Below are 56,061 nucleotides of genomic sequence, written 5' to 3'. Positions count from 1 at the left end.
TGCTGCCACGGCGTAATTCAAGTTGTTGCAGTTGGATCATCAAGCACTCTCTGCTGGTTACTGGGGCGACTCGAAAAGTGAGCTGTAGTATATCAGTTCTGAGCAGGATAAGGGCAGGGCAGTTGGCGGGTTCTTTAAGTGAAGACTGATCATTTTTAATGGCAGTCATGTACAATACGTATTATTCATGAGCATGAACTGAGCTTAAGCAGGCACTCATGCCATTGCTGCACCAATTGAGAACCTTATGACCACACGCAAGAAAAAACGCTTTATCGCTGGCGCCGTTTGCCCGAAATGCAAGGCGATGGATAGCCTGATGCTGTATCTGGAACACAATGTCGAAAAAGTAGAGTGTGTGCAGTGCGGTTATCAGATGACGCAGCCAGATGCTGCAGTCAGCAAGTCTGGCCATGGCAGCGATCAATTGATTGGGGTGTTTAAACCCGAGTAATTGGTAAGTTGGCTACATTGGCGCTTGTGATGATTAGCCGTTCATGATGATTAATAATGCGGTGGCGGTGGTTCCTGATCGGCGGAAACCATGTCACCGTCATCCCGGTTGCTTAATTGTTTTGCCAGCATAACGACCTGCCGCTGCAGTAAATCAATTCGCTTTTGGTGCTCCAGCAATTCATTACTCAGATGCTGCATCGCATCATCCTGAAAAGCCAGTTTGCTCTCCAGTTCAATAATATGCAGTTCTACTTCATTGGTATCGCGACTAGTCACGGTTGATCTCCCATACTTCTGCTAAGCCACTAGAGCTTTCACTGATGATCTGGTGGGGGCCAAAAAAGGCCACTGCATGCACGGCAGCACTGGGCGGTCGGCTACCGACTCGGGGCGATACGCGCCAACGTTGCAGTTCTTCGCCACTTTGCACATCCCACAGCGCCAGTTTGCGGCTGGGCGCACCGGTGGCGAGCCAGCGACCATCATCACTAAAGCGTACTGCACTAAAAATTTGCTGGCGGGCGGTAAATTGCAACCGACTCACCGGCTGGCCAGTCTGAATATCCCATATTTGAGCCATGCTCTGACTATCTGCGGTAAAGGCATAGCGACCTTGTGGATCCAACTTCACTTTGGTGACCCGGCTTGGGTGGGGAAAGCTATGGATGATTTGTGCGCTTTCAGTATCCCACAAATAGGCCATGTAATCGTTACCGCCGGTAAGGGCATAGCGGCCATTGGGCGATAAATCGACACTGTTGATACGCTCGCTGTGGCCAAGAAACTCCAGGCGCCGCCCCGATGAAAACGTAATGTGCTGCACACCACCATTACTTTTGCCAATCAGCAGATGGTCGGCATTATTGGAGACAGCCACATCGCGGACCGATGCTTCATCCAGCTGCCAGTAGCCAACATTTTCGCCATCTTCAATGCGCCACAGCGCGAAATTATCGCGGTCTGCTGACAACACATGGCTGTTGTTGGGGCTGATCGCCAGCACAAAGACCACGTTCTCATCGACATCTTGATGATTCCATTGGTACAGCAACCCTTGTTGTTCGGTATCCCAGATGGTAATGCCATGCTGTAACGTTGATTGCACCGCATAACGGCCATCACTGGATAACGTTGCGGCATAGGTGGCTTGAGCCGCATGTTTCCACTGTTGGACCGGAGTCGTCTCTACCCGGCTGCAGCTGCAGAGAAAAATAAACAGTAAAATTGATAGATATTTCATGCTATGGCTTAACGTCATCCCCACAAACCGTTAGTATAGACTCACGGTAAGAATCATAACACACTAGTGTGCAGCGAAAGTTGCCCGATTTGGAGAAAATAATGCGCGTATCAACCAAACTTAGCCTGGTGGCTGTTTCTTTATTCACCTTATCTGCTTGTCAGCCTGCTGCAGATAAGCAAGGTCCGGTCGAGCTGGACTCTGAAATTGCCAAGCAATCGTATAGCTTTGGTGTGTCTGCCGGGTATTACATTGATAGTGCCGTTGCAGAGCACAGAGCGATGGGGTTAGAGCTGGATTCTGATTTAATCGTTCGTGGTATGCAAGATGCACTGGCAGATAAAGCCCTGGTATCTGAAGAAGAAATTCAAGCGCATCTAACCAGCCTTGATGAAAGCTTCCGTGCCAAGCAAGAAGAGCAAGCCGAGCTGGTCGCTGCTGAAACGGTTGCTGCTGGTCAGGCTTATCTGGCAGAGAATGCCACTAAAGATGGTGTTGTTGTGACAGAATCGGGGCTGCAGTATGAAGTGCTGACCGAAGGTGAAGGTGCGAAACCAAAAGCAGAAGATACTGTAACGGTGCATTACAAAGGCACCTTACTGGATGGCACGACGTTTGATAGCTCGTACGAGCGCAATGAACCTGCTCAGTTCCCGCTTAACCGGGTGATTACCGGTTGGACTGAAGGTGTGCAGCTGATGAGCGTTGGCTCGAAGTTCCGCTTTACCATTCCTTCCGAACTGGCTTATGGCGAACGTGATATGGGTGTGATCCCACCGCATAGCGTGCTGGTGTTTGAAGTCGAGCTACTGGATGTGCAAAAAGCGGCTGAATAATTTCAGCGCAAGATAAAACAAAAGAGGCAGCCAATGGCTGCCTCTTTTCGTATCTGTATGGTTGACTACCAAGGGTTCAGGCTGGTGTTTCCTGATCGCTGTGTTTATCGTGCAGCGTATGGATCAACTCATCTTCCAGTTCGAAGCGCTCTTCGAGGGCTTGGCCTAAATCGGATAACTCATTATCAAAAGCAGCACTTTGGCGGGTACTGAAATGATCCGCATACTTGTCATTAAAGTTCAGGGCTAGATCCGTGGAAGCTGCAATTTTGGGGTACAGTTGATTGGCCAACTGACGACTGTCGGTACCATTGACCGCGCATTCAGAGACGATGTGTTCGTATACTTCAAAATGGCCAGCAGACAAGTAATCCATCAACAACTGACAAAATTCCTGTACCGCTTCTTGCGCTGGTTTACTGCGTTGTTTGTCATCAAAAGGCGGCAGGCCTGCCAATTTACAATAACTAATGATCAGCTGCTGACGTTCTTCCAGCCAGTGATCGATTGCGGTTAATGCGCCGCCCCACTGTTGCTGTGCTGCTTTAACGCGCCTGTACATGGCCTGCTCCTTGAATAATTTAGATGTTCTTAGTACTCAACTTAAAAGAATCTTAGCCCTAAAAGCAATACTTTTTTCATTGGTCTGAGCTCAATAAGCCCTTATCATACCCTGAGCCAACGATTAGGCCAACCGTTTCCCTGAAATAGGAGAGAGCCATGATTTCACACAGCTTTGTATTGCAACCCGAGCGCCGCGGTTACTGGTTGGTGGTGAACCGCCAACGTTTGTATTGGCCTGCAGAGCAAACTGAGCTGTGGTTGACCACTGCAGGAGAGTTGGCCCGAATGTTTGGCGAACCGGAACAAAGCGGCGATTTAGGCCAGCTCAATGGGCAGCCGGTTTTTTACTGGGTAGTGAATGATCAGCGGGATGATGAACACAATTGGCAATCTCCACGGGCACTATTGGCGTTTGGCGACGGTATTTTTCAATTGGCCGCCCGGGCGGTACAGGTCGCGTTGTTTATACAAACGCATCGTTATTGTGGCCAATGCGGTAGTGCCATGCATTTGGTGAGCTGGGAATTAGCGGCGCTTTGCTCGCGTTGCGGCCATCGCTGTTACCCGCGAATAGCCCCCTGCGTATTGATTGCAGTGGTGAAAGATGATCAATTACTGCTGGCGCGCTCTACTCGTCATAAAACCGGATTCTTCTCAATACTGGCTGGTTTTGTCGAGTCAGCGGAAACGCTGGAGCAAGCGGCAGTACGCGAAGTCAAAGAAGAAGTGGGTATCGATATCACCGATTTGCAGTATGTCGGTAGTCAGCCCTGGCCGTTCCCGCATTCTTTAATGACAGGTTTTATTGCACGCTATCAAAGTGGCGATATTAAGTGCCAGCCGAATGAGATTGAAGAAGCTTATTGGTTTGATGTCGCCAATTTACCCGAGATCCCGCCAGTGCAAACCTTATCTGGCCAGATGATTGCACAGGTGGTGAATACTTTATCGAAGTAGCTGATATATAAGCACAGACCAAATGGGAAGGATGGGTTTCAGGCAATAAAAAAGCCACTAAAAGTGGCTTAAATCACGAAGTGATTATTAGGTCCCTTAAATGGGCTTCTTTATTCTTATTCTTCACTAGCGCTTCTATTTTATAACAGATGTTTTTCAGCCATACAAGTCACTTTTTGAACTTTTTTCGTTTTATTCAGTCTGCGCTCAGTTTTACTGTGAACATGTTGCTCCCTGGAATGCTAGAGCCAAGGCCCTAGCAATGGTAAGATAGCTCATCTCAATTAGGACAGTGCTCATCATGCAATTAAAAAATGATCGTTACCTTCGTGCTTTGTGTAAAGAACCCGTCGATAGAACCCCTGTTTGGATGATGCGCCAGGCAGGCCGGTACTTGCCAGAATACAAAGCGACCCGGGCTCAGGCTGGCGATTTTATGTCGTTGTGCCGCAATACCGAACTAGCCTGTGAAGTCACCTTGCAACCCTTGCGTCGCTACCCGATGGATGCCGCTATTTTATTCAGCGATATTTTAACCATCCCGGATGCAATGGGTTTAGGTTTGTACTTTGGTGAAGGCGAAGGACCGAAGTTTGAGCGGCCGATCCGTGATTTTATGGAAGTGGTTAATCTTCCTATTCCCGACCCAGAGCAAGAGCTGCGTTATGTGATGGATGCCGTGCGTATGATCCGTCGCGAGCTCAACGGTGAAGTGCCTTTGATCGGCTTTTCTGGCAGTCCCTGGACACTGGCGACCTACATGGTCGAAGGCGGTAGTAGCAAAACGTTTAGCACCATCAAAAAAATGATGTACAGCGAGCCAGAAGTACTGCATATGTTGTTGGATAAGCTGGCACAAAGTGTCACCTTGTACCTGAATGCACAAATCGCCGCTGGTGCTCAATCGGTGATGATCTTTGATACCTGGGGAGGCGTGCTGACGCCGCGTGATTACAAAGAGTTCTCATTAAGTTACATGCAGCAAATTCTGGATGGCTTAACCCGCGAAGCGGATGGCCGTAAAGTGCCAGTGACCTTGTTCACCAAAAACGGCGGCTTATGGCTGGAAAGCATCGCCGCCACGGGCTGCGATGCCGTAGGTCTGGATTGGACCATGGATATCAATCAGGCACGTAAACGCATTGGTGATAAAGTCGCGCTGCAGGGCAACATGGACCCAGGCATTCTGCTCGGTTCACCAGAGCGGATCCGTCAGGAAGTACAAACCATTTTGGATGGTTACGGCCAGGGCAGCGGCCATGTCTTTAACCTGGGTCACGGCATTACGCCGGATGTCGATCCGGAGCGGGTGAAGGTCTTTATCGAAGCCGTGCAGGCGTTCAGCCCGACCTATCATATGAATACCGATGGTTAAACTCTGTTCTGACGACTCGCTGAGCTGTAAGCGGGTGGTTGGCAGCCTCTAAGCCAACCTTTACAGGCATGGATGCCTGTACAGAGCCTATAGGGACATACTTGCGGCGCGTTGGCGTGAGACTGGCAATCACACGCCTCCCCCTATCTCAGTTTAAAATAACCGATTCAAGCCATTCAATGCCGCCACCCGGTAGGCTTCCGCCATGGTTGGATAATTGAACGTAGTATGCACGAAGTATTCAATGGTATTGCCACCATCCTTTTGCATCATAATCGCCTGACCGATATGCACAATTTCCGCCGCCCGCTCTCCAAAGCAATGAATACCAAGAATTTCCTTGGTTTCACGATGGAACAACAGCTTTAAACTACCGACATTGGTATTGGCTATTTGTGCTCTGGCCAAGTGCTTAAATTGGGCCCGGCCAACCTCGTAAGGAATGCGGGCCGCGGTCAGCTCTTGCTCGCTTTTGCCCACCGAGCTGATTTCCGGGATGGTATAAATGCCCACCGGAATATCTTCAATCAAACGGGTTTCACAGCTGCCTTTGATAATGGCATCGCCAACAATCCGGCCCTGATCATAAGCTGCACTGGCCAGGCTGGGGTAACCAATAACATCGCCAACCGCATAAATGTGGGGCACTTCAGTCTGGTAGTTGTCATTCACTCTCAACTGGCCACGACTATCGGCTTTCAGGCCGACAGCATCAAGATTTAACACATCGGTATTGCCGGTGCGGCCGTTGGCAAACAGAATGCAATCGGCTTTCATTTTCTTGCCAGACTGCAGGTGCAAAATAACCCCATCGTCGCGACCCTCAATGGCATCGAACTCTTCGCCGTGGCGAATACTGATCCCCGAATTCCAGAAGTGGTAGCTCAGCGAATCGGATATTTCGCTATCCATAAACGACAACAAACGGTCGCGGTTATTCACCAGATCAACCCGCACACCAAGGCCACGAAAAATGGAGGCGTACTCACAACCAATAACCCCGGCACCATAAATAATGACATGGCGCGGATCATCGCGTAGCGATAAAATGGTATCGCTGTCGTAAATGCGAGGGTGGTTAAAGTCGACATTGGCGGGTCGGTAGGGGCGAGAGCCACTCGCAATCACAATGGTTTTTGCACTGATCAACTGTTTCGAACCATCGGGTTCAGTGATTTCTAATTGATGGGGGCCAACAAAGGCCGCATCGCCGTGAAAAATAGTGACCCGGTTGCGATCGTAAAAGCTACTGCGCAGCCGAACCTGTTTGCGAATCACACCAGCTGCATGCTTTAATATTTCATCAAAAGTCAGGTGGGTTCTGTTTTCATCCAGCTGAAACAGCGGGTTTTCTTTGTATTCAATGTAGCGACTCACAGAATGGCGCAAGGCTTTGGAAGGAATAGTTCCCCAATGCGTACAGCCGCCACCAACCGATTGATAACGCTCCACCACCGCCACTTTCTGGCCGCTCTTGGCCAGATTCATCGCCGCGCCTTCGCCACCCGGCCCGGTGCCAATTATAATGCTATCAAAATCGTACGATGGAGCTTTTTTTTTCGAAGTTGTCGCCACGTCTGGCTCCCGGAAGCTAAGAATAAACTGTGTATAACAATAGCCTGAATTTACAAGGAAAAAAAGCCGACTATGGTCGGGTGCTCTACTCTGTATAACGTAATTGCCAAAATAATTTCTTAACGTAGAATGAAAGTCGGGGACTAAATAACATTAGAGCACAAAATGGATACTGCAGTACAACAGTGTGATAACTGCAACAGTTTTTTACAGGGTGATTTTTGCCACCATTGTGGTCAGGAAAAAAAGAGCTATATTCGCAATGTTAGCGGGGTTGTGACGGAGTTTTTCGGCGAGTTCAGCAATTGGGACACCCGGCTATGGCGCACCCTTTTGCCGCTATGGTTTCGGCCCAGCTTTTTGAGTACTCGTTATGTAAATGGTCATAGAGTGCCTTATGTGCCGCCACTGCGCTTGTATTTTTTCACCTCGGTCGTAGTTTTTTTAATTCTGGCGCAGCTGGTGCCGCATCAGGCAATTGAAGACAGCTCGAACAGTGATCCAGGCATGATCATGATTGAAACCAATGATGGCAAGCAAATGACGCTTGGGCAGTTGCTGCGGCAAATCGAAGCTGACGTGCGGGAAGGCAATACGGTCGAGGCAGAAAGCTGGGAGCAAGTAGCCGTGAACGTGGAAAAAAATCAATACGAATTGCCATTACCATTTCTTTCCAGTGCCGCTCAGCAGCGTGTCGACGAGCGTTTTAATGCCTTTATTGCGAACCCGAGGCTAGCCATCAATAAGTTCTTCTCACTGGCACCGCAAATGATGTTTCTGCTACTGCCGGTATTTGCCTTACTGCTGAAGCTGATGTACATCCGCTGCAATCGCTTTTACATGGAGCATCTGATTGTTGCCTTGCATAGCCACAGCTTTATTTTGCAAGTGGGCGTGTTTTGCATTCTGCTTGGTGTACTGCAAAACAGCATTCCCTGGCCGTGGCTAGCCAGCAGTGTGGGCTGGTTGAAAGTGGCATTTGCGTATTGGATCCCACTGTACTTACTGCTTTGCCAGAAGTTCTACTACCAGCAAGGCTGGGGGAGGACACTGTTCAAATTCTGGCTCACCAGTTCGCTGTATAATCTATTGTTTGTCGCATTATTTTTCATTCTCATCCTATTGAGCGTGCTGTGGATGTAAAGGCAGAGCACACTCGTGTGCTGAAATATATAAAAATGTTAAAAATTCATTGATTCAAAGAGGGTAATAGACTAACTTGGTTCTTTGCGCCAATTACGGGCATTGTTTTATTGATCAAGAATAGCAAAGGCAGACCGCCAAACGAGCCTCCTCTGGCAGGATAGTTGTCACTTGTTAAAGTGGCGGGTATGCAAAGGAAATTAAGATGAAAAATGCAGTAATATTAAGTTTATTTTCGCTTGGAATGCTTGTTCCGGGTGTTTCTATTGGCAATGAAACTTCCCCGGATTTCCTTAAAAAAGAAATAGAGATCGCACACACTGAATACCTAAACGGTTCGTTCGAAAGTGGAATCTATGCGCTTGAAGCGTTAGCCAGAATCCTGGAATCTGATGATTCTACTACTCTGCACTCAGACGTTGGGTCTAATAATCTTGCATTCACGTACCTAAGAATCGGATTGTTGCATGAAAAGTCAGGAAACCAGTCCACGGCTGACTCTTATTTCACTAAAGCGATAAGCTCTTATCATGGTGAACAAGTTGAGATAGTCCAATTGAAAGAAGCTGCTTTACAATTGGATGAAATAGCAATGAATAACCGCAGTTAAGCGCTGGCGCTCGTCTCGCAACAAGCTGCTCGCGTTGCAAACGAGCAGTTTGTACTTGCCAGCAACAAATAATGCACCAAAGCCAACACTTATGGTGTTATTTCATTGAGTGACTCTTGGCTATTCGCTTCGGTAGCTCCATCAAAGCTATCAAGCCAGTTAAAAATGATCTCATGCTCCTCTGTACCGATTAGTAGCATCAAAGGATGCGGCCGGCCAGCCAGATTGATCACATCTATATGTGCTTGCTGCTGCCAGTGGGCATAGTGCTGGTATGGCGCAACAGGGTCTATGTCTGATGCGATGATGAGCGAGCGCATACGTGGTTGGAAATGTTGTATATTCGTTTGGTGCAACTCAACATTTGCTTCCGCTAAAGCTTGAAGCGCTCCTTGCCTGAGCGATGCTTCTGGAACCAGCTGGTGCCAGCCAGAGCCACTAAGCTGAGGAAATACTGCCACTGCATCATCAAACTGGATACTCGGCGCGATCCAAATCATGCCATCAACCGATATCAGGCTTTGCAAATGAGCTGCTGTGTAGGCGCCCATGGATAAAGCCGTCAGCAGCAGGGGTTGTGGTAATTCAGGGTGAGATTTTAGCACGTGCTCCAGTAGGTGAGCATCTTTCACACCAAAGCCGAGGCCCCGGCTAGATTCGCCGTGGCCCAATAAATCAGGTATCAGCACGTCAAATCCGAGATGCTGAAAATACATAGCATGAAAGCTCATGCTTTCTTTCGTGCAGGTGTAGCAAGGCAGAATAACCATGGTGCCCTGAAATAAATTCTGGTGGTCGTTAGACAGTGTGAGCTTGGAATCTGCTGTGTATCTTGAGGAATAGGCCTTAATGTTCATATTGAGGGTGTTTGGCTTGTCAGAAGGCGCAATATGCCAGTAGCTCATGCAAAGCTCTGATTCGATGCAATGTCGGTAGCGGTGTGGCAGCAACACCTTTTCAGCGTTTTGAAACGCTGCAGCAGGTCTTTCGTTGTGGTGATTTATTTTTTTGACCACCATCTGGGCACAACTGACCAGACTGAGTATCATCAACATGATCAATGAGCTTTTCATAAGCAACTTGTCTTGTCTATTCACCGTGTTCTAACTCGAAGATGGCCTACCGCAAATAGAACATCGGCACCACGGCACTGCCGCTCTTGTTGTAGCTGGCTTTCGACGCAGCGTCCCTCACTGCTTTCGAGGCAAAACTCAAAACGAGTTCTGGTTTTTACCGGTTCTGTCAATTTACCCGGGGTCAAATCACTCCAATTCCACCGAGTGATCGCTCGTGTCGCCTCTTCTGCAAAGAACCTGCTGTCGGCATCGATGGTTTTGATAGTGGTGACTTGATAATCTGGTGTGATGACATACTCAATGGTAGCGCAGCCATCATGTCCCGCCCTTGCATGTTCAACAGGGTAAAGAGCTGTAATGCGTTGCAGGTTTTGCCACTTTGGAGCAAGCAGCTCTGTTTCGCTCAGAGGCAAGTCGGTAAACTGTTCTGGTGGTTGGGTGCTGCTGCATCCAGCGACCATAATACAACCAACCAAAGCCATTAAATATTTTTTCATCCTGTGAGACGCTCCTAAGGTCCTAGTCTTTTAACCATAAAACCTACTGAAAAGAGAGCGTCCGTGCCGCGACACTGTCGCTCTTGTTGCAAGCGGCTTTCATCGCAATCACCTTCATTGTTTTCGATACAAAATTCGAAACGGGTTCTGGTTTTGACTGGTTCAGTTAATGTGGCTGGCGCAATTTGGGTTAAATCCATTCGTTGGATAGCCTCGCGGGCCTGCCGTGCGAAGTGCCTGCCGGTGGAGTCAATGGTTTGGATGGCGGTGATTTGATAATCCGGTGTGATGACATACTCAATGGTGGCGCAGCCATCATTTCCCGCTCTGGCGTCTTCAATCGGGTAGCGCGCTTCATAGCGCTGAAGTCCTTGCCACTTTGGGGTAAGCAGCTCTGCTTCAGTCAGAGGCAGGTCGGGAAACTGTTCTGGTGGTTGGGTGCTGCTGCATCCGATTAAAAGAAGACTGGCAACCAATGCAGTGAAGTACTTTTTCATCGTGGTATATGTCCCTGAGTTGATATCAACAGAGTGATCATGCAAGCCGTAATACAGCCTGACTTCCATTTCGTTATGTAAAAAAATAGAATATTAAATTATCACAATCAGGGACTAAGTAAATATCTAATGTATTATTATTGTGATCTAATGGCGCAGAGAATACTGCAGCCTCTAATGCAGGGGCGCCTGATGGCGCCCTTTATGTTTGGTATCTGGGCATGACGCCCTGTTTTGATACGCGCTTACCTGATGGAGGGGGGGCGCAATCATGCGCCCCTACGGTTGGATGTTCAGAGCAATCATGCCCTTATAGGCTTAACCCAGCCAGGGTAGGTTGTTTTTACGACTCTGCTCGAAGTCACTGATTTTTGGCGCCAATTGCTCGCTGCTACCGATAAAATCGAGTCCGCTTAATAACCGCTGCTTGACGTCCTGATCGATATCAAAACCCAGAGCTGCGTTGTTGCCAAAGCGGATCTCCTGATTTTTCAGGTCGATCTGCCATTGCTGTGGGCCTTCACTGCAGCGGTTAAACAGACTGTCGATATTGCCCTTACTTAACGCAATCAATAGCATGCCGTTGTTGGCACTGTTGTTGTAAAAAATATCAGCAAAGCTTTCAGCAATAATGACCTGAAAGCCATACTGTTGCAGCGCCCAAGGCGCGTGCTCCCGGCTGGAACCACAGCCAAAGTTGGCGCGGCTGAGTAAAATAGATGCGCCCTGATACTGCGGAGCATTTAGCACAAACTCAGGGTTTGGGCTTCCATCGCTCAGGTAGCGCCAATCAAAAAATAAAGCATCGGCAAAGCCATCGCGACTGACCGAGGTCAGAAACTGTTTTGGGATGATTTGATCGGTATCGACGTTGTTTTTATCCAGCGGGCAGACTAAACCACCGGCAAAGATCGTGTGGATGCTAGGGTTCATGCCCATTCTCCTGTGGTGATGTCAACAAAACGGCCAGCGATGGCCGCCGCTGCAGCCATGCTGGGGCTGACTAAGTGGGTGCGACTGCCACGGCCTTGACGGCCCTCAAAGTTGCGGTTGCTGGTAGAGGCACAGCGCTGGCCCGATTCGACCCGATCATCATTCATACCCAAACACATGGAGCAGCCTGGCTCCCGCCATTCAAAACCAGCGGCTTTGAAAATATCTGCCAAACCTTCGGCTTCGGCCTGGCGTTTCACCTGGCCAGAGCCGGGTACAATTAATGCCCGCACTCCGCTGGCGACCTGCTTGCCTTGTACAACTTTGGCAGCAGCCCGTAAATCTTCGATGCGGCTATTGGTACAGGAGCCAATAAAGACCACGTCGACGGTTAAATCGGTCAGCTTTTGTCCTGCCTGTACGCCCATGTACTCGTAAGCCCGCCGCGCGGCATCCTGCTTGCTGCTTTCGGTAAAGTCGTCAGCGGCTGGGATCGGTTGGTCTACCGCAATTACTTGCTCCGGGCTGGTGCCCCAACTGACCTGAGGCTTGATGTGGCTGGCATCAATATGCACCACCTGATCAAAGGTAGCGTCCGCATCGCTGTGCAGGCTACGCCAGTAGACGACAGCGGCATCCCAATGCTCGGCCGTTGGCGCATGCGGCTTGCCTTTCAGGTAGGCAATGGTGGTGTCGTCCGGTGCAATTAAACCAGCCTTGGCACCCATTTCGATGCTCATGTTGCATAGTGTCATGCGGCCTTCCATGCTCATGCCGCGAATGGCGGAACCAGAAAACTCAGCCACATAGCCATTGCCGCCAGCGGTGCCCAGTTGGCCAATCACCGCCATAATGATGTCTTTTGGCGTGACGTGGGCCGATAGCTCACCATCAATCACGATACTCAGTGTTTTCGCCGCTTGCTGAGGCAGGGTTTGGGTCGCCAACACGTGTTCGACCTCCGAGGTACCAATGCCAAACGACAGCGCCCCAAAAGCACCATGGGTCGAGGTATGTGAATCGCCGCATACAATGATCATGCCCGGTTGAGTAAGGCCTAGCTCCGGACCTATTACATGCACAATGCCCTGATCCGGGTGGGTTAAATCCAGCAGCGGAATGCGATGCTCATCGCAATTCTCGGCTAATGCCTCCAGCTGTTTGCGTGAGGTTTCGCCGGCGGCATCCATACTGCGCCGCTGGGTCGAGACATTGTGATCCATGGTGGCGTAGGTTAAGTCCGGCCGGCGTACTGGGCGGTTGGCTTGCTTTAAACCAGCAAAGGCCTGTGGTGAGGTCACTTCGTGGATCAAGTGGCGATCGACATACAACAAATCAGTACTGGCGTTTAACTGGCCGACCACATGGCTCTGATAAATTTTTTGATACAGCGTTTGGCTCATGATTGGCTTCCCTGGTTAGTCGTTGTGTTGTGCGCAGCAGCGGCAATTGCAGCAGCGACGGCGTCGCCAACATCGGCAGTGCCGTAGCGTGAGTCGGGTTGAATATCGCGGGTGACGATGCCTTGCTCCAAGCACTGCTGAACCGCTTGCTCGATGGCGACGGCGGCAGCTTCTTGGCCAAAACTGTAGCGCAGCATCAAGGCTGCACTTAAAATTTGCGCGATGGGGTTGGCAATGCCTTGTCCGGCAATATCCGGCGCACTGCCACCGGCTGGCTCGTACAAGCCAAAGCCGCTGCCATTCAGGCTGGCCGAAGGCAACAAACCTAAGGAGCCGGCAATGGCGGCAATTTCATCGGATAAAATATCGCCGAACAGGTTATCGCACAGCAGTACATCAAACTGCTGTGGGCTGCGGATCAACTGCATCGCCGCATTGTCGATGTACATATGTTCCAGCTCAACCTCTGGGTAGTCTTTGGCTATCTCGGTCACGACCTCACGCCACAAGATACTGGTTTGCAACACATTGGCTTTATCGATGGAGGTAACTTTGCGATTGCGTTTCATCGCGGCTTCAAAAGCAACTTTGGCGATACGGCTGATTTCCGCTTTGCTGTATGTTTGGGTATCAAAGGCGCTATCGTCGCCGCGGCCTTTCTCGCCAAAATAAATACCGCCAGTCAGTTCACGAACGCACAACACATCCATGCCCAAGCTGCTAACGCGTGGGTGCAGTGGCGATAACTCAGCAAAGGCTGGATAGATCTGGCCAGGGCGCAAGTTGCAGAATAAATCAAAGGTTTTGCGCAAGGGCAGCAAAGAGCCACGTTCTGGCTGTTGATCTGGTGCCAAACCGGTCCATTTCGGGCCACCGACCGAACCAAATAAAATGGCATCGCTTTGCTGACACAGCGATAAAGTTTGCGGTGGTAAGGGCTGGCCAGCACCATCAATAGCTGCGCCACCGATCAGTGCTTCTTGCATGGTAAATTTGATGGCAAAACGCTGCTCAACAGCGCGTAATACTTTGATGGCTTCTGCCATCACCTCCGGGCCAATACCATCACCGGACAAAATGGCTACTTTATAATTGGATTGCTTCATTAGACACCTGCCGTTCGTTGGCGCGCTTGTTTACAGGCATCGACCTGCTGAGCGCGTTGGATCATATTTAATACGTGCACATAAGCCAGTACCGAGGCCCGGACAATGTCGGTGGCAAGGCCAGCACCATGAAAGCGGCGACCTTCAAATTCGGCGATAATATCGACCTGACCCAGCGCTTCTTCGCCGCTGCCTTTGGCGCTTAGGTTGAAATCGACCATCTTGATGGTCAGTTTGCTGATGCGCTGAATGGCTTGAAAGGCCGCTTCAACCGGGCCATTGCCAGTAGCCGCTTCGGTAAAGACCTCATCGCCACATTTGATACCGACGGTGGCGCTGGCGACATGGCCGGTATGGGTGGAGGAGCTTAAAAACTCCAGTTGGTAAAACTCGTCCTGCTCTTGCAGATTCTGGAAAAACACCAGTGCTTCCAGATCATAATCGAATACCCGGCCCTTTTGATCGGCCAGCGTCAGAAAGCTTTGGTACACATCCTCCAGTTCGTAATCATCTTTGGTGTAGCCCAAATCTTGCAAGCGATGCTGAATCACATGACGGCCACTGCGGGAGGTGAGGTTCAGCTCATTCTGGCGAATACCGACCTGCTCTGGTGACATAATTTCATAAGTGTTTTGGGCTTTTAACACGCCATCCTGATGAATGCCGGACGAGTGGGCAAAGGCATTTTCACCTACCACCGCTTTATTGGGCTGGATAGGCATATGGCAAATCTGACTAACCAGATGCGAACTGCGGTAAATCTCGGTGGTTTTAATGTCGGTGTGCAGCGGCGCGAACACATCTTGTCGGGTACGGACGATCATCGCCACTTCTTCCAGCGAGCAATTACCGGCTCGTTCGCCAATGCCATTGACGGTGCATTCAATCTGGCGAGCTCCAGCTTGCACGGCACTGATGCTATTGGCAACCGCCAAACCAAGGTCGTTATGACAATGCACACTCAAGCGGGCTTGATCGATATTCGGTACCCGATTGCGCAAAGCGCTGATGATGGCAGCAAACTCGGTCGGGATGGTATAGCCGACAGTATCCGGAATATTGATGGTGGTAGCACCGGCCTTGATGGCGCGCTCAACAATCCAGCACAGATCATCAATCGGCGTGCGACCGGCATCTTCGCAAGAAAACTCAATATCGTCGGTATAGCGGCTGGCCAAGCGAATCGCTGCTTCTGCTTGCTCAGAGGCCTGCTGCAAACTTTTACGCAGCTTGTACTGTAAATGCAGCGGCGAGGTTGCAATAAAGGTATGAATGCGACGTTGTTCAGCAGCTTTTAAAGCTTCACCGCAGGCTTCGATATCGGCACTGACCGCCCGGGCTAAGCCGCAAATAATCGGGCCTTTTACTTCACGGGCAATGCGTTGCACCGATTCGAAATCGCCGGGCGAAGAGACTGGGAAGCCAACCTCCATCACATCGACGTTCAGCCTGGCAATAGCATGAGCCAGTTGGATTTTTTGTTTCTGGCTCAGGCTGGCGCGCAGTGCCTGCTCACCATCTCGCAAGGTGGTGTCGAAGATCCAGATTTTATCATCAGCACTCATGGTTCCTTTCCTTTCAGTCTTGTTGGCCTGAAGCCTGGGTTGATTGCGAACTCGCAAGCAATAAAAAACCCCGGCCTGTGGCACGGGGTTTTTGGAATTTTGCTTAACTTATGAACAGCAATAATTCGCCCCGCGCGCTATACGTAAGAGCACGAGGAGGTTGGTCAGAATGCTTGCAACATAAGTCATTATTGGCATGTGATGGATCACCTTTTTATTTATGAGACTATTAATAGCATCATTTTTCTGCAGAGGCAACAGTATAGATGGCTAAACGGCAATAATTATAGGCTGGTCGGTTCAGTGCAGCAAACCGAGCTCTGACCCTAGCCAGAGCATCACTGTCGCCATATGGAGACAGGTTATCCTTATGTTTTTACTAGTAAAAAAGAAGAGGCCCCACAATGTGTCGCCAAAAGCAGACACTTTTAGCGTTCCCCTGACGCGATTTTATTTTAAGCTATTGAATTTAATATGAAATAAATGTTGGCACGACAGTTGTATTAACTATGCCAGTTGCGCATCTGTTTCCGGCAAACGCCTTTATTTATCTTCAGCGCATCAGGAGTATAATCATGGACCCTATTATTGCTGTATTAGTGACTTTTTTGATTATGAATTTGATGGTAGTGACTGCCATGGTGCGTCGTATTGATGTCAATAGCTCCAGTGTGTTGGAGTGGGAGCGTGAGCAGGCGCTGCAACAGCCTGTGACAGCAAAGCCCGTGATGGGATCCGGAACGATTTCGTAAGCCAACCCCTCACTAACGAATGAAGCCAACGACAGCCTGCTGACGAGATCGGAGTCACTCTACCAGCAGGCTGTTGCTTCTCTACAAAACACGGTATGCTGCAATCATACTGAATCCAGCTGCTGCAAAAGCAATTAAGCACCCAGCGATGAAATTTAGCCCTTTAAAAACAGCTTCCTTACGGCAACTTGTATTGTCCAGCTTTGTGCTGGCACTGATCCCGGTAGCGGTACTGATGTGGCAAAGCCATAGTGCGTTAACCCGTATCAGCCAACAAGCTGTTGAGCAAGCCAATACCTCCGCCTCTAGCGTTCGTCGTATGGAGCAAATGCAGAATCAGGTGGTGGATATTGAGCGGGCCATTCGTCAGTATGCGGTATTGAAAACCAGCTCGCTCGCAACAGTCGCGCAAAATCACGTATCTAGTTATCAACAGCTGTTACCACAGGTCTGTCAAACCATGCGCGATGCCAGCCTTTGTCAGCAGCAAACCATCACCTTGCAACAGTTGGCCCAATCCTTTCCACAGCAACAGTCTGAACACATTGAGCCGTTATTGCAGCAATTACGCCAGCAGCAAGGCCGTTTGTCTCAGCAGATCTGGCAGCAATTGGAGTTACAATTGGCGGCGCAACAACGTGATGTCGCCAGTGCTCAACAACAGTTGACTTGGCAAACGGTAGTGCTGGTTATTTTAACCTTGTTATTGGTGATTTGGGGCTCGCGGCGAATTACCCGCCCGGTGGCGATGCTGGAACGCATGATCCGAGCGATAGGACGTCAGCAGGCGTTTCCTGATCAACGTGTGCGTGGACCGAAAGAATTGACCGAATTGGGTGAACAGCTTCGAACCTTAGCCGCTCGTTTGCAACAGTTGGAGGCATTGCGGTTGATCTTATTGCGCCATGCCTCGCACGAATTAAAGACACCGCTGTCGAGCATTCGTGAGGGCTGCTCCTTATTAAGCGAGCAACTGGTGGGGCCGTTAAATGCCCAGCAGCAGGAGGTGGTGAGCTTACTGAATGGTAGTACCGAGCGGCTCAGCCAATTGACCGAGCAATTATTGGATTACAACCGCCTGTTACAGCAAGCCAAACCGGTGCTCAAGTGGCATGTAGCTGAGCCGATGATAACCGAGTGCATTCAAGATCATGCTTTATCCTTACAGCAGCAAGGGCAAAGGGTACGTCTGGAGTGTCAGGTCGAACAGTTATACACTGATGCCATGTTATTCCGACGCATACTGGATAACCTCATCAACAATGCTCAAGCCTATGGCGCGGCAGATAGTGAGGTGTGTATCCGGTTGAGCCAGCAAGAGCAACAATGGTGGCTGGAGGTGATGAATCAAGGTCACCCTATTGCAGCTGACCAACGGGAGCGTCTATTTGAACCCTTCCAGCGCGGCCAAAGCCCGCGCCGTGATCGGGTGCAAGGTTCAGGTCTTGGTTTATCTATTGTGGCTGATTGTGCGCGTTTACTGGCTGGGAAAGCTGAAATTATTGATACCACAGAGGCGGATGTATGCGTCCGTATTCGTTTGCCATTGCCAGAGGACATCGAATGAAGATCTTGTTTAACCTGTTGTTGTTGCTGAGCCTTGCCGGCTGCCAATTGCTGCAAACCGAGTCGGTACGCACTTCGACAGAAGACGACATAGTGATGCCTGAGTCATCGCCAGAGCTGATCGCCGAGCCTGAACAGGAGGCTGAATTAATACTGGCCGATGACGGTGTGTCCATGCTGGCTTGGCTGCAGTTTAAAGACTGGGTGCTCAATAGCAGTATCTTGCAGCGAGAAGCATTGCCGTTGCATGACGATGAGCAGGTAGCTGCCATTCAGTCGAGCTTAGCGCAGCTGCATCCTGACAATAACTACTTAACTCGGTTTCGAGCACAAATGCAGCTGGCTGAGCGATTAATGGTGGCGCCACCTGAATTGACAACATTATTTAGCTGGGAGTTGGCCTTTAATCAAAAGCTACTAGAAGCTGAATCTGCGGTCAGCGCACTCACTCGGATCAATGCTGAATTGCAACAGGAACTGGAGCAGAATCAAGCCAGAAATCGTGAACTGGAGCAACAAATTGAAGCTCTGACACAAATTGAGGCTCGCTTAAATCAACCGGAGAATGGGGAACCACATGAGTAAAGCCGAGGGTCGGATCTTACTGGTTGATGATGATCCCAGCTTATTGCGTTTATTGACGCTTCGGTTGGAAGGTGAAGGCTTTCAGGTCCTCAATGCCGATTGCGCCGAAGCGGCGCTGGAACTGCTGCAAAAACAAGATGTCGATGTGGTGCTCAGCGATTTGCGCATGCCGGGCTTGGATGGCATGAGCTTATTTGATGAAATCGCCAAGCGTAACCCAGCGTTGCCGGTGATCCTGATGACAGCACACGGCTCGATCCCTGAAGCCGTAGCGGCTACCCAGCGAGGTGTGTTTGGCTTTTTAACCAAACCACTGAACAACAGCGAGCTGCGTGATATTCTACAAAAAGCCCTGCACCAAAGTGTGCCGGAACAATCGGACTGGCGAGCGGGCATTATCAGCCGCAGCGAGCAGATGGAAGAAGTATTGCAACAAGCGTTACGAGTGGCCCCACGTGATGTCAGTATTCTGATCACTGGCGCCAGCGGCACCGGTAAAGAGCTGCTGGCCAGAGCCATTCATCAGGCCAGCCCACGCGCCAAACAGCCCTTTGTCGCCATCAACTGTGGTGCTTTACCAGAGCATCTTTTGGAGTCGGAGCTGTTTGGTCACACCAAAGGGGCTTTTACCGGCGCCGTAACCGAACACAATGGTTTATTCCGCGAAGCGGATGGTGGCACCTTATTTTTGGATGAGATAGGCGATATGCCACTGCCTCTGCAGGTGAAACTGCTGCGCGCCTTGCAAGAGCGACAAATTCGACCGGTGGGCAGCAGCAAAACCATCGCCATTAATGTTCGTGTGCTTTCAGCAACACACCGCGATGTGCAGCAGGCGATGGAAGAGGGTAGTTTTCGGGAAGATTTATACTATCGCTTGAATGTGGTGAACCTGCAGCTGCCGTCATTAGAGCAGCGGCCAGAAGATATTCCGCTGTTGGCGCGCCACGCGCTGCAGCAAAGCGCGGAACGCCATCAGGTCAAGGTGACTCGTTTTACCGACGATGCCATGCAACTACTGACTACTGCCAAATGGCCCGGCAATGTGCGCCAGTTGATGAATGTGGTAGAACAATGCGTGGCACTGACGCATGGCCCGGTGATCAATGCCGCCTTGGTAGAACAAGCGCTAACACAAGACAGTAGTTACTGGCCCAGCTTAACCGAAGCCCGTGATCAATTTGAACGACAGTACCTTGTTCGGGTACTGCAAATGACCGATGGCCATGTCACCCGGGCGGCAGAACTGGCTGGTCGCAACCGGACCGATTTTTATAAATTGCTGAAAAAGCATCAACTGAGTGCGCAGCAGGTGACTGATGACGCTGATTAGCCATGTTGAGGATGCGGCTGAATCACGTATAATTCAGCCTAACCGCTTGCAACAAAGGATGGCCGATGACTGCAGTAACGCCCCCTGAGGTAGAAACCCCAGAACTTATTAAAGCTAAAATCACCAGCGAAACCGCCCGAATAAACTGGCTGGAACTGCAGAAGTTTTATGCCGCTGGCAGTGTAGTCGCTGTGGATGTAGCATTGGATTTAGTCGACGTTGCCTTTGCTTTTAGCCAGGACGACAGCGCTCAGGTGCAAAGCTGGTTAGAGCAGGGCAGCGTAGCTCGCGTATCCGAACCACAGGCACAACAATGGTTTGATGCCAAACAAGAGCTGTGGGCAGTAGTGATTTCGCCCTGGGTATTGGTTCAGGATAAACCAACCTCAGCGCAGCTAAATTAGTTCGCTTTACCGGCAACCAGGCTTCGGCTACAGTGTTTAAAACATCATGCCGGAGCTTTTATGGTCGCCGAGTACAAAACTGTTGCCAGTTCCAAAGTCACCTTATCACAGCTGATGCTGCCATCGCACTCCAATTTCAGCGGTAAAATCCATGGCGGCTACCTGTTGTCTTTGATGGATCAGATTGCCTTTGCCTGTGGCTCCAAGTTCAGTGGCCGCTACTGTGTCACGGCTTCGGTCGATCGAGTCGATTTTCTTAACCCGATAGAAGTCGGCGAGCTGGTCACCTTACAAGCCTCGGTCAACTTCGTCGGCAGCAGTTCCATGGTCATCGGCATCCGGGTCGATGCGCAAAACATTCAGACTGACGCCATTAAGCACTGCAATTCTTCTTACTTCACCATGATCGCCAAAGACGACCAAGGCCAGAGTGTGGCCGTGCCACGGCTCATTTTAACCAGCGAGCTGGAAGTGATGCGCTACCTGCAAAGCGCCGAGCGTATCCGCCAGCGCAAAGCCCGCCACGCCATGGCTTTGCCGTTCGATGGCAAACTCAGTGCCGCAGTGGCTGAAATACGCCAGCACTTCGATGCCAAAATCGAACTGGCCGATTCGGAGCTTAGCTAAGGCTGCAAGCGCTTAGGCGGTAGCATCTGTATGTGTTTGATCTCATAAGTGATTGTCAGCAGGCAAAAAAGCGGGTAGGTTGAGTACGTAAATTGTACAAAGGCGGATAGATCTGTGTTTAAACACGGATTCTTCCGCAGAATAAGTGTATAAGGAATTCGTATGAGAAAACCAACAACAGATAGAGAAATCCTTAAAGTTATCCACGACCATTATTACAAAACTTTTATATCATACGGTATTTCTGATGAAAGCAGAGAATCCAAAATTTACGTTCCAATAGACTGTGAATACTTAGCCAATAAACTGAGAGTTGATCAGGATATTGTATTTGGTCGCCTTTATTATCATTTAGATAAAAAATATGGTTATCAGCAACCAAATGGCTCACAAGTTCATTTGTTTGCTATGCGAGTAGGAAAAGATCAGCATGCAGTCCACTTTCCTCTTTTATCAGCGGTGTTGGCCGAGCAAAATTACAACTGGTTCCAATTTTACGCACCGTTGCTGATATCGATATTCGCTCTAACTATCTCATTTTTCGGGGCTTTGTAGTGCCACCTTATAACAAGGTGCGGTATTCGGGGCCTGCGGTCCCTGTCACGCTAACAATTTCGCGCACATGCGCATGGTGTTAGTCGCCAATGTCATCGCTACCTAGATTCGACGTTAAGAAGAACCGAGTTCAGAATCCCCATGTTGTGATTCTGGGCGCCGGGGCAAGTATCGCTGCATGCCCTGATGGTGACCGTAATGGGCTGAGGTTACCTTCACTCCAAGACGTGCAAGTGGCTACTGGCCTTGATGAACTCTTTTATCGAATAGAAGCACTGGAGGGATCGTTGGGTGATGGCTTTGAGGCGAAGTATTCTCGTCTAGTGGGGCTTGAGCGATACCCAGACGAGGTTGAGCAGATTAATACTGCGGTTCGGGGTTATTTTGCGCGACTTGAATTGCCTGATCATGTAACCCCATACGACCAAATGATTCTTGGGTTGAGAGAGAAGGATGCGATCTTCACATTCAACTGGGATCCATTCTTGCTTCAGGCGCTGCGTCGCTGCTCTGGCGTGGCCAAGCCCCCAAGCGTTCATTTCCTCCATGGTTGTGTTGCTGTGGCATTATGTGGCGAGTGCAAGGTGAGATCGAACGCTGGCTTGCCGTGTCCTCGCTGCGGGAAGGCGATGGAGCCGAGTCAACTTCTCTTTCCCGTTACGGACAAGGATTACGACTCTGATCCAGTTATTTTGGGTGAGTGGAACGCCCTGCGAAACGCTCTAGACGACGCATATTTCGTGACTATATTTGGTTACAGTGCACCGGTTACAGACGTCGCCGCTCGAAAGATTCTCATCGATACTTTTTCCAGTAATAAATTTCGAGAAATGGCGGAGGTTGAGATCATTGATATACGAGAGAGAGCTGTTATCGAGGAAACATGGTCAGACTTCTATTTCAGTCACCACTACGGAATCTTTGATTCGTTTGAGCATTCCCAGATACACCGACACTTCAGGAGATCGTGCGACGCATTCGCTATGGCAAGCCTCCAATGCCATCCCGTGCCAGAGAATACTCCGGCTGGAATCACAGAGATCGGCAAATTGCAGGAGTACGCGCGTCCACTATTCCGGGAGGAGCAAGCAGACGTTAAGTTTTGGGATGGCCATGTTAACCCGTTTGGTGGCTAACACATATGAGCATATTCGAAGTCAATAGGTAAAACCGCTCTGCTGGCCACGCTAGCGGCCAGTCAGTTTTTCCATTAGCAAGATAGACTGCTTCGTCTGTCATCATGGGTGCCAGGCGATAGCCTGCACCCCAACGAATAGTTTAACAATGCAACGCAAGCGCCAAGCGAGTGATTGAGACGTTGGCAGGTCTCTCCATTTATCTTGCCAAATGAGTAAAAAAGGAATAATTTATACTCATGAATGTTTTCGAGTTTGATGACGATAAAAGTCAGACGAATCGCCATAAGCATGGAATTGACTTCCATGATGCTCAAGCGCTATGGGAAGACCAAGACCTACTGGAAGTTCGGGCAAAATCATCTGATGAACCTCGTTACCTGGTTATTGGTCTTATAGGGATGAAGCACTGGTCTGCTGTTATCACGTATCGGGGTGAGAAGATTCGTCTTATTTCGGTACGACGCTCGCGCAAGAGAGAGGTAGAGTTGTATGAAAGCTAAAGATTTTGACGCCAAGTTTGACGAAGATGCAGATGACATCATTGATGATCTGGACGTTAAGAGCGCACGGCGGGTAAATCAGGAAGCGAAGCGCATTAACGTAGATTTCCCTGCTTGGGTCGTTGAGTCACTTGACCGCGAAGCTGCTCGAGTTGGTGTTACTCGACAATCCATTATTAAAGTTTGGCTTGTGGAGCGTTTGCGAGCTGAAGCTGCTAACAAGCTCAAAAGTGACACCACAAGCGGCGCACATTAGCAAAGCGTTGCCGATAAATAATTAATCGCTCGGGAATTTCTGCTTTTGGTGCAGTACACGCATTATGCGAATATGTGAGTCATCTAGACAATATAAAACAATCATTGAGGGCGGTCACTTCCCTGAAAGTCATGCCAAGCTTCGATTTCGAATTGTGGCTTTACGCTCAGCCATCCGGGTTTTGGCGACGTTATGCTCAACAAAGATCGCTTTTCCTGAGTCGACCTTTTCAAATGCTTGAGTGACTTGTTTAGTTAACAAGGCATCGTGAGACAGTGCCTGACATTGTTGCGCCAGGCATTTTGTGTCTTCGTCCATGCGAAATTGAATTCGGGTATCCATAGTATCCTCCACAGCTTTGTGTACAAATGTTAGCGCTGGTTTTGGGTAAGGGCAACAAGCATCTGTAAGCCGCCTCGGAGCTCAGTTAGTCCGAGGCTTGAATGGCGTCCTCAAAACCTTGTAGCACAACCGCAACATTCTGGCCTACTTCTGCCACTTCATAACCACCCTCCTGAATAAAAACCGTCGATAAATCCAGGCTGACTGTTTACGCGGTAAATTAGCGGATGGTAATTTTAATGTTAATTTTTATGTTGATTTACTCGTCCTTATTGCCATAAAATAGCGTTTTCTTTGGCAGCAATAAGGACATCGCTATGGCCGAACTTTATTTCCCCCGCTCTGCGGAGCGTGCAGAGCAGGTATTTGCATCCCAACCTGAGTTATTAAACCAATTCCGGCAGCTGAATCGTCAGCGCAGTGATCTTTTGTTACCCAATACGCCTTATCTGATGAGTTGCCAGCCTGGCGATGAGCGTGTGCTTTCGGTGATGAATCAGTTTTCTTCCACTGAAATGCAGCGCTTGCAACAAGCGTCGGAGCTTTATGACGAGCATCTGTTGGCAATCGCCGCTATTACGGAAGAATTGATTACCCCGGTGATGTCTATGGTGGAGGAGCATGGTGCCAATGCCGCCAGCGCCTTGATTGGGGCCAGCAAACATCAATACAATGCGTTCCAGCAGTCCATTGTGCGGTATCAGCAAGCACTGGTAGATTTACACGAGGTGAGCCAGGCCAAAACACAGGCACGTGGAGCTCGCGGCCGGGGTGCTTACAACCCACAGATAGCGGCGAAAGAAGCTCAGGTCCGACGTTTGCATGCTGACATGCAGCAGCGCTTTCAGTCGCAGTTGGCGCGCTACAAAGCCAATCTGGGCACACAAGCCAACCGCTCCGCGCTGGCCAATGTAGATCGAGGCGTCAATGTCGCCCGCAGTGGCCGCTCATTGCACAGCAATACCGCCGGAGGCCGCCGCACCGGGCGAACGTTGAACGTTGCCAATGGCGAGCAAGCCAGAACATTGCAGCGGTTTATGAAAAGAACGACGATACTGAACCGCTGGGTCATTGGGTTAGACCTGGGATTACGAAGCGCTAGAGTCAATACAGCCTTTCAGTCAGGTGGCAGGCGTTCTGGGGTAAGAGAGGGACTCAGGCAAGTTGGTGGATTTTCTTTAAGCCTGGGTGCTGGTTATTTGGCAGTAGGTGCTGCAAAAGCGATTGGTATTGCGTTAAGTCTTACACCTGCAGGCTGGGTTGTATTAATTGGAGCCGCAGTTGTGTTAGCTGTTGTTGCTGCGAGTAGAGCGGACAGTATTGGGCAAGGGGTAGGTGAGACGATATTCAACCAAGCTGATCGTATTTATATGCATGAGACAGGTAGCTAGTTATGGATAAAACCTTTTCTGTGTGGTTTGAGGTGTTTGGTTTTATTGTAATTATGTCATTGATTATCTCATATCCACTAGTAGCATGGTTTGTAACCAGGCCATTACAGCGTTTATTGAGGTCGAATCAGCAAGATATGATTAGTGACATGGTAGTTTGGCCGTTTAAGAGCTTTTGGTATGCACTGGCTATTCTATTTCCGTTTGCTCGCTGGAGGCTCGAACGTGTTAAGGGCGGATCGTGGTTAGCAAAAGGGAATAACCATCACTTCATTGATGGAATGGATAAAGTACGGCAGCTATCTTCTGCCTCACACTGGTGGTTAAGCCTCTGGTTAATGTGTGCAATGAGTTGCTCGTTGCTGTTGGTACTTTTGAGCTGGGTGTTTGGATATTCTTTTTAAATCTTTAATGTCCTGCATTAGGCACTAAGCATGAAGTTATCTCAAAAGCATACTAAGCGAATTATTTTATCAGAGTTATCACTTGCTCATGCTATCAAAGCAAAGATGGGGCAGGATTATCATGGCCTGCAGCCACCTCATTTCGCTCTTGGCATGGCGTCATGATTAGAAGCTTGGCAACACAGCTAAAGCTGTGCTGCCTGCTCAAACCCTTGCAATACCGACGCTACATTCAAGCCTACTTCTGCCACTGCATAACCCCCTTCCTGAATAAAGACGGTGGGCAAATCCAGACTGGCAATATGCTGGCCTAGTAGCGGGTAGTGTTCGGCTTTTAGTTTAAAAGCGCTGATTGGGTCATCTTCAAAAGTATCCACACCCAAGGATACCACCATGGCATCCGGGCTAAAGTCCTTAATCAGTTGCAGCGCTTTTAGCAGCACCTGCTGGTAAGTCGGCCAATCGGTTCCTGCTGGTAATGGAAAGTTATGGCAATAACCAAGCCCGGCACCTTCGCCTTGCTCATCAGCGTAACCTAAGAAAAACGGATACTCAGTAGCCGGGTCGCCATGGATCGAGATGGTAAGCACATCATCCCGTTGCCAGAAAATATCCTGAGTGCCATTGCCATGATGGTAATCGACATCCAGCACCACCACTTTTTCTTTGCCCTGATCACGCAGGTATTGCGCCGCTAAAGCGGCATTATTCAGAAAACAATAACCACCAAAAGTCGCATGGCCGGCATGATGGCCCGGTGGGCGACATAAGGCATAAGCGCTGCGCTCGCCCTCTGCCACCAAAGCGGCAGCGGTTAACGCACTATGAGCTCCGGCTTCGACCGCTTGCCAGGTGCCTTCGACCATCGGGGTGCTGGCATCGTAGCTGTAGTAGCCCAGTTTGGCATGGATGCCGCTTGGGATTTTATCCTGACGCTGACCGCGTGCCGGGAAGGCACTAGGCAGCATAAAGCCACTTTTGCCATCGGCTTGCCACTGGCTGTAAGCGGTGCGTAAGAAGTGCACATAATCGGCGGCATGCACGCGTTCTAAAACGTCATCAGCAAAGTGGCGCGGCGGTAAGATTTCAAAACCGGCTGCAGTGACGGCATCCAGCATATACTGGGCTCGTTCTGGCATTTCATAACAAGGCACCAGCTCACCGCGATGCAGTTCCATGCCGCCCTGATGGGCTTGATGTTTGTTTGAATAAATGACTTTCATAAAGCGTTATCAGCCTGTGTGAAGTAGTAACGACCCGCCAGCAACGAGGGTACTGGCGGAGCAGAAAGAGGATAACCGATAACAATCGGCAATTAATACCCAGCCGCTTGCCCGTCTTTACGGGATTCAGACGCACCGATGTAAACGCCATTAACGTGATCGCGCATTATGGCCTGATAACCGCCATAGCCTCCCATGCCATAACGCACCTGATGACCGCGTTGCATCAGCTCGCGCACGGTATGGTAGGGCACACCACGCTCGACCTCGACATAGCCACCATTTTCCAGATACATGCTCTGGCCATCGGTTGGCTCGGTACTGCCTAAATGCTGCCAGCGGGCAGCATCACCTGCTTCTTGCAGGTTCATGCCGTAATCGACCATATTGACGAGGATCTGCACATGCCCTTGTGGTTGCATGGCGCCGCCCATGACACCATAACTCACCAACGGCTTACCACCTTTGGTAATAAAAGCAGGGATAATGGTGTTGAAGGGGCGTTTGCCCGGCTCATAGACGTTGGCGTGATCTTTATCCATTGAGAACAACTGGCCGCGATCCTGAAACACAAAGCCAAGGCCGGGGACCACCACACCAGAACCCATGCCCCGGTAGTTGCTCTGGATCAAGGACACCATGTTGCCGTCTTTATCGGCGGTGGTTAAATAGATGGTATCGCCTTCATACAGGTGCGGGTTACCGGCATCGACCCGCTGCGCTGCACGTTCACCAATCAGCTTGGCGCGCTCACGGCCATAGGCTTCAGAAATAAGGCCTGCAATCGGCTGCTTGCTGAAGTCGCTGTCGGCATAAAACTTAGCCCGGTCTTCAAAGGCCAGCTTTTTGGCCTCGACCATGGTGTGAATACTATCGGCGGAATTAAAACCCATTGCAGCTAAATCAAAATTTTTCAGGATCTGCAGCATTTGCAAGGCAGCAATGCCTTGGCCATTGGGTGGCAACTCCCACAGTTCGTAGCCTTTGTATTCGGCTGATACCGGCTCGACCCAGCTGGAACTGTGTTGATCAAAATCCTGATAGCGCAGGTAGCCGCCATTTTCACGCATAAAAGCATCCATGGCTTTGGTCAGCTCGCCACGGTAAAAAGCATCCCGGCCATCGGTGGCTAAAGCCCGGTAGGTGGCACCAAGCGCCGGGTTTTTAAAAATCTGGCCTTTTTGTGGTGCTTTGCCATCGATGGTAAAGGTACCGACAAAGTCACCCGGTTGCGGGCTTAAAATGGGTACACTGCGGTTCCAGTAATAAGCAATCAGCTCGGTGACCGGAAAGCCCTGTTCGGCGTAATCGATACTAGGCTGTAAAATTTGCTGCATCGGCAAGGCGCCAAACTTTTCATGCAGTTCAAACCAACCATCAATAGCACCCGGTACACTGATAGGCAGCATGCCGTGGGGTGGTAAATCGGTACGGCCCATGCGTTCCAGTTCGCCAGCGACATGCTCATAACTTAAGCCAAGCGGGGAACGACCAGAGGCATTTAAGCCATACAATTGCTCGGTTTTGGCATCCCAGACGATAGCGTATAAATCACCGCCGATGCCGTTGCCGGTCGGCTCCATTAAGCCCAAGGCTGCATTGGCAGCGATAGCGGCATCAATGGCATTACCGCCTTGTTTCATCACATCAAGGGCAATCTGGGTAGCAAGCGGGTGGCTGGTGGCCGCCATGGCATGCTGAGCAATGACTTCGGAGCGGCTGGCAAAGTCATGGCCGGTGATGCGGTCGTATGCGAAGGCGGTACAGCACAGTAAACTAAGGGCTGAGACGGCAAGGGTGGAACCTTTCATAAGCGAAACTCTCGTTATTATTATGGTGCTTAAAAACTAACCCAGTTTGAGCAACACTACCAGTACCGCTCGACCAATTGAAGCGTAAATCGGTTCAATACCTGTATCGAATATATTTAAATAAGTTTTCGAGATACACTATGATTTTACAGAGAGCAACTGGCCATTCATCCTGTACTTCAGGCCAGTTACTGACAAAAGCGATTCTTGAGGCAATATGTTAAACCTACTGTTGGTTGTTATTGGTGTGTTGCTTTTGACAAGTGGTGGTGAGGCACTGATCAGAGGTTCGCTGGCCGCAGCGAAGCGTATGAAGGTTTCACCTTTGCTCAGTGGCTTATTAATTGTAGGGTTTGGTACGTCGGCACCAGAGTTGGTTGTCTCGATTGATGCGGCTGTGAACGGTCGTCCCGATATCGCAATTGGCAACGTCGTGGGAAGTAATATCAGCAATATCTTGCTGATATTAGGATTGTGCGCCTTAATAACACCACTTGCTGTCAAGCCTCTGGTATTAAGACGTGATGCGGTGACCGTTGTCGCTGCCAGTATTCTTTTTCTTGTTCTTGTCGGCGGCAGCGCACTCGCTCGCTCGGATGCCGCTATTTTTCTATTGGCGTTGATGGCTTACCTCATTTGGGCCTACCGGACTGAACGTGCAGGTACCGTGCCCTCGGCAACATTGCATATCGCTGAAGGTGAGGAAGTAACTGCTCTGCCGAAAACTATGCTGTGGATAGTGACTGCGGTTTTGCTGGGTTTGGTATGTCTGATGGTGGGCTCCCAAGTACTATTGAAAGGAGCTGTGGGAATCGCTGAGTCATTTGGGCTGTCTGAAGCCGTTATCGGTCTGACGCTTGTCGCGGTTGGCACCTCTTTGCCCGAGTTGTCTATTTCGGTCATTGCCGCCTTTCGTCGTCATGCTGATGTGGCTATTGGAAATATATTGGGCAGTAATATTTTTAATCTTTTGGGAATACTCGGAGTATCCGCACTGCTGCAACCGTTACCGGTTCATGAGCGGATTTTACAGTTTGACCAGTGGGTGATGTTAGCAACCTCTTTGATATTGCTGCTTTTTCTATTCACCGGCCGCAAGCTTAGCAGAGTTGAGGGTGGGTTACTTCTGCTTGGGTATGGAGTATATGTTGGTCTGAGTTTCACCGTATTCGGTGGCTAAGCACTCGTCGTTGATCTACCGAATGCCTTCGAGCTTCTTCACCGCAAAAGCAATGATTCTTGTGCTATTTTTAATGCTACATATGTATGAACCAACAAGGAGCTGTTATGCATTTCGCTTTGTTTGCTCTGCTGATGAGCACATCGACCTTTTCTGCCGGAACCGGCACCCTCTGGCTGGATGGCGAAGCCCACTCGGTTGAGGTGACCCGTTGCGACCGTGATACCAATACGGTTGGCGCACGAGGCACATTAGCTGATGGGCAAAACGTAACGCTGATGCTACAACGCTGGCCGGGACTGCACGCATTGTCGGTCACCTACGACAACGCCCAATGGGTGCATCGCGGACCAGAAGACAGTGAGGATGCGCCTGCACTAAAATCCTGGCTTGATGATGGCGTGCTTGCTGCATCGGGTACGGTCGCGGTGTTCCCACCTATTCGTGAAGACAGCATGGACGTACGTTTTGAAGGGCGTTGCCCCGGCTAAGGCTTCAAGCGCACAACATACTGATTAGCCTTTACAGACTATGTAACTCCAGTATGGCGCGTTGCTCCGGGCTTAGCGGCATGGCTTTCTGGCTCTGGTAGTCAAAACGTACCAGCGCGGCCCGGCCTTCGGCGCAGCATACCCCTTGTTGCCAAGCCTGCTGTGTCACTTCAAAAGAACTATTGCCGATACGGCTGATCCAGCTACGTACCTCGACCTCAGCGCCATAATGTAGCTGTGCTTTGAAGTCGACTGCTATGCTGGCCACAATCAATGGCCACCGCTGTAGATCCAGCTCTGGGGTGAAAACTTTAAAAATAGGCGTACGGCAGGCTTCAAACCAGACCGCGACCACGGTATTGTTAATATGACCTAACGCATCCGTTTCTGAAAAGCGTGGATGTATGATTTCTGTGAACATAACAAGAGTGTCCAATGACTGATTTTATTGAGGTGTACGATGATGCGCTAAGCCGCGACTTTTGCCAACAGCTGATCGCCGACTTTGAGCAAAGTGCGCATACCCACCCGGGCCGAACTGGTGGTGGGGTGGATACCAGTAAAAAAATAAGTACCGATTTGTATTTAAACGATCATGCTGACTACCAAAAGCAACTATCTACCATCGTAGAGGCTACAGCCGCCTGTGCTGAGCAGTACTTTCGAAAACACCACTTTGCTTTAATTGGCCCCATCGCTTTGACTATTCGCCACCCGGAAACCGGACAGCCAGTGGCATTAACACACGAAAATTTTGCCGAGCTTGGCAGCGATAAAGTATCCGATTACATGCGAACCTTGTTTCGTATTGGTGCGGTGCAAATGCAGAAGTACGATGCCGGCAAAGGCAATTATAATTATTGGCACTCCGAGGTTTACCCACAACCACCGCACAATGAAGCCCTACACCGGGCTTTGTTGTTTATGTTTTACCTGAATGATGTGGAAGAGGGGGGCCAGACGGAGTTTTACTATCAGGATAAAAGCATTCAGCCGAAAGCAGGCCGCATGGTGATTGCCCCAGCTTACTTCACCCATACCCACCGTGGTTGTATTCCTGTTTCCAACGATAAGTACATTCTGACCAGCTGGATTTTATTTCAACGTGCTGAACAGTTGTACGGATCGGCTACCTAAACTTTCTCTCTTTTCTTTCCTTTCTTTGCATCGACAAACACAGATTATCGGTTTGGTAATCTGTGTTTGTATAGAAGTACAAAACAACATAATAATTCAATTGACAATCATTATCATTTGTAATTAAGATCTCGCCCCAATTGCTGCAATCAAAACCATAAGATGGCTTGAACCATCGGCTTGGACTACGAATCAGCTGTACTGACAGCGTTTAAGGGGTTTATTTATGTCGGCTATACCATCATTTACACCAACCAAACTGGCACTCGCGTTAGCACTTGCAACCGCGCCATTGGCTGTGATTGCTGAGCAAGCACAGGATGCAGAACAACGTGCGGAAAACAGCAAATCTGCCAGTCCTACCATTGAAGTGATCCGCATCAAAGGGGATCAGCTGAGCCATGCTTATTTGGAAACCGGTACTGTGACGCTGATTAGCCGTCAGCAAATTGATGCCATTCAGCCGTTATCGACCGAAGATGTGTTGCGCCGGGTACCGGGTATTAACATCAAAGGTGAAGATGAGACTTCTATTGTCGCCAACTTTGGTTTGCGTGGTTTATCTGCCAGTGAGTCTAAATCTTTACTGCTGGAAGATGGCGTGCCGGTAGCACCAGGGCTGTTTATCGGTAACGACCGTTACTTCAACCCGCGTATTCAACGCGTAGATCAAGTCGAAATTTTAAAAGGCTCCGCCTCATTGCGCTATGGCCCATCCACCATTGGTGGCGTGGTGAATTACATCACCAAAACACCGGATGATGGCGTAAAGCTGTCTGGCCGCGTTGGCTCGTTCAATATGCGTGAAGCCAGCATTGAAGCTGGTGGCCGTAACGCCTCCGGTGATGGTTATGCTGGGGTCGTAGCGACGCATGCGACAAGCGATGGCTTTATGGACAAAGGCTATGAGATGAGCGATGTGATGGTGAAAGCTGGCACCGCTATTGGCGACAACCAGCGCGTTGGCGTGAAGTTCTCCTACCATGAGAATGATGCCAATATTTCGTATCGTGGCCTGTTTGTAAACGATTACCTGGCCGGTGAGCGCTACAATCCTGCGCCAGATGACTGGTACTTGCAGGATAGAACGTCATTTGATCTGAACCATGAACTGACCATCAGTGACAACATGACGTTAAAAACGCTGGTGTATTGGAGCGATGTCAGCCGTGATTACTGGCGTTACAATGTCGATACTGCGGCTTCTAATGCAGCGGGACGCTGGGTGTATACCGACGATTTAACGGGTAACAACCGCAGCTTTGAACGCTTTGGGGTGGAAACTCGTTTGAGCGTAGCGTATCAGCTAGGCGATATGGCTGCGGACACTGAGTTTGGTTTGCGCCTGATGCGGGAAGAGTCGAATGATATGCGTATTCGGGCAACCCGGCAGTCGGATAGAACCGGTGTTAATGATCGTCATATTGTCGATTCGGCCGACAGCTATGCAGCTTATGTTCAAAGCCGTATTGAGCTGACGGAGCGTTTAGCAGTGACGCCTGGTTTACGGGTCGAAAGCTACGAGCAAGATCGGGTCGTGCTGACTCAGAATAATGATTCAGCAAAAACCAGCAATACGGAGTTCTTACCCGGAGTAGGTGCTACCTTCGAGCTGACGCCAGCGGCACAATTATATGGCGGGGTTTATCGTGCCTTTTCACCGGCGTCGAATGGCGTGGCACTGGATGGTTTGACTGATCAAAAGCTTGATGGTGAGCGGGCCACCAATTACGAGGTGGGGATCCGTGGCAGTGAGGGCCAGCTTAGTTATGAAGTGGCTGCTTTCGTGATGGATTTCAGTAATCAGGTGGTAACCGGTAACAGTGACCCAAACTTGTCGCAGTCGAATGCGGGCAAGACTGAGCACCGAGGCATGGAGTTTGCCCTGGCCTATGATTTTGGTGCTGGTTTTAGCATGGATACCAATGCCACCTGGATCCCGACGTCTAAGTTTAAAACGGGTGATCACCAGGGCAATCGTCTGCCTTATGCACCGAAGTTTATGGCTAATATTGGTCTGAACTACAGTGCCGATAAGCTTACCGCTGCCCTGACTGCCCACCATCGTGGTGAGCAATACGGTGACCCGAGCAATCAGGTTGAACTTCCCGCGGGTGCCGGTGGCGGTATCTGGGGTGGCTTATTGCCGGCCTATACTGTGCTTGATTTAACGGCCCAGTATCGTGTGGTGGATGGGTTCACTGTGTTTGGTGCTGTGAAAAACCTGACAGATAAGCAGTATATTTCTGGCCTTCGTCAAGGGATCTATGTGGGCCCAGAGCGCTCGTTTGAAGTGGGCTTCCGCTATCGCTTCTAATGCTATTGACGCGTGAGTCGTGTTGAAAACCTGCCTTCGGGCAGGTTTTTTTATGTCAATTCAATGAACTAATAAAATAAATTTCATAATTAATTTCAATACAATATTCAAACACGGTTGATCTTAATAGTGATAATCATTATCATTCGCACCTACGTTTTGGTGTTTGGTCTGCACCGAACTTACATAACAACAGGAGAAACGAATGAAAACCTTCCATCGCTGTGCTTTGGCTGCTGCTATTGTCACCACTATTATGCCGGCTGCTAATGCTTCTGAGGTGATTGATTTAGAGGCTGATGTTGAAACCATCGTCGTTACGGCTACAGGTTATGAGCAAATGCTGATTGAAGCACCAGCGAGCATCAGTGTGATTACGCGGCAAGAGCTAGAGCGCAAGCGCTTTGCCAGCATTGCAGAAGCCTTAGCTGATGTGGAAGGTATTGATATCGGCCAAGAGGTAGATAAAACCGGTGGCCTGAGTATCAGCATTCGTGGGATGCCGAGCAGTTATACCTTAATTCTGATTGATGGCCGCCGCCAGAACCCGGCGGGCAATGTCACACCGAATGGCTTTGGCGGTACTGCTAGCAGTTTTATGCCTCCGTTGGCTGCTATCGAGCGAATTGAAGTGATCCGCGGCCCCATGTCCACTTTATACGGCTCAGATGCGATGGGGGGGGTGGTGAATATCATTACCCGTAAAGTCGGCCAGCAATGGGCTGGGGCCGTGTCGTTTAATAACACTCTGCAGCAACACAGCGAATTTGGTAATAGCAATGGCATGAACTTCTATCTGAATGGCCCTTTGCTTCATGAGCGGCTGGGGCTGGTGTTGCGAGGAAGTGCGCTGAATCGCGCAGCCGCAGATATTCGTTACACCGATCAGGAAGGAGAAGAAATTGTACCTTGGATGGGGGCAAACCCAGTTAAGGCTGAGATATACAATCTGGGCACTAAGCTGAATTGGCAAATAAGCACTAATCAGTTGGTGAGCTTTGATCAGGACCATGTTTGGCAAACCTATGACAACAGTCTTGGACAGATGGGAACTCTGGGTTCAGGTGGGTATGAGCCGAAGCAAAAATACAACCGTCAACAAAGTACGTTGGCCTATCAAGGCCGTTTTGACATTGGCTTTATCGATGCAAGCTTGATGCACAATTCAACGGAAACCTTGGGTCGGATTATTCCTCCGGGTATTGCCGGGGCGGGTGAGCCCCGGACTTTGGAGTCGGATAATACCATCGCAGATCTGAAGTGGGTAACAGCCTTTGGCGATCATCAGTTATCTGTCGGTGGTCAGTGGTGGCGAGCGGAAATGACCGATGCAGTGGCTCCGGCTCCGTTTACACAAACCATGAAATCGGTATTTATCGAAGACAATTGGCGTTTGCATGATGATTTTTCACTGACTATGGGAGCTCGTTACGATCATCATGATGCGTTTGGAAGCCAGTTGAGCCCACGGCTGTATGGCGTATGGAACCCAGTTGAACGTTGGACCATCAAGGGGGGTGTCAGTCAGGGCTATAAAACACCCAGCATTGAGATGCTAACCGATGGGATCTATGGCTTTGGTGCGCAGGGTACCTTGCCTTTTGTCGGCAACCCGGACTTAAAGCCAGAAACCAGCACGACCTCAGAGTTGAATGTTTTTTATGTAGCCGACAGTGGCTTGAGCGCCAGTGCAGGGGCTTTTATCAACCGCTTTAGCGATAAGCTGGCGCGTGGAACCGCCCGACCCAATTGCACCTTCCCCGGCAATGAGGGGGTTGCTGGCTGTGTTGATGTCGGGAATTGGCCAACCATTGTGGAATTCAGCCAAACGACCAATGTTGATAAAGCTGAAACCCGGGGGGCTGAACTATCACTGCGCATACCGCTGGTAGAGCAGTGGTCCTGGCTGATTAACTATACCTACACCGAAAGTGAGCAAAAGAGCGGTGCTCAGCAAGGCTTGCCGCTGACCAATACTCCGAAACATATGCTGAACTCAAACCTGCGTTGGCAGTTTACGGAACAAGCCAGCGTTTGGCTATCGAACGAGTACCGTTCAAAGCGCTACCGTGGAGCAGGGGCTGCTTATGATGCTTTAGGTGACTTTAAAGCCTATACCCTGAGCCATTTGGGAGCGAATTATCAGGTCACTGAGACGGTAACGTTGAGTGCTGTCATTTACAACCTGCTGGATAAAGATTATCTGCAATACACACCTTACGCGAATCCTACCGCGGCTAACCCGGATAATGTTAGTTACAGCAATCTGTATCCGATCAATCAAGAAGGCCGGCGTTTGTGGTTGTCTGCCAACATTCAGTTTTAAGGCCTGAGGATGAAAGCAAGTTCATTCAATCTGCAGCGTCTGATGCGGGCGCTGCATACCTACAGTGCCATGTGGGTGTTATTGCTACTGCTGTTTTTCTCGATCACAGGGATCACGCTGAATCATCCCAATTGGCACAGTCAGTGGGGAAGTTACCAACGGATGGAGCTGGTAGCCTTGCCTGTATCCTTGCAGCTAGCGGAATGGCCAGAGCAGCCGCTGCAGCAGTCGCTGTATGCCAATGAGGTTTATCGTTGGGTGCAACAAAACTTTCAGCTGAAGGCCACAGATTGGAGCTATCAGTTCGACGAGGAGGATGAGCTACTGGAGCTGGAGTTTAAGCGAGCCGCTGGTTACGCCATGGTGTTGGTGGACTTTACGGTGGAAGAGGTTGAGATAGAGCAGTCGTTCGCCGGTTACTTAGCGCTGGCCAACGATTTACACAAAGGCCGCGATGCTGGCGTGCTCTGGTCATGGCTGATTGATGCCACAGCAGTCAGTTGCCTGCTATTTAGCCTGACCGGATTTTATCTGTTACTGAAAAATAAAAGCCAAAAATCACTGGGCAATAGCCTCGCTTTGCTAGGCGGGATCAGTGCTCTATTGATTTACATGGCGTCACTGCATTAATGGTTCGTTACTGAAGGAGACATGAAAATGTATCGATACATAAGTTCATCATTGGCAGGACTGGTGCTGGCTGTATCGCCTGTGCAGTCCCAGCAGGTTGAGATATCGCTAGAGTTGCCGGTGGTGGAAACAGCGCAGTACTACCGGCCTTATGTTGCTGTTTGGGTGGAGGATGAAGATCAGCAGTCGGTGCGGTTGCTTGAGATTTGGCGCAAGGAACCCGACTGGTTGAAAGATATTCGCCGCTTTTGGCGAAAAATAGGCCGCAGTGAAGCTGAGTTGGTGGACGGCCGCACCGGGGCTACCCGCACACCAGGTCGCTACCAGCTGAGTTGGAACGGGCTGGATGATGCCGGACAACCCGTTCCCGATGGCCAATACACCATTTTGGTCGAAGCCTCGCGTGAGCAAGGGGGACGCAGCTTGCAGCGTCAGACTATTCAATGGGGGGGCGGCCCTCAGCAGTATACGCAGGAAGCTATGTCGGAATTGGGCGAGCTGAAAATTACCTTAAACTAAAAGAGAGTCGAGTATGAAAAAATTAATGATCAGTGCGTTATTGGTACTATGCAGTGTTTCCGTTTCTGCCCATACCCTATGGGTATTACCCAGCCACTTTGTGTTGTCTTCCGAAGACAGCTGGATTTCAGTGGATGTGTCGGCAGCCAATATGACATTCGTAGCGGATAAAGGCGTCAGTCCTGCTAATTTATCCATTGTCTTCCCCGATGGTGAGCGCCATGCGTTCAGTCAAAGCTATCAGGGCAAACGTAAATCACAGGCCGACCATCAATTGACCATGGATGGTACCTACCGGATCGAGTTGGCCGGGCCCGCACGTTATTTTACGTTTTTCGAAGAGGATGGTGAGCGCCGTCGCCTGATGGTCAATAAGCAAGAACGAGCGGAGAAAATTCCAGCCAATGCCACCAATGTGGTAACCACCCGTAGCCGTGGTCGTGCCCTGAGCTATGTCAGTGTCAATGCACCGAATAAAACGGCGCTGGCACTGCACAATGAAGGTTTAGAGCTCAAGTTGTTAACGCATCCGGCAGATGTGGTGGCGACGGAGCCGGTGCAATGGCAATTTATGCTGGATGGTCAACCTGCCGCGGATGTGCAGATCGAGCTATCACGAGAGGGCGAGCTGTACCGCGATACGGCTGGTCGCGAGGTATTGACCAGTGATGCAGAAGGACGGATCCGCTTTACTCCCCCGGAGCCTGGTCGTTATGTGTTGGAAGCCAGCCTGCAGCAGGAAAGTACCTCTGCGTTGGCTGATCGGGTTCGTGAGTCGTTAACGTTGACTTTCGAAGCTGCCTTGCCTTAAAACCACTGTTTCATGCTGTTAGCTAGCTGCGAAATGGTAAAATCATTTTCAAATGAGGGATATCGTCTTCCAGGTAGGATTCACTCGCTGCCTGGAAGCCATGCTGCTCATAAAACTGCTGCAAGTAGCATTGGGCAGAGATATGAATATCCATCCGCGGCCAATGCTCTTTGGCTACCGCGATGGTTTTTTCAACCAGCACCCGGCCAAGACCCAGACGACGGGCGGTCTGGGAAACGCAGACCCGACCAACACCGGGGTAGTGATCAAATACCACACCCGGGGCGAGCACTCTGGAATAGGCGATCACTTTATCGCCTTTCTTCAGCAGCACATGCTGAGTTTGTGGGTGAAGGTCACGGTCATCCAGCTCTGGATAAGGACAATTTTGTTCGACGACGAAGACGTCTACCCGTAATTGCAATAGTGCATAGAGGGTGTAGGTATCTATTTGTTCAAAAGTCAGCACCTGCCATTGCATGCAGTCAGGCTCCATTGCTTAGTGGTTTCAATCCGCACTATATCAGATAATACCGCGACTAGGCGAGAGCAACACATACTGTGAGGGTTATTTCCATAGCTCTGCGATGGGGGTGTCCGGGCTAAAACGATCCGCGATCTGGGCTTGTAGTAGTTCGGCTGAAGCCAGTGCATCCGTGACCGCATGATGAGGGCGATAATCGGGCAAGCCATAACGGCGCCGACTATCGGCGAGTCGAATCGACACCGGCTGCCTGCCCAGTAATTTATCCAATAAGCCAGGTGGCTTGCTTCGATGCAGGCGAGCCTCCAGCTCCATGGTATCAATCACTGGAAAATCAATGCCTTCGCCCAGCCTGTCTAGCAAGGTGGCTTGTAAAAAAGGCCGCTCGATGCCGCGAAAGTGAACCACAGCCACGCTACCGGCCATGTAGCTGAGCAACTCATCCAGCATACTGGTGATGTCAGGGGCGGCAGCAATATCGTTGTGGGTAATGCCATGGATCACCACGGAGGATTCGGTTAAATGAAACTTGGGTTTGAGCAGCCAGTGCCGAGCCTTGTTGCTGGAAATGCGCTGCAAGGTCATTGGCACCACACCTATGCTGAGAATACCATCCTTTTCGGGCTCAAAGCCGGTCGTCTCAAAGTCTATCGCCAGTAAGGGCACATCTTTGATAGGGGTATCCACTGTGACCATGCCCGCTTGATAATACTGGACTAGTCTGGCATCACGCGCTTGGTTGGCTCGCTCGGCAAAGTGCTGTGCCCAGTCGATACCGGGCTGATCACCAGTCAGCGTGTTTGCTTTGTGTCGCTTTGGCCCGAGATACAGCATCGTTGCTAGCCGCCCTGATATCTGAATTTTAGATACTTTTGCGCATTGCTGAGCACCTGAAAAGCTTCTTTCAGATTGCGGCGCTCGAAATCAGATAAATGCTCAGGCGCTACATTATTATCAGGCTCTTCACCTGCTTGCAGCGCGATGGCTTGATGACGAATACGTGCCATGGCGATGACTTCCAGTGCATCCCGAATGTCTTCTGCCCGACCAGGCGGGATCAGTTTGGCGTTGATGATGTGTTTTAAGCGCTGAAATGAATTTTGTTGCTCGCAGCCTGATGCGAGCGCATGCACCCGGATCAAGTCGGCCAGAGGGGCCGTGCCGCGGCGTTTAATATTCAGGGAGTTATTTTGACGGCCATCATTCTCCATCACAAAATCTTTGAAAAAGCCAAGCGGTGGCGTTCGCAATAAAGCATTGCGAGCCATCGAGGCTAAAAAGCGTTTGCTGCGACTGGCATGCCGTACCATGTCTTTGTTGAGCTGCTCTGCCCATTCCACCTTGCCCCAGACGCCTGCGATATCAAAGAAAATAGAGCTGTGCAAAAGGCGTTCAGGGCTGGGGTTGTCGATCCAGTCCCGAAAGTACTTCTGCCATACTTGCAGCGGTTGCCGCCACTTGGGATTGGTGGCCATAATGCCACCGGTACAGTAGGTATAGCCACAGGCGGCCAAACCATCGCAGACAAAATCGGCTAGTTGTTTGAAATAGACATCGTGCTGCCTTGCATCAAAGTCATTGTGTAAAATCAGTGCATTGTCCTGATCGGTGACAATCAATTGTTCTTCGCGCGCCATTGAGCCAAGTGCCAAAAAACAGTAGGGCACTGGCGGAGGGCCAAGCTGTTCTTCTGCCAGTTCCAGCAGACGTTGTTTAAAACTACGACCAATGACGGCCATGGCACTACCAATCATATGGGAGTTGGCGTCTTCATTCACCATCCGAACAAAACAGGCTTTTACATCCTGGCTGAGGGCCTGCAACTCGGTGACACTCTGTTGGCGGAAAATACTGCTGACTACAAAGAGACTATTTTTTGATTCGTAGCGCACAATATCGGAAATCGCAATCACCCCAATAGGGCGGCCTTGCTTCATAACGGGCAGATGATGCACGTTATGGCGCAGCATGATCAGCATGGCCTCAAACACAAACTGATGATGCTGAATGGTGACCAATTCACGAGTCATGATATCGCCGATGGCGGTATCAAAGGGTAAACCGGGTGCGACCAGGCGATTACGAATATCGCGATCGGTAATAATGCCAGCAATCAAATTTATTTTGCCGTCTCGGTTCGCTTCAGCTTGTGTTTCCGGTTGTAGCACCAAGAGCGAAGATACTGACTCGTGCTGCATGGTAATAGCTGCATCGCGCACTGAGGCATCGGTGGTTAGGGTAACAGGTTCACGGCCAATCAGCGTATTGACTTTCGACGTCATCAGTTCGTTGGCATCGGTTTGTCGCTGCGGAACGGCTTTGCGTCTTTCTTCGTCACTCACCATGACATAGTCAGCGAACAGGTCATGGTTTTCAAACAGCTCATCAAACAAGGTTGCGGGGATTAGATACAACAGGGTATCTTCTAAGGCTGAAGCCGGAAAACGAACGGTTTTACTGCGCAGCAACCCTTGTTCGGCAAAAATACCGCCTTCACTTAAGCGGTTGTATAAATCACCATTGCGCCGATAAGTTTCTACCGCGCCACTGCGGATCAAGTAGAGAGCATCCAGCGATTGACCGAAGCTTAAAATGGGGGTACCCGCTTTGAAATAGCTGATTTCAATTTGACTTGCGACTTGGACCTGAGTTTCTTCGGGCAGCTCTTGAAAAGGTGAGTGCCTTTTTAAAAACTCCAGAATTTCAATCTGCTCAATTTGCATAGTTGGAAATGCCTGACGCTATTGATCATGTCAGGGCGCAATCATGCGCCCCTACGATATCCGTTTATCATTGCCTTGGGCGCAATCATGCGCCCCTACGATACCCGGTTATCATTGCTTGGGCGCAATCATGCGCCCCTACGATATCCGTTTATCATTGCCTTGGGCGCAATCATGAGCCCCTACGATATCCGTTTATCATTGCCTTGGGCAGCCCCTACGATATCCGTTTATCATTGCCTTGGGCGCAATCATGCGCCCCTACGATATCCGTTTATCATTGCTTGGGCGCAATCATGCGCCCCTACGATATCCGTTTATCATTGCCTTGGGCGCAATCATGCGCCCCTACATCATCAGGCTTTGCCTGGTCTGGGCTCACTCATTAGCCCCTTGACCACCGAGATACAGGCAACCAAAAGCACGATGGTAAACGGCAAGCCCGTCGATACGGCCATGGCTTGCAATGCAACCAAGCCACCGCCCAGTATAAGCGCAATGGCGACCAGACCTTCAAAGGTACACCAGAATACCCGTTGTGGCGTGGGTGCATCCACTTTACCGCCAGCCGCAATGGTATCAATCACCAATGAGCCTGAATCAGATGAAGTAATAAAGAATACCACCACCAGAATAATCGCAATAAAGGAGGTGATTTGCGCCCAAGGCATAAAATCCAGCATGCTGAACAATTGCAATGGTAGATCTGCATTGGCGGCCGTATCATAGCCTTTATCAACCACCTGACGTATGGCAGTGCTGCCAAATACGGTCATCCACAACACGCAAGCCAGCGATGGGATCAACAACACGGAGGTTAAGAATTCTCGCACGCTGCGGCCGCGTGAAACGCGCGCAATAAACATGCCTACAAAAGGTGACCAGGAAATCCACCAAGCCCAGTAGAAGGCAGTCCAGCCTTGGGAGAAGTTGGCATCCTCTCGCCCAACGGGGTTCGCCAGCGCAGGTAAATGCTGTAGGTAAGCTGCTAGATTACTAAAAAAACCGGTGAGAATAGCCACGGTTGGGCCAACAATAATGACAAACAGCATCAGGAGGGCTGCCAGGGTCATGTTGATTTCGGACAATCGTTTCACCCCTGCCTCTAAACCTGCCAACACCGAGACCAATGCAATTAAGGTGATACCAATAACCAGTAGCACCTGCATGGCGGTACCTTCTGGCATATCAAACAGGTAATTGAGGCCAGCGCTGGCTTGTGAAGCTCCTAAACCGAGCGAGGTGGCTAAACCAAACAAGGTGGCAAAGACGGCTAAAATATCGATGACATGACCAGGCCAGCCCCAAACGCGCTCACCCAGCAATGGATAAAACACCGAGCGGATGGTTAGCGGCAAACCTTTGTTGAATGAGAATAAGGCCAAGCCTAAAGCCAGAATGGCGTAAATTGCCCAAGGGTGAAGTGCCCAGTGGTAAATGGTAGCGGCCATACCAAGGCGCTCCGCTGCGGCTGCATCACCAGCGGCTGCGCCAAGCGGCGCCCAATCGGTTCGCACTCCTTCTTCAAAACTGGTACCGGCATAGGCGCTACTAAAATGCGAGAGCGGTTCAGAGACGCCATAAAACATTAAGCCGATACCCATGCCAGCGGCAAACAACATAGAAAACCAACCCAGGTAACTGAAGTCGGGGGTGGCTTCAGTACCGCCTAGCCGCACTTTACCGAGGGGCGACACAATCAGCACCAGACAAAGAATAACAAAAACATTGGCAGCAGAGATAAAGAACCACGCCAGATTGGAGGTTAACCAGCCGCGCATGCTGGCGAAAATAGGCTCAACCTGACTTTGAAAGGCCATGGTTAATACCACAAAGGCGATGACAGCAAGACCAGAAATTAAAAATACACGGTTATGGATATCCAGGCCAAAAGGCCCTACTTTCACGACGATATTATCCTGACCAACTTGATAGTCAGTATCGATGGGGTTCACCTCGCCATCGGGGATCATCGGATCTTTTTTATCGGACATTTTCAGTTCCTCTTATCCATAGTATTGTAGTGCGACACACTAACGAAGTGTGATGAAAGGGCGGTGCCATCAGCACCGCCTGAAGATGGTTAGAAGTAGTAACCAATATTGATGTTAAAGCGGCGCTCGGTCTCATTGCTGTCGCCGGAAGCTGAGCCACCAACAAAGGGCTGATTGCGGGCATGCACCAAGTCAAAGTAAGTAAAGAAGCCTCCAGCAGCTACCGACACACCGGTGACATTCATCCAGGTGTCGGCGGTATTGTCCGATTTGTCGTAGACCAGACCATAGTTGTTGTAAAACTGCATCCAGGTCACTGGCCCAAATTCAACGGGTAGGCTGTAAGCCAGATTCACGGTACTGGTTTTGGCCTTGGCGGCAATGCTGTCATAAAAAGCGTAGGCACCAACTGCCATGCGATCGATATCATCCACATTGTAGCGATATTCGCCATGCTGCAATTGCAGGTTCCAGCGGTCGAAATGACTATTGAGATGCACCGCCCATGCATTGTAGTCGCCGGCCCGATCTAAGCCATCGTGCAGGCCCCCATGCAGAGCAGAAACACCTACTTCGGTGGTAAAGCCTTCACGGTGCTCAAAGTGGTAGGCAAAGCGGCCAGATAGTGTGTTGTACTCACCTAATGGTTGGTTAGGATCATCATAGATACCATCACCTGGTGCGCGGAAACCAACGACATCATAGGAGTACCGATCCGCCCGGCTACTGACAAAGCCATCAACACCACCGAGTTCATCATTTTTAAAGAAGGCCAAATCCAGCTGCCAGTTGTCTTTGATGCTGCGCTTAAACAAAATGCCTAAGTCGTGATCATCCTCTAAGCCAATGTAGTAATTGGTGCTGAAAAAATAATTATGTGAGTTGTATGGCCAATTGCCAAAAGGCACCTGAGTAATACCAGCTTGCACTTGCCAGTCTTCGTTCAGTTGATAGCCAACATACGCATATTTTACGGCGGTCATGTAATCGAAAAATCGAATCTCAGCATTGAGCAGTACATCACCAATACTACCGTTTAGGTTAAGCCGGAAAATATCAAAGGCAAAATCACCACCTCGATTTTTATTGCCATCGCTGTATGAGGTATGGCTGTAATTGGTGCGAATGGCGCCGCCAAGCTTGATACCATCAGCATCTTGTTCTGAAGGTTCAATGGAGGCGACTGTGGTTTTTACCTCACTGGTCTCTTGTTTCACTTCTACCAGCTCAGCCTCTTGTGCATTAATTTTTTGTTCCAATGCCGCTAACTGCGCTTTTAGCTGTTGCAATTGTTGGCGCAACTCATCAACTTCAGAAGCTTGCAGGGTAACAGAGGTTAAACTGAGGGCGACAAAAAGTGCCAAGCGACTTTTTAAGTGCATGGTGATACCTAATTGAATGAAAACATGAATTTATAAAAAGATCATAGCGTAAATCTGGCAGGAACCCAAATTTAGAGCATAATTACTTCAGATTCATCTAACTTTGTAAGGCCGCATTGCATGATCAGTTTCTCCTTTCACACCATGCGCAGTCAGGCTGCTACCGATGCAGCTGAACAAAGCCAATTGATTGCGACCATTGCACAGGATATCGATGCCCAGATCAGTCGGTTTAAGTATTAACGTTAGTAAATACCTGACGACAGGTAACGATCGCCTCGATCACAAATAATGGCCACAATCACGGCATTGTCCAGTTGCTCAGCCAGCTTTATGGCCGCGTGGACTGCGCCACCAGAGCTGACACCGGCAAAGATGCCTTCGTGCTGTGCCAGTTGGCGCATGGCATGAAGGGCATCGTCCTGACTGATGTCGATGATCTGATCAACCCGGTCTTTTTGAAAAAAGCCGGGTAGGTAAGCTTCTGGCCAGCGGCGAATGCCCGGAATGCTGGCACCTTCGGCTGGTTGCAAACCAATGATTTGAATCGCTGGGTTTTGCTCTTTCAGGTAGCGCGATACGCCCATAATGGTGCCAGTCGTGCCCATGCTGGAGATAAAGTGGCTGATGTTGCCCTCGGTTTGCTGCCACAGCTCTGGTCCGGTACTGGCATAGTGTGCGGCTGGGTTATCCGGATTATTAAACTGATCCAGCACGATGCCTTTGCCCTCGGCTTGCATCTGTAGTGCCAGATCGCGGGCGCCCTCCATGCCTTGCTCTTTACTGACTTCAATTAACTCGGCACCGTAAGCACGCATACTGGCTTTGCGTTCTTCGGTGGCATTGGCGGGCATAATTAAAGTCATGGCATAGCCTTTAATCGCCGCTGCCATGGCCAGCGCAATGCCGGTATTGCCACTGGTGGCTTCAATGATTCGATCACTGGGTTTGATGTCACCACGCAACTCAGCTTGCACAATCATATTAAGAGCAGGCCTGTCTTTGACCGAGCCAGCTGGATTATTGCCCTCCAGTTTACACAGCACCACGCTGTTGGTATGGCTGGCCATGCGCTGTAAACGAACTAAAGGTGTCTGTCCAACATAGGACTCAATGGTGGGGTACATAAGGCGGCGACTCCGAAAAAAACATGATTGATTGTATCGTATCTCAGCGGTGGATAGCCAGAACAGGGTATCAGCCCAATCAAACCGTATTGCCATTCCAACCAATTGCATCTATACCTTAGTTATTGTTTTACTTGTATCTATTGATTGATTTATTGTGCGGTCAGCCGGCCATGCTGCACAAGGTAGTGAGCACAGGCTATTTTCATTAAGGGATTGTATGGTTTCTATAAGTCAACTGTTGAGCTGGTTAAGTGGTAATAACGACACCCGCCAAATCTTAGAGCAGTGCATTGATGCAGTGGTCAGTATTGATGCCAGCAACCACGTCACATTCTTTAATAAAGCGGCTGAACAGCTTTGGGGATACCAGGCCAATGAGGTGTTGGGGAAGAATGTCAAAATGCTGGTGCCTGTTGATCACCAACGCGATCATGACAGCTATGTCGAGCGCCATCGCACCACGGGAACTAATCGCATTGTAGGAACCAGCAGAGAGGTATTGCTAACCCGAAAAGATGGCAAGCAACTCTGGGTCAATTTGGCACTCTCGCAGGTGAAATCTGGTAGCAAAGTGGGCTACACCGCTTTTGTTCGTGATGTCAGTGCCGAGCGAGAGGCCCGACAAATGATGGATCAGACCTTGGCACAGGCGCTGGATGCGGTGGTGGTGATCAATGAACACAATTGCATTACATTTTTTAATCGGGCGGCTGAAAAACTGTGGGGCTATTCATCCGATCAGGTACTGGGCAAAAATGTCAAGATGTTGGTGCCTCAAGTCATTCAGGCTGCCCATGATGGCTACGTCAATGCCAACCGCAGTACGGGTAAAGACAAAATTGTTGGTACCAGTCGGGAAGTCAGCATTGAGTGTGCCGATGGGAGCCGGCGCTGGGGTAACTTATCGTTATCGAAAGTCGAGCTGGAAGGCAAGATCGTGTACACCGCCTTTGTTAAAGATGTGACCCATGAGGTGGAACAGCGCGAGCACATGCGCTTGTTGTCTTTGGTGGCAAATGAAACGGACAATGCCATTATTATCAGTGACGCTGAAGGCCGTATTATTTATGTCAATCAAGGCTTTTGCAGTATGACGGGTTATAGCGAGGATGAAGTGCAAGGCAAAAAGCCTGGTGCTTTTTTGCAAGGCCCTCACACCAATAAAGCAACTATTGACAAGATTCGTCAGCAATTGCATGCGAAAGAGCCTTTTTATGACGAAATACTCAACTACAACAGCAAAGGGGAGCCGTACTGGATTTCACTGGCTATTAATCCGGTATTTGATGAGCAGGCCAAACTGGTGAATTTTATTTCTATCCAAGCCAATATTACCGCCACCAAAGAGGCCTCGTTAGAGTCGGCGAGGCGTTTTGAGGCGATAGGCCGAAACAATGGGGTCGGTGAGTGGGGCTTGGATGGTGCATTGCAATCGGCCAATGAATACATTGTATCGCATCTTGGGCATGCTTCAGAGGCAGAGTTACTGGCAAAAGCACGCAATCTTCGGCAAATTGTGACGGAGACACAATTCACTAAACTAAAAGCAGGTGAACAAGTGGTGGGTGAGTTCCAGATTTTAAATAAACACAATGAGCCGGTATATTTTCACGGTACGGTGTGCCCGATACAAAATTCAGAAGGTGAAATTCGCATGTATGTCAGCTATGGCAGTGATGTCAGCAGTAAGTACGAGGCGGCAAGGGTGACGGACAGAGAAATGGCAAAAGTCGTGGAGTCGAGCCAGCAAGTCGCCAGCATTATCACTACCATCAACTCCATCGCCGCACAAACCAACTTATTGGCCTTGAATGCGGCGATTGAAGCCGCTCGGGCGGGTGAAGCCGGCCGCGGTTTTGCCGTAGTCGCTGACGAGGTAAGAACCCTGGCAGGCCAATCGGCGAAATCTTCGCAAGAAATTGACCGGCTGGTGATGGAAACCAGTGAGCGGGTACGGCAGTTGGCTGAATCGCTGAAGCGTTTAAGCGAAAGTTAAGCGTCTATTGCGTAGCAGACAGTCGCTTTAGGTTGTCGCAGATCACGGCTGCAGCAATGCCGACATTCAGCGACTCGGCACCGCCAAAGGCGGGAATGGTGATTTTACGGCTAATGAACTGGCCAACACTATCACCAATGCCATTGGCCTCATTGCCAAGCACGATATAGCCACCCGCTTGAGTAAATGGCAGTTGGTGGACATTGTCGCCACCCAGATAAGCGCCATAAATTGGCATGGTGCTACTGGCTAACAGCTCTGGCAGCGCCAGATAATGCAACTGGACCCGCAAGAATGAGCCTTTTGCTGCTGCAATCACTTTTGGGTTGAAACAATCGGCGGTATCGGGTGAGCACAGAATATGTTGGATACCATACCAGTCGGCGACGCGGATAATAGTGCCCAGATTTCCCGGATCGTTGATGTTATCCAGCACCAGGGTCCATTCCCCCTCGCGGACACTGAAGGGGGGCCACTGTGGCATTTCGACGATGGCCAAAGCTGCATCATTGCTGTTAAAGGTACCGACTTTGGTCAGCTCATCACTGCTGCATGACTGAACGAGCATAGCCTGTTGCTGGCTGGCTTGAATGGCAGCCTGATGCTGCTGCATAAAGCGGTCGGTGGCAAACAAGGCAGTGATGTGCCAGCCTGAGGCAAGCACCTCCAGCACCGACTTTTCGCCTTCGACAAAAAACTGCCGTTCGTTCTTACGGTGTTTTTTCAGCTGAAGTGATTTAATACGCTTGGCCCATTTGCTACTGATCATGCGACTGGCTGTGGTTGAGTATTCATAGGGGTATTTTAACCAGACTTTGCCGTGCTGTCTGATTTTATCGGCGATAAATTATGAGATAGGCCCTTGACTGTGACGAGGTTCGTCTCCAGATCTTTGATATGGACGGAAACCTTTCTCTCTAAGCACGGTCAACTAAGACAGATTAAAGCACTACAGTGCGAACAACAGGAGTACTCTATGCAAATTCAAGTAAATAGTGATCGTAATATTCAGGCTGACGAGCGCTTGGCAGAGTTTGTCAGTGATACGCTTAAAAATAAGTTACATCGTTTTGCCGACCATATTACCCGAATTGAAGTGCATTTAAGTGATGAAAATAGCCACAGCAAGCACGATGGCAATGACAAGCGTTGTCTGCTGGAAGCCAGATTCGAAGGGTTAGATCCGGTAACGGTTTCAGAACACGCCGCTGATGTAGGGCCGGCTGTGACTGGTGCTGCCGATAAATTACAACGTAAGTTAAGCTCGGTCATAGGGAAATTACGCGACAAACAAACCCGTTCGGCCAGCCCGGTTTTTGCATCGCCAGAGCAGGTGGCTGCTGAGTCAGCTGAAGCTGCTCAGGAGTAAGCTTGGTTTCTTCATAACAACACGACTGCTTATCAAAAAACACCCCGACGCCTGCAGCGTCGGGGTGTTTTTGTAACAGCTATCGGCTAAATACTTGCTGACCGGCCAACCAGGTTTGCAGCACTTCAAGTTGCCACAACTGTTCAGCCTCGATGGCAAAAGGATTCTGCTCCAGCACAATAAAGTCGGCCCACATCCCCGGTGCTAATGATCCTAAACGCTCTTCCTGAAAGGCACCGTAAGCGGCATCGCGGGTAAAGCTACGTAACGCTTCTGTTAAGCTCAGGCGCTGCTCTGGTAGCCAACCACCAACCGGTTGGTTTTGTTGATCTTGCCGGGTCACAGAGGCATGCAAGCCATGAAAGGGGTTCGCCAACTCGACTGGAAAATCTGAGCCACCTACAATAGGACTGCCTTGATCAACAAAGGTCCGCCAGGCATAAGCGCCCCGCAGCCGCGCCATACCCAGCCTATCGCCAGCCATATTCTTATCGGAGGTAGCATGGACGGCTTGCATCGATGGCACTACATGCAAGGCTTTAAAGCGAGGAATATCGTCTGGAGAGACAATTTGTGCATGCTCCATGCGGTGACGGCCTTGCTGCAATTGTTCCGGGCTAGCAAGTTGCTCAAATCGATCCAAGACCATGCGGTTGGCTCTGTCACCAATGGCATGCACATTGGCCTGAAAACCAGCCTCGATGGTGGCCTGCATTTGTGCAGTCAATCGATCTGGCTCTGTCACCAGCAAGCCACGATGCTCAGGCTGGTCGCTGTAATCAGACAACAAGGCGGCGCCCCGGCTGCCAAGTGCACCGTCGCCATAGAGTTTGACCGCCCGGATTAGCAGTAAGTCGTGTTCATCGTCAATAATGCCTTGATCCAGCCAGCTCTGCAGATCCGGGTTGCGGGCAGATAGCATGGCATAAATACGCAGTGGTATGGCGTTTTCGGCACGGAGGCGCTGATACAACCGGGCCAGCTCACTATCAATACCGGCATCATGTACACTGGTAATGCCGAGTGAGAGCAGTTCGGTAAATGCGGCTTCTAATGCCTGAATCGTTTCTGCTTCATTCGGCTCGGGCAGTATGGCACTGATATATTGACGTGCATTATTGAGTAAGACGCCGGTAGGGTTGCCCTGCTCATCGCGCAGAATACGGCCGCCCGGTGGGTCCAGCGAGTCTTTGGTTATGCCTGCCAGCTCGAGCGCTTTGCTGTTGGCCCAGCCAGCGTGGCCATCAATGCGGCTTAACCACACCGGCCGATCAGACACCACTTCATCCAGTAAGGCTGTGCTTGGGAATTCGTTGTTGTCCCATAATACCTGATTCCAGCCACGCCCCTGTATCCATTGTTGCTCTGGGTGTTTGGCTGCAAACTCAGCTACACGCTCGACCGCCTCTTGCTCACTTTGGCTGCCACGTAGCTCAACCCGCATCAGGTTTTGGCCAAGGCCAAGGATATGTCCGTGGCCATCGATCAAGCCGGGTATAATGGTTTTTCCCTGGCCATCCTGCCAGTTGGCATCGGGATAATCGCTTTGGATGGCATTGCCACGAGCCAGCACTTTGCCTGTCTCTGTATCCACCAGCAACTGTTGAAACTGAACCAGCTGGCCTTGTGAGTCAAAGCCATAGCCATGAATGTTGTTCCAGCCGACTTGCTGGGCGAGAGCGCTAGCGCTAATCAGCAGCGCAGCAGTGATAATAGATAAAGATCGCATGATAGGTTCCTGAGGTTGTTATTGTCGTTTTTGTTTTTATTTTTTCCACATTTACCAGCAAACTATAACAGCTGTTCGTCGTCGCTTATAGTGGTAGCATCTTTGGCTTTACTGGCGATGGCTAAGCGGATCATCTGTTGAATTTGTTGCACGATAGCAGCGGTGGTTTCTGGCTCAAATGCTGCAATACGTGGGGTATGAATATGGCCGACCGGCAGCTCTGGAGCATAGCTATCTCGCAGTAAAATACTGCGATACGAAATTTCATTGGATAAGTAACCGCCGCCACCGCCTTGCACTGCGGTTTGCTCAGTCAATTCTGCCAATGACTGCGCTGCAAACTCACCGCGTTCCAGTGTGGTGATGTTGCGGTTGTCATTGATCTGAAAGCGGCCTTCGGCCTGCATCATGGCAGAGTAAGGCAGGCTGTATACTACAAACTCCGGCCCTTGCAGTGGCTCACCATGCAACCGCGGCAGTACCGGATTAGTGCCGCTGCCACCCGTGTAGACGTTCAGGTTATCCGGTGCTTCAGCGCTGCGGCGGCGACCGGGGAAGTGCTCTAAATCGAAGTGTTCTCTCCCCATGCTGACGGTCAGTAGCATATCAATACGGTTTTGTTGCAGCAAAGGAGTGAGCAGCTGCTCAATCATGCCTTGATCAAAGTCAGCAAAACGCACCGGGATCATGGCACTTTGAACTTCCACTTGCTTGCCCTGATACTGAAAGACCCAGCCGTTTAGCATGAGCGCGGTGACGCCTGATGGGTTGGATTGGTCCAGATTGCGATCGAGCAAAAAAGGGTCAAAGCCAGTCAGTAGAATACGGATATCGCTTTGCTCTGAAAAAGTCAGATTGAGCTGACCACGGCTACTGAGCTCCAGTTGCTGCTCCAAAGCAGACAGATCATCGCAGTGCTGCCCGGTACACCAGTCCCGAAGTGCCTTTGTCATCATGAGCCGCGCCCAGTACAAAGACCGATCATCATGATGGTTGTGTTGTTTGGCATCCAAAGTGGCCTTGTGCCACAAAGCTTCTCCATGCTGCTGGAGCTTGGGGAGCAATTGTTGCTCTGTGGTGACATGCTGTAAGCTGATCCTGAAATCATTCACCAGTGGCTCAAAACGGCTAAGTACTCTAGGCATGGCTTGCCATGCTTGTTCCAGTCGTTGTTCTTCAACAGTGGGCTCGTTCGCTAACAATGATTGACCACATAAAGGCAGAGCAATAAGCAGCGGAACTACAATGTTGATAAGACGATAAAACATAGCGTTCTCCGATCATGATCGTATATAGAGGCCAGCAGTATATGACAAACTGATAGCGGCAGCTAATGCAGGGTAGGCTGTTTGAATTATTCCACCAAACCACCCCGACAAAGTCGGGCCGGATCAAGCAGCGATTCCAGCTCTTCACGGCTTAGCTCGGTTTCTTCCAGCGCGACCTCCAGCACAGGCCGTTGCTGCTGATAGGATTTTTTGGCAATATCAGCGGCTTTCATGTAGCCAATCACTGGGTTTAATGCAGTGACCAACATCGGGTTTCGGTGCAAAGCTTGCTGAATGTGTGCTTCATTGACCGTAAATCCAGCAATGGCTTTATCGGCTAAGGCGGTACAACCATTGGCCAGCAGCTCGATGCTTTGCAGCAAATTGTGTGCGATAACAGGTAGCATAACATTCAGTTCAAAATTACCGGATTGGCCTGCAATGGTGATAGTACTGTCATTGCCAATGACCTGAGCACACAGCATGGCAACCGCTTCCGGCATCACTGGGTTGACCTTACCCGGCATAATGGAAGAGCCCGGTTGCAAAGCGGGTAATTCTATATCGGCTAAACCGGCTAAAGGCCCGGAATTCATCCAGCGCAAATCATTGCTGATTTTCATCAGCGATACTGCCAGAGTTTTTAGTTGACCTGACAAACTGACACTAAGATCCTGGCTGCTGATGCCAAAGAAAAAATTTGTGGCAGGGGTGAAGGTGATGCCGGTATCATGACTTAGTTGCTGGCAAAAGCTACTGGCGAAAGCTGGGTGAGCATTGATACCGGTACCCACGGCAGTGCCCCCTTGTGGAAGTTGTCGTAAGCTATCTTGCAGTTGCAATAGTTGCTGCTGGCTATGTTGCAGCTGAGCTTGCCAACCTGAAAGTACCTGACCAAAGGTGACGGGCATGGCATCCATCAGATGCGTTCGGCCGGTTTTTACCATCTGACCTATCTGTTGCGTTTTTTGTTGTAAGCTATTGATCAGATGATCCAATGCTGGCAATAATTGCTGCTCCAGCGCCAGCACACTGCTCAGCTGAATGGCGGTTGGGATCACATCGTTGCTGCTTTGGCCTAAATTAATATCATCATTCGGACTTACGGCCTCATTTAACTGTTGGCTGGCCAAGGTCGCCAGCACTTCATTGACATTCATATTGCTGCTGGTACCCGAACCCGTTTGAAATACATCGACCGGGTACTGCCGCATATCGGTCTGTTGCCGTTGTTGTTGTGCCGCAGCAATAATGGCTTCTGCTTTATGAGCAGGCAGCAGCCCTAGCTGTTGATTTGCAGCTGCAGCGGCTGCTTTGATGGCCAGTACCGCCTGAATAAAGCGAGTTGGCATTGCTAAACCGCTTAATTGAAAGTTTTGCACCGCTCGTTGCGTCTGTGCTTGATACAAGGCGTCGGTTGGTACTTGCAGTTCGCCCATGCTGTCACGTTCGGTTCGAGTCGTCATGCTTTTCTCCCTAATGAATTGATGCTAGTTATTTAAGGCTAGCCTGCATTGGACAACTAATCTGTCAATCGCTGGGTTTTTTGTTTCCTGAGGTTAGGAACTATTTTTTTACAGAGGCATCGAAGCGAAGCCTATTATTTTTATGTTAGTATCGAAAACATAGTACTATCAAATAACCATGAAGCGCTAACGAATGCCAAGATCCTTGTCTCAGATTGCTATAAACCTTCCTCCAGTTCACCGACGAGTCCTGATGTCGCTTGTAGCGTTGTCTGCTGCTATTATTCTATGGCCAAGCCCGCCTAAAACTTCAGTGCCAGCATCAACGGGTGTGATGCCGACGTTGTTGAAAGAAGGCTGGCACTATTGGCAGATGGAAGAAAAAGTAAAACATCAGGTACAGCAGCTTCAGAGCACGATGGCGCCAGAGGTGGAACCGCAACCGCTGGATGACCGCAGACGTCACTATGCCATTGAGTCTGGGGATAGCTTAAGTCGTATCTTTTCTAAGCAAGGCTTCAGTCAGCAGCAAATGCATCAGGTGATGGCTGCCGACCAATCGTTATTGGCATTAGATGTGTTACGTCCCGGCCATACGTTGACCTTTCAGCTGGATGACAATGATCAACTGCTCTCGATGGAGCTTTTTGTGCATGCGGGCAACCGGGTGCTGTATCAACGTGAAGACGATGGCGAGTTCAGTTATCAGGAGTTACTGAATCCAGGTGAATGGCACAGTGAAACTCTGGTCGGTGAAATTCATGGCAGTTTTTACGTTTCGGCGAAAAATGCCGGATTAAACGATGCTGAGATTGCCACAGTGCATCAATTATTTCGTGACCGGGTTAACTTTTCACGCGATATTCAGGCTGGCGCACGTTTTCAGGTCGTACGAAGCGATAACTATGTTGGCGATGACGCCACAGGGCAAAGCCGGATAGAAGGCATCCGGATTTTTAACCGTCGTCAGCAGCTAACTGCCTTTTTACACGATAATGGTCAGTATTTCGATGCTGAGGGTAATAGCTTGCAGCGGGCTTTTATGCGTATTCCATTGCAACGTGAATTTCGCATCAGCTCTGCTTTTAATCCGCAGCGTCGGCATCCTGTGACTCGTCGGGTGTCGCCCCACAATGGCACCGACTTCGCGACACCTACGGGCACACCAGTACTAGCAGCGGCAGATGGCAGGGTGGTGCGAGTGGAAAACCATCCGTTTGCCGGACGTTACGTTGAAATTCAGCACCATGGTAATTACAAGACACGTTATTTACACCTCGATCGGTCGTTGGTTCGAAATGGTCAGCGAGTTGAACGTGGTCAACGCATTGCGCTCTCTGGAGCAACCGGCCGCGTCACCGGGCCTCATCTGCACTACGAACTGCATGTCAACAACCGTCCGGTTAATCCAATGACGGCCAATATTCCGCTGGCGCAGCCGATACCCGATGAAGGCCGTGACGCCTTTTTCGAAAGGGTTGCCTTTATGATCAAGCAAATGGATGAAGAAACCTTGTTAGCGCAGCGGCATTAAAGCAGCGAACCCTCACTGATGCTGGCTTATCTGTCGCTGTTTATCAGCGCTTTCACTGCGGCCACCTTGTTACCTGGCTCCTCTGAGATGCTGTTGCTGGCCTTGCAGCATCAAGGTTATGCATGGTTATGGCTCTGGCTGGCGGCTACTTCGGGCAATACACTAGGTTCTTGTGTCAATTGGTGGCTAGGCCGGGAACTCAACCGTTTTCAACACCAGCGCTGGTTTCCTTTTACCAGCAAGCAAATGGCTAAAGGAAGTGAGCGCTTTCAGCGCTATGGCAGCTGGAGTTTACTGCTGAGCTGGCTACCTATTGTCGGCGATCCACTGACGTTAATCGCTGGGGTATTGCGGGTTCGTTTTGGGTTATTTTTCTTATTGGTAGCGCTTGGCAAAGGGTTACGCTATGCGGTCTTGCTGGGAATTGGTGCTGCTGTTTTCAGTGGTTAAAGAAGGAAGAGCAAGCCTCACTTGCTCTTCCTTGGTAGCCATTGATGATTAGTATTTTGCGGCCTGGCCTTCAGCAGGTAAGGAAGCGCGAATAAACTCACGTAAATCGTCATTCGATTTTTTCAAATCTTCGTAGCGCAGGTACATCATATGACCACTGCGATAGCCGGCGAAGCTTAAGCGATCACGCATCTTTCCGCTCGGGTCCATTTGCCACATGCTGTACTTAGCATCAAAGTAATTGGTCGCGCCATCGTAATAACCAGCTTGGAACAATACATTGAGGTAGGGGTTTTGTGCCATGGCCTGACGCAGGTTTTCACCAGTATTATTGCCACTGCGATCCCACGGATGCACCGGACCAAACATATTGTATTTGATGTCGGTAACATAATTCAGCTCGT

The 56,061-nt window shown here is 50.0% G+C and carries 59 protein-coding genes and 1 pseudogene (2 of these 60 only partly in view); 32 read left to right on the top strand and 28 right to left on the bottom strand.

The window, feature by feature from the left end; translation table 11 throughout:
* Positions 1–40: the beginning of an ATP-binding cassette domain-containing protein gene (locus Q3O60_RS10270; RefSeq protein ID WP_305893836.1), read on the bottom strand. It extends 1,868 nt beyond the left edge of the window; 40 of the gene's 1,908 nt are visible here — the first part of the coding sequence; its start codon is at positions 38–40; its stop codon lies beyond the left edge, outside the window.
* Between the two features lie 207 nt (positions 41–247).
* Between Q3O60_RS10270 and Q3O60_RS10265 the strand changes: the two genes are divergently transcribed.
* On the top strand, positions 248–454 hold the full coding sequence (locus tag Q3O60_RS10265) for a YheV family putative zinc ribbon protein (protein WP_305893835.1): 207 nt from the start codon (positions 248–250) through the stop codon (positions 452–454).
* Between the two features lie 50 nt (positions 455–504).
* On the opposite strand, the gene Q3O60_RS10260 is transcribed toward Q3O60_RS10265, so the two are convergent.
* Positions 505–732, bottom strand: coding sequence for a SlyX family protein (locus tag Q3O60_RS10260; RefSeq protein WP_305893834.1), 228 nt, complete (start codon positions 730–732; stop codon positions 505–507).
* Positions 725–1,696 (bottom strand): WD40 repeat domain-containing protein, encoded by a 972-nt coding sequence (locus Q3O60_RS10255; RefSeq protein ID WP_305893833.1) that lies wholly within the window; start codon positions 1,694–1,696, stop codon positions 725–727. The genes Q3O60_RS10260 and Q3O60_RS10255 overlap by 8 nt, the downstream gene beginning before the upstream one ends.
* A 101-nt stretch (positions 1,697–1,797) precedes the next feature.
* Between Q3O60_RS10255 and fkpA the strand changes: the two genes are divergently transcribed.
* Positions 1,798–2,532, top strand: coding sequence for an FKBP-type peptidyl-prolyl cis-trans isomerase (fkpA, locus tag Q3O60_RS10250; RefSeq protein WP_305893832.1), 735 nt, complete (start codon positions 1,798–1,800; stop codon positions 2,530–2,532).
* A 76-nt stretch (positions 2,533–2,608) separates the two neighbouring features.
* Here fkpA and rsd read toward each other — a convergent pair whose 3' ends face one another.
* Positions 2,609–3,094, bottom strand: coding sequence for a sigma D regulator (gene rsd, locus Q3O60_RS10245; protein ID WP_305893831.1), 486 nt, complete (start codon positions 3,092–3,094; stop codon positions 2,609–2,611).
* 158 nt (positions 3,095–3,252) lie between these two features.
* On the opposite strand from rsd, the gene nudC reads away from it, so the two are divergent.
* Entirely contained in the window at positions 3,253–4,053 is an 801-nt protein-coding gene (gene nudC, locus Q3O60_RS10240) for an NAD(+) diphosphatase (protein WP_305893830.1), read from the top strand.
* Between the two features lie 301 nt (positions 4,054–4,354).
* Positions 4,355–5,428: a uroporphyrinogen decarboxylase gene (gene hemE, locus Q3O60_RS10235; RefSeq protein WP_305893829.1), complete on the top strand. Its 1,074-nt coding sequence runs from the start codon at positions 4,355–4,357 to the stop codon at positions 5,426–5,428.
* Between the two features lie 153 nt (positions 5,429–5,581).
* On the opposite strand, the gene sthA is transcribed toward hemE, so the two are convergent.
* The gene (sthA, locus tag Q3O60_RS10230) at positions 5,582–7,003 is read right to left on the bottom strand and encodes a Si-specific NAD(P)(+) transhydrogenase (RefSeq protein ID WP_305893828.1); all 1,422 of its coding nucleotides are present in this window, start codon (positions 7,001–7,003) and stop codon (positions 5,582–5,584) included.
* Positions 7,004–7,168: 165 nt separating this feature from the next.
* On the opposite strand from sthA, the gene Q3O60_RS10225 reads away from it, so the two are divergent.
* The gene (locus tag Q3O60_RS10225) at positions 7,169–8,146 is read left to right on the top strand and encodes a DUF3667 domain-containing protein (RefSeq protein WP_305893827.1); all 978 of its coding nucleotides are present in this window, start codon (positions 7,169–7,171) and stop codon (positions 8,144–8,146) included.
* A 205-nt stretch (positions 8,147–8,351) separates the two neighbouring features.
* On the top strand, positions 8,352–8,756 hold the full coding sequence (locus Q3O60_RS10220) for a hypothetical protein (RefSeq protein ID WP_305893826.1): 405 nt from the start codon (positions 8,352–8,354) through the stop codon (positions 8,754–8,756).
* 89 nt (positions 8,757–8,845) lie between these two features.
* On the opposite strand, the gene Q3O60_RS10215 is transcribed toward Q3O60_RS10220, so the two are convergent.
* The 7 genes from Q3O60_RS10215 to leuA all read right to left on the bottom strand — a co-directional run bounded on the left by Q3O60_RS10215 (position 8,846) and on the right by leuA (position 15,833).
* Positions 8,846–9,829 carry an alpha/beta hydrolase gene (locus tag Q3O60_RS10215; protein WP_305893825.1) on the bottom strand — a complete coding sequence of 328 codons (984 nt, stop codon included), beginning with the start codon at positions 9,827–9,829 and terminating at the stop codon, positions 8,846–8,848.
* A gap of 20 nt (positions 9,830–9,849) precedes the next feature.
* Complete coding sequence (locus Q3O60_RS10210) at positions 9,850–10,329, bottom strand: energy transducer TonB (protein WP_305893824.1); 480 nt, start codon at positions 10,327–10,329, stop codon at positions 9,850–9,852.
* 14 nt (positions 10,330–10,343) lie between these two features.
* On the bottom strand, positions 10,344–10,826 hold the full coding sequence (locus Q3O60_RS10205; protein WP_305893823.1) for an energy transducer TonB: 483 nt from the start codon (positions 10,824–10,826) through the stop codon (positions 10,344–10,346).
* Positions 10,827–11,144: 318 nt separating this feature from the next.
* Entirely contained in the window at positions 11,145–11,759 is a 615-nt protein-coding gene (gene leuD / locus Q3O60_RS10200; protein ID WP_305893822.1) for a 3-isopropylmalate dehydratase small subunit, read from the bottom strand.
* The gene (gene leuC, locus Q3O60_RS10195; RefSeq protein WP_305893821.1) at positions 11,756–13,162 is read right to left on the bottom strand and encodes a 3-isopropylmalate dehydratase large subunit; all 1,407 of its coding nucleotides are present in this window, start codon (positions 13,160–13,162) and stop codon (positions 11,756–11,758) included. The genes leuD and leuC overlap by 4 nt, the downstream gene beginning before the upstream one ends.
* The gene (gene leuB / locus Q3O60_RS10190) at positions 13,159–14,268 is read right to left on the bottom strand and encodes a 3-isopropylmalate dehydrogenase (protein ID WP_305893820.1); all 1,110 of its coding nucleotides are present in this window, start codon (positions 14,266–14,268) and stop codon (positions 13,159–13,161) included. Before leuB ends, leuC begins: the two co-directional genes overlap by 4 nt.
* A complete protein-coding gene (gene leuA, locus Q3O60_RS10185) occupies positions 14,268–15,833 on the bottom strand; it encodes a 2-isopropylmalate synthase (protein WP_305893819.1) in 1,566 nt (521 codons plus the stop codon). The genes leuB and leuA overlap by 1 nt, the downstream gene beginning before the upstream one ends.
* Before the next feature lie 575 nt (positions 15,834–16,408).
* Between leuA and Q3O60_RS10180 the strand changes: the two genes are divergently transcribed.
* The 10 genes from Q3O60_RS10180 to brnA all read left to right on the top strand — a co-directional run bounded on the left by Q3O60_RS10180 (position 16,409) and on the right by brnA (position 23,550).
* On the top strand, positions 16,409–16,585 hold the full coding sequence (locus tag Q3O60_RS10180) for a hypothetical protein (protein WP_305893818.1): 177 nt from the start codon (positions 16,409–16,411) through the stop codon (positions 16,583–16,585).
* 148 nt (positions 16,586–16,733) lie between these two features.
* Positions 16,734–18,152, top strand: coding sequence for a sensor histidine kinase (locus Q3O60_RS10175; RefSeq protein ID WP_305893817.1), 1,419 nt, complete (start codon positions 16,734–16,736; stop codon positions 18,150–18,152).
* Positions 18,110–18,736 (top strand): hypothetical protein, encoded by a 627-nt coding sequence (locus tag Q3O60_RS10170; protein WP_305893816.1) that lies wholly within the window; start codon positions 18,110–18,112, stop codon positions 18,734–18,736. Before Q3O60_RS10175 ends, Q3O60_RS10170 begins: the two co-directional genes overlap by 43 nt.
* Positions 18,729–20,069, top strand: coding sequence for a sigma 54-interacting transcriptional regulator (locus Q3O60_RS10165; RefSeq protein WP_305893815.1), 1,341 nt, complete (start codon positions 18,729–18,731; stop codon positions 20,067–20,069). Before Q3O60_RS10170 ends, Q3O60_RS10165 begins: the two co-directional genes overlap by 8 nt.
* A gap of 65 nt (positions 20,070–20,134) precedes the next feature.
* A complete protein-coding gene (locus Q3O60_RS10160; RefSeq protein WP_305893814.1) occupies positions 20,135–20,473 on the top strand; it encodes a DUF2288 domain-containing protein in 339 nt (112 codons plus the stop codon).
* A 60-nt stretch (positions 20,474–20,533) separates the two neighbouring features.
* Positions 20,534–21,100, top strand: a complete 567-nt coding sequence (locus Q3O60_RS10155; protein ID WP_305893813.1) for an acyl-CoA thioesterase — start codon at positions 20,534–20,536, stop codon at positions 21,098–21,100.
* A 162-nt stretch (positions 21,101–21,262) separates the two neighbouring features.
* A complete protein-coding gene (locus Q3O60_RS10150; RefSeq protein ID WP_305893812.1) occupies positions 21,263–21,655 on the top strand; it encodes a hypothetical protein in 393 nt (130 codons plus the stop codon).
* Between the two features lie 233 nt (positions 21,656–21,888).
* Positions 21,889–22,791 (top strand): hypothetical protein, encoded by a 903-nt coding sequence (locus Q3O60_RS10145; RefSeq protein WP_305893811.1) that lies wholly within the window; start codon positions 21,889–21,891, stop codon positions 22,789–22,791.
* 239 nt (positions 22,792–23,030) lie between these two features.
* The gene (locus tag Q3O60_RS10140; RefSeq protein ID WP_305893810.1) at positions 23,031–23,294 is read left to right on the top strand and encodes a BrnT family toxin; all 264 of its coding nucleotides are present in this window, start codon (positions 23,031–23,033) and stop codon (positions 23,292–23,294) included.
* Positions 23,284–23,550, top strand: a complete 267-nt coding sequence (gene brnA / locus Q3O60_RS10135; RefSeq protein WP_305893809.1) for a type II toxin-antitoxin system BrnA family antitoxin — start codon at positions 23,284–23,286, stop codon at positions 23,548–23,550. Before Q3O60_RS10140 ends, brnA begins: the two co-directional genes overlap by 11 nt.
* Positions 23,551–23,571: 21 nt before the next feature.
* Here brnA and Q3O60_RS10130 read toward each other — a convergent pair.
* Positions 23,572–23,658 (bottom strand): annotated as a pseudogene (locus tag Q3O60_RS10130) (type II toxin-antitoxin system RelE/ParE family toxin); the annotation flags it as partial.
* A gap of 21 nt (positions 23,659–23,679) precedes the next feature.
* Positions 23,680–23,892 carry a damage-inducible protein J gene (locus Q3O60_RS10125; protein WP_305893808.1) on the bottom strand — a complete coding sequence of 71 codons (213 nt, stop codon included), beginning with the start codon at positions 23,890–23,892 and terminating at the stop codon, positions 23,680–23,682.
* 317 nt (positions 23,893–24,209) lie between these two features.
* Here Q3O60_RS10125 and Q3O60_RS10120 point away from each other — a divergent pair, with 317 nt between their 5' ends.
* The 3 genes from Q3O60_RS10120 to Q3O60_RS10110 are packed head-to-tail and all read left to right on the top strand — an operon-like array spanning position 24,210 to position 25,852.
* Positions 24,210–25,283, top strand: a complete 1,074-nt coding sequence (locus Q3O60_RS10120; RefSeq protein WP_305893807.1) for a hypothetical protein — start codon at positions 24,210–24,212, stop codon at positions 25,281–25,283.
* 2 nt (positions 25,284–25,285) lie between these two features.
* Positions 25,286–25,687, top strand: coding sequence for a hypothetical protein (locus tag Q3O60_RS10115; RefSeq protein ID WP_305893806.1), 402 nt, complete (start codon positions 25,286–25,288; stop codon positions 25,685–25,687).
* Between the two features lie 30 nt (positions 25,688–25,717).
* Positions 25,718–25,852 carry a hypothetical protein gene (locus tag Q3O60_RS10110; RefSeq protein ID WP_305893805.1) on the top strand — a complete coding sequence of 45 codons (135 nt, stop codon included), beginning with the start codon at positions 25,718–25,720 and terminating at the stop codon, positions 25,850–25,852.
* Positions 25,853–25,872: 20 nt separating this feature from the next.
* On the opposite strand, the gene Q3O60_RS10105 is transcribed toward Q3O60_RS10110, so the two are convergent.
* The gene (locus Q3O60_RS10105) at positions 25,873–26,910 is read right to left on the bottom strand and encodes a histone deacetylase family protein (RefSeq protein WP_305893804.1); all 1,038 of its coding nucleotides are present in this window, start codon (positions 26,908–26,910) and stop codon (positions 25,873–25,875) included.
* Between the two features lie 92 nt (positions 26,911–27,002).
* Positions 27,003–28,721, bottom strand: a complete 1,719-nt coding sequence (gene ggt, locus Q3O60_RS10100) for a gamma-glutamyltransferase (protein ID WP_305893803.1) — start codon at positions 28,719–28,721, stop codon at positions 27,003–27,005.
* 217 nt (positions 28,722–28,938) lie between these two features.
* On the opposite strand from ggt, the gene Q3O60_RS10095 reads away from it, so the two are divergent.
* Complete coding sequence (locus Q3O60_RS10095) at positions 28,939–29,901, top strand: calcium/sodium antiporter (RefSeq protein ID WP_305893802.1); 963 nt, start codon at positions 28,939–28,941, stop codon at positions 29,899–29,901.
* Positions 29,902–30,008: 107 nt separating this feature from the next.
* The gene (locus Q3O60_RS10090) at positions 30,009–30,392 is read left to right on the top strand and encodes a hypothetical protein (RefSeq protein WP_305893801.1); all 384 of its coding nucleotides are present in this window, start codon (positions 30,009–30,011) and stop codon (positions 30,390–30,392) included.
* Between the two features lie 31 nt (positions 30,393–30,423).
* Here the strand turns inward: Q3O60_RS10090 and Q3O60_RS10085 are convergent, their stop codons facing one another.
* Entirely contained in the window at positions 30,424–30,813 is a 390-nt protein-coding gene (locus Q3O60_RS10085) for an acyl-CoA thioesterase (protein ID WP_305893800.1), read from the bottom strand.
* A gap of 14 nt (positions 30,814–30,827) precedes the next feature.
* Between Q3O60_RS10085 and Q3O60_RS10080 the strand changes: the two genes are divergently transcribed.
* The 6 genes from Q3O60_RS10080 (at position 30,828) to Q3O60_RS10055 (ending at position 38,132) form a co-directional block, all read left to right on the top strand.
* Positions 30,828–31,529 (top strand): 2OG-Fe(II) oxygenase, encoded by a 702-nt coding sequence (locus tag Q3O60_RS10080; RefSeq protein WP_305893799.1) that lies wholly within the window; start codon positions 30,828–30,830, stop codon positions 31,527–31,529.
* Positions 31,530–31,755: 226 nt separating this feature from the next.
* Positions 31,756–33,846 carry a TonB-dependent receptor family protein gene (locus Q3O60_RS10075; protein ID WP_305893798.1) on the top strand — a complete coding sequence of 697 codons (2,091 nt, stop codon included), beginning with the start codon at positions 31,756–31,758 and terminating at the stop codon, positions 33,844–33,846.
* A gap of 205 nt (positions 33,847–34,051) precedes the next feature.
* Positions 34,052–36,172, top strand: coding sequence for a TonB-dependent receptor domain-containing protein (locus tag Q3O60_RS10070; RefSeq protein WP_305893797.1), 2,121 nt, complete (start codon positions 34,052–34,054; stop codon positions 36,170–36,172).
* A 9-nt stretch (positions 36,173–36,181) separates the two neighbouring features.
* Positions 36,182–36,802, top strand: coding sequence for a PepSY-associated TM helix domain-containing protein (locus tag Q3O60_RS10065; RefSeq protein WP_305893796.1), 621 nt, complete (start codon positions 36,182–36,184; stop codon positions 36,800–36,802).
* Between the two features lie 27 nt (positions 36,803–36,829).
* On the top strand, positions 36,830–37,321 hold the full coding sequence (locus Q3O60_RS10060) for a DUF2271 domain-containing protein (protein WP_305893795.1): 492 nt from the start codon (positions 36,830–36,832) through the stop codon (positions 37,319–37,321).
* Positions 37,322–37,334: 13 nt separating this feature from the next.
* Entirely contained in the window at positions 37,335–38,132 is a 798-nt protein-coding gene (locus tag Q3O60_RS10055) for a DUF4198 domain-containing protein (protein WP_305893794.1), read from the top strand.
* 22 nt (positions 38,133–38,154) lie between these two features.
* Here the strand turns inward: Q3O60_RS10055 and Q3O60_RS10050 are convergent, their stop codons facing one another.
* From Q3O60_RS10050 to Q3O60_RS10030, 5 genes are all read right to left on the bottom strand, one after another.
* Positions 38,155–38,613 carry a GNAT family N-acetyltransferase gene (locus tag Q3O60_RS10050; protein WP_305893793.1) on the bottom strand — a complete coding sequence of 153 codons (459 nt, stop codon included), beginning with the start codon at positions 38,611–38,613 and terminating at the stop codon, positions 38,155–38,157.
* 87 nt (positions 38,614–38,700) lie between these two features.
* Positions 38,701–39,450 (bottom strand): 3'-5' exonuclease, encoded by a 750-nt coding sequence (locus Q3O60_RS10045; protein WP_305893792.1) that lies wholly within the window; start codon positions 39,448–39,450, stop codon positions 38,701–38,703.
* 5 nt (positions 39,451–39,455) lie between these two features.
* The gene (locus Q3O60_RS10040; protein ID WP_305893791.1) at positions 39,456–41,339 is read right to left on the bottom strand and encodes a DUF294 nucleotidyltransferase-like domain-containing protein; all 1,884 of its coding nucleotides are present in this window, start codon (positions 41,337–41,339) and stop codon (positions 39,456–39,458) included.
* A gap of 356 nt (positions 41,340–41,695) precedes the next feature.
* Positions 41,696–43,333 (bottom strand): BCCT family transporter, encoded by a 1,638-nt coding sequence (locus Q3O60_RS10035; RefSeq protein ID WP_305893790.1) that lies wholly within the window; start codon positions 43,331–43,333, stop codon positions 41,696–41,698.
* An 89-nt stretch (positions 43,334–43,422) separates the two neighbouring features.
* Positions 43,423–44,715, bottom strand: coding sequence for a putative porin (locus Q3O60_RS10030; protein ID WP_305893789.1), 1,293 nt, complete (start codon positions 44,713–44,715; stop codon positions 43,423–43,425).
* 120 nt (positions 44,716–44,835) lie between these two features.
* Between Q3O60_RS10030 and Q3O60_RS10025 the strand changes: the two genes are divergently transcribed.
* On the top strand, positions 44,836–44,958 hold the full coding sequence (locus Q3O60_RS10025; RefSeq protein ID WP_305893788.1) for a hypothetical protein: 123 nt from the start codon (positions 44,836–44,838) through the stop codon (positions 44,956–44,958).
* A 2-nt stretch (positions 44,959–44,960) separates the two neighbouring features.
* Here the strand turns inward: Q3O60_RS10025 and cysM are convergent, their stop codons facing one another.
* Positions 44,961–45,842 carry a cysteine synthase CysM gene (gene cysM, locus Q3O60_RS10020; protein ID WP_305893787.1) on the bottom strand — a complete coding sequence of 294 codons (882 nt, stop codon included), beginning with the start codon at positions 45,840–45,842 and terminating at the stop codon, positions 44,961–44,963.
* Positions 45,843–46,062: 220 nt separating this feature from the next.
* Between cysM and Q3O60_RS10015 the strand changes: the two genes are divergently transcribed.
* Complete coding sequence (locus Q3O60_RS10015; protein ID WP_305893786.1) at positions 46,063–47,841, top strand: PAS domain S-box protein; 1,779 nt, start codon at positions 46,063–46,065, stop codon at positions 47,839–47,841.
* A gap of 4 nt (positions 47,842–47,845) precedes the next feature.
* Here the strand turns inward: Q3O60_RS10015 and Q3O60_RS10010 are convergent, their stop codons facing one another.
* Complete coding sequence (locus Q3O60_RS10010) at positions 47,846–48,610, bottom strand: TrmH family RNA methyltransferase (RefSeq protein ID WP_305893785.1); 765 nt, start codon at positions 48,608–48,610, stop codon at positions 47,846–47,848.
* A 207-nt stretch (positions 48,611–48,817) separates the two neighbouring features.
* Here Q3O60_RS10010 and Q3O60_RS10005 point away from each other — a divergent pair, with 207 nt between their 5' ends.
* Positions 48,818–49,210 carry an HPF/RaiA family ribosome-associated protein gene (locus tag Q3O60_RS10005; RefSeq protein WP_305893784.1) on the top strand — a complete coding sequence of 131 codons (393 nt, stop codon included), beginning with the start codon at positions 48,818–48,820 and terminating at the stop codon, positions 49,208–49,210.
* Between the two features lie 79 nt (positions 49,211–49,289).
* Here the strand turns inward: Q3O60_RS10005 and Q3O60_RS10000 are convergent, their stop codons facing one another.
* From Q3O60_RS10000 to Q3O60_RS09990, 3 genes are all read right to left on the bottom strand, one after another.
* Positions 49,290–50,939 (bottom strand): amidohydrolase, encoded by a 1,650-nt coding sequence (locus tag Q3O60_RS10000; protein ID WP_305893783.1) that lies wholly within the window; start codon positions 50,937–50,939, stop codon positions 49,290–49,292.
* A 62-nt stretch (positions 50,940–51,001) separates the two neighbouring features.
* The gene (locus Q3O60_RS09995; protein WP_305893782.1) at positions 51,002–52,207 is read right to left on the bottom strand and encodes a PA0049 C-terminal domain-containing protein; all 1,206 of its coding nucleotides are present in this window, start codon (positions 52,205–52,207) and stop codon (positions 51,002–51,004) included.
* An 86-nt stretch (positions 52,208–52,293) separates the two neighbouring features.
* Positions 52,294–53,673, bottom strand: a complete 1,380-nt coding sequence (locus Q3O60_RS09990; RefSeq protein ID WP_305893781.1) for a class II fumarate hydratase — start codon at positions 53,671–53,673, stop codon at positions 52,294–52,296.
* Between the two features lie 253 nt (positions 53,674–53,926).
* On the opposite strand from Q3O60_RS09990, the gene Q3O60_RS09985 reads away from it, so the two are divergent.
* Positions 53,927–55,207, top strand: a complete 1,281-nt coding sequence (locus Q3O60_RS09985) for a peptidoglycan DD-metalloendopeptidase family protein (RefSeq protein WP_305893780.1) — start codon at positions 53,927–53,929, stop codon at positions 55,205–55,207.
* Between the two features lie 21 nt (positions 55,208–55,228).
* Positions 55,229–55,657 (top strand): YqaA family protein, encoded by a 429-nt coding sequence (locus Q3O60_RS09980; RefSeq protein ID WP_305893847.1) that lies wholly within the window; start codon positions 55,229–55,231, stop codon positions 55,655–55,657.
* A gap of 48 nt (positions 55,658–55,705) precedes the next feature.
* Here Q3O60_RS09980 and Q3O60_RS09975 read toward each other — a convergent pair whose 3' ends face one another.
* Positions 55,706–56,061, bottom strand: partial view of a S10 family peptidase gene (locus Q3O60_RS09975; RefSeq protein WP_305893779.1) — the final stretch only. The gene runs 1,141 nt beyond the window's last position; the window shows 356 of its 1,497 coding nt (coding positions 1,142–1,497); its start codon lies beyond the right edge, outside the window — the gene reads right to left on this strand; its stop codon occupies positions 55,706–55,708.

Origin of the sequence: Alkalimonas collagenimarina, from assembly GCF_030717845.1 — a bacterium.
GTDB lineage: Bacteria > Pseudomonadota > Gammaproteobacteria > Enterobacterales > Alteromonadaceae > Alkalimonas > Alkalimonas collagenimarina.
Note: the sequence above shows the minus strand (reverse complement) of the source record. Positions and strands in the feature narration are given on the sequence as shown.

Bases quoted from the DNA above. Each gene is read 5' to 3' on its own strand.
- Q3O60_RS10265 (WP_305893835.1), top strand. From the start codon at position 248: ATGACCACACGCAAGAAAAAACGCTTTATCGCTGGCGCCGTTTGCCCG.
- Q3O60_RS10255 (WP_305893833.1), bottom strand. From the start codon at position 1,696: ATGAAATATCTATCAATTTTACTGTTTATTTTTCTCTGCAGCTGCAGC.
- fkpA (WP_305893832.1), top strand. From the start codon at position 1,798: ATGCGCGTATCAACCAAACTTAGCCTGGTGGCTGTTTCTTTATTCACC.
- rsd (WP_305893831.1), bottom strand. From the start codon at position 3,094: ATGTACAGGCGCGTTAAAGCAGCACAGCAACAGTGGGGCGGCGCATTA.
- nudC (WP_305893830.1), top strand. From the start codon at position 3,253: ATGATTTCACACAGCTTTGTATTGCAACCCGAGCGCCGCGGTTACTGG.
- hemE (WP_305893829.1), top strand. From the start codon at position 4,355: ATGCAATTAAAAAATGATCGTTACCTTCGTGCTTTGTGTAAAGAACCC.
- Q3O60_RS10225 (WP_305893827.1), top strand. From the start codon at position 7,169: ATGGATACTGCAGTACAACAGTGTGATAACTGCAACAGTTTTTTACAG.
- Q3O60_RS10220 (WP_305893826.1), top strand. From the start codon at position 8,352: ATGAAAAATGCAGTAATATTAAGTTTATTTTCGCTTGGAATGCTTGTT.
- Q3O60_RS10215 (WP_305893825.1), bottom strand. From the start codon at position 9,829: ATGAAAAGCTCATTGATCATGTTGATGATACTCAGTCTGGTCAGTTGT.
- Q3O60_RS10210 (WP_305893824.1), bottom strand. From the start codon at position 10,329: ATGAAAAAATATTTAATGGCTTTGGTTGGTTGTATTATGGTCGCTGGA.
- Q3O60_RS10205 (WP_305893823.1), bottom strand. From the start codon at position 10,826: ATGAAAAAGTACTTCACTGCATTGGTTGCCAGTCTTCTTTTAATCGGA.
- leuD (WP_305893822.1), bottom strand. From the start codon at position 11,759: ATGAACCCTAGCATCCACACGATCTTTGCCGGTGGTTTAGTCTGCCCG.
- leuC (WP_305893821.1), bottom strand. From the start codon at position 13,162: ATGAGCCAAACGCTGTATCAAAAAATTTATCAGAGCCATGTGGTCGGC.
- leuB (WP_305893820.1), bottom strand. From the start codon at position 14,268: ATGAAGCAATCCAATTATAAAGTAGCCATTTTGTCCGGTGATGGTATT.
- leuA (WP_305893819.1), bottom strand. From the start codon at position 15,833: ATGAGTGCTGATGATAAAATCTGGATCTTCGACACCACCTTGCGAGAT.
- Q3O60_RS10180 (WP_305893818.1), top strand. From the start codon at position 16,409: ATGGACCCTATTATTGCTGTATTAGTGACTTTTTTGATTATGAATTTG.
- Q3O60_RS10175 (WP_305893817.1), top strand. From the start codon at position 16,734: ATGAAATTTAGCCCTTTAAAAACAGCTTCCTTACGGCAACTTGTATTG.
- Q3O60_RS10170 (WP_305893816.1), top strand. From the start codon at position 18,110: ATGCGTCCGTATTCGTTTGCCATTGCCAGAGGACATCGAATGAAGATC.
- Q3O60_RS10165 (WP_305893815.1), top strand. From the start codon at position 18,729: ATGAGTAAAGCCGAGGGTCGGATCTTACTGGTTGATGATGATCCCAGC.
- Q3O60_RS10160 (WP_305893814.1), top strand. From the start codon at position 20,135: ATGACTGCAGTAACGCCCCCTGAGGTAGAAACCCCAGAACTTATTAAA.
- Q3O60_RS10155 (WP_305893813.1), top strand. From the start codon at position 20,534: ATGGTCGCCGAGTACAAAACTGTTGCCAGTTCCAAAGTCACCTTATCA.
- Q3O60_RS10150 (WP_305893812.1), top strand. From the start codon at position 21,263: ATGAGAAAACCAACAACAGATAGAGAAATCCTTAAAGTTATCCACGAC.
- Q3O60_RS10140 (WP_305893810.1), top strand. From the start codon at position 23,031: ATGAATGTTTTCGAGTTTGATGACGATAAAAGTCAGACGAATCGCCAT.
- brnA (WP_305893809.1), top strand. From the start codon at position 23,284: ATGAAAGCTAAAGATTTTGACGCCAAGTTTGACGAAGATGCAGATGAC.
- Q3O60_RS10125 (WP_305893808.1), bottom strand. From the start codon at position 23,892: ATGGATACCCGAATTCAATTTCGCATGGACGAAGACACAAAATGCCTG.
- Q3O60_RS10120 (WP_305893807.1), top strand. From the start codon at position 24,210: ATGGCCGAACTTTATTTCCCCCGCTCTGCGGAGCGTGCAGAGCAGGTA.
- Q3O60_RS10115 (WP_305893806.1), top strand. From the start codon at position 25,286: ATGGATAAAACCTTTTCTGTGTGGTTTGAGGTGTTTGGTTTTATTGTA.
- Q3O60_RS10110 (WP_305893805.1), top strand. From the start codon at position 25,718: ATGAAGTTATCTCAAAAGCATACTAAGCGAATTATTTTATCAGAGTTA.
- Q3O60_RS10105 (WP_305893804.1), bottom strand. From the start codon at position 26,910: ATGAAAGTCATTTATTCAAACAAACATCAAGCCCATCAGGGCGGCATG.
- ggt (WP_305893803.1), bottom strand. From the start codon at position 28,721: ATGAAAGGTTCCACCCTTGCCGTCTCAGCCCTTAGTTTACTGTGCTGT.
- Q3O60_RS10095 (WP_305893802.1), top strand. From the start codon at position 28,939: ATGTTAAACCTACTGTTGGTTGTTATTGGTGTGTTGCTTTTGACAAGT.
- Q3O60_RS10090 (WP_305893801.1), top strand. From the start codon at position 30,009: ATGCATTTCGCTTTGTTTGCTCTGCTGATGAGCACATCGACCTTTTCT.
- Q3O60_RS10085 (WP_305893800.1), bottom strand. From the start codon at position 30,813: ATGTTCACAGAAATCATACATCCACGCTTTTCAGAAACGGATGCGTTA.
- Q3O60_RS10080 (WP_305893799.1), top strand. From the start codon at position 30,828: ATGACTGATTTTATTGAGGTGTACGATGATGCGCTAAGCCGCGACTTT.
- Q3O60_RS10075 (WP_305893798.1), top strand. From the start codon at position 31,756: ATGTCGGCTATACCATCATTTACACCAACCAAACTGGCACTCGCGTTA.
- Q3O60_RS10070 (WP_305893797.1), top strand. From the start codon at position 34,052: ATGAAAACCTTCCATCGCTGTGCTTTGGCTGCTGCTATTGTCACCACT.
- Q3O60_RS10065 (WP_305893796.1), top strand. From the start codon at position 36,182: ATGAAAGCAAGTTCATTCAATCTGCAGCGTCTGATGCGGGCGCTGCAT.
- Q3O60_RS10060 (WP_305893795.1), top strand. From the start codon at position 36,830: ATGTATCGATACATAAGTTCATCATTGGCAGGACTGGTGCTGGCTGTA.
- Q3O60_RS10055 (WP_305893794.1), top strand. From the start codon at position 37,335: ATGAAAAAATTAATGATCAGTGCGTTATTGGTACTATGCAGTGTTTCC.
- Q3O60_RS10050 (WP_305893793.1), bottom strand. From the start codon at position 38,613: ATGCAATGGCAGGTGCTGACTTTTGAACAAATAGATACCTACACCCTC.
- Q3O60_RS10045 (WP_305893792.1), bottom strand. From the start codon at position 39,450: ATGCTGTATCTCGGGCCAAAGCGACACAAAGCAAACACGCTGACTGGT.
- Q3O60_RS10040 (WP_305893791.1), bottom strand. From the start codon at position 41,339: ATGCAAATTGAGCAGATTGAAATTCTGGAGTTTTTAAAAAGGCACTCA.
- Q3O60_RS10035 (WP_305893790.1), bottom strand. From the start codon at position 43,333: ATGTCCGATAAAAAAGATCCGATGATCCCCGATGGCGAGGTGAACCCC.
- Q3O60_RS10030 (WP_305893789.1), bottom strand. From the start codon at position 44,715: ATGCACTTAAAAAGTCGCTTGGCACTTTTTGTCGCCCTCAGTTTAACC.
- Q3O60_RS10025 (WP_305893788.1), top strand. From the start codon at position 44,836: ATGATCAGTTTCTCCTTTCACACCATGCGCAGTCAGGCTGCTACCGAT.
- cysM (WP_305893787.1), bottom strand. From the start codon at position 45,842: ATGTACCCCACCATTGAGTCCTATGTTGGACAGACACCTTTAGTTCGT.
- Q3O60_RS10015 (WP_305893786.1), top strand. From the start codon at position 46,063: ATGGTTTCTATAAGTCAACTGTTGAGCTGGTTAAGTGGTAATAACGAC.
- Q3O60_RS10010 (WP_305893785.1), bottom strand. From the start codon at position 48,610: ATGATCAGTAGCAAATGGGCCAAGCGTATTAAATCACTTCAGCTGAAA.
- Q3O60_RS10005 (WP_305893784.1), top strand. From the start codon at position 48,818: ATGCAAATTCAAGTAAATAGTGATCGTAATATTCAGGCTGACGAGCGC.
- Q3O60_RS10000 (WP_305893783.1), bottom strand. From the start codon at position 50,939: ATGCGATCTTTATCTATTATCACTGCTGCGCTGCTGATTAGCGCTAGC.
- Q3O60_RS09995 (WP_305893782.1), bottom strand. From the start codon at position 52,207: ATGTTTTATCGTCTTATCAACATTGTAGTTCCGCTGCTTATTGCTCTG.
- Q3O60_RS09990 (WP_305893781.1), bottom strand. From the start codon at position 53,673: ATGACGACTCGAACCGAACGTGACAGCATGGGCGAACTGCAAGTACCA.
- Q3O60_RS09985 (WP_305893780.1), top strand. From the start codon at position 53,927: ATGTCGCTTGTAGCGTTGTCTGCTGCTATTATTCTATGGCCAAGCCCG.